At 67.7% G+C, this 57671-nt stretch carries 43 protein-coding genes (1 of these 43 running past the window's edge); 23 read left to right on the forward strand and 20 right to left on the reverse strand.

Translation table 11 applies throughout. The features are described 5' to 3' along the window. Nucleotides 1-178: 178 nt before the first annotated feature. From AC1DEM_RS06315 to AC1DEM_RS06325, 3 genes are all read left to right on the forward strand, one after another. Nucleotides 179-880 (forward strand): Maf family protein, encoded by a 702-nt coding sequence (locus AC1DEM_RS06315; protein ID WP_476883664.1) that lies wholly within the window; start codon nucleotides 179-181, stop codon nucleotides 878-880. A gap of 156 nt (nucleotides 881-1036) precedes the next feature. Beyond that, nucleotides 1037-2890 (forward strand): acetyl/propionyl/methylcrotonyl-CoA carboxylase subunit alpha, encoded by a 1854-nt coding sequence (locus AC1DEM_RS06320; protein WP_476883665.1) that lies wholly within the window; start codon nucleotides 1037-1039, stop codon nucleotides 2888-2890. Between the two features lie 72 nt (nucleotides 2891-2962). Beyond that, nucleotides 2963-3694: a glutamine amidotransferase gene (locus AC1DEM_RS06325; RefSeq protein ID WP_476883666.1), complete on the forward strand. Its 732-nt coding sequence runs from the start codon at nucleotides 2963-2965 to the stop codon at nucleotides 3692-3694. Between the two features lie 129 nt (nucleotides 3695-3823). On the opposite strand, the gene AC1DEM_RS06330 is transcribed toward AC1DEM_RS06325, so the two are convergent. Then, nucleotides 3824-5236 (reverse strand): MFS transporter, encoded by a 1413-nt coding sequence (locus AC1DEM_RS06330; RefSeq protein WP_476883667.1) that lies wholly within the window; start codon nucleotides 5234-5236, stop codon nucleotides 3824-3826. A gap of 294 nt (nucleotides 5237-5530) precedes the next feature. Between AC1DEM_RS06330 and AC1DEM_RS06335 the strand changes: the two genes are divergently transcribed. Genes AC1DEM_RS06335 through AC1DEM_RS06345 form a run of 3 tightly spaced genes read left to right on the forward strand, consistent with a single transcriptional unit; the run spans nucleotide 5531 to nucleotide 10792 of the window. Next, nucleotides 5531-6943: an MFS transporter gene (locus AC1DEM_RS06335; RefSeq protein ID WP_476883668.1), complete on the forward strand. Its 1413-nt coding sequence runs from the start codon at nucleotides 5531-5533 to the stop codon at nucleotides 6941-6943. A gap of 1 nt (nucleotide 6944) precedes the next feature. Continuing rightward, a complete protein-coding gene (locus tag AC1DEM_RS06340) occupies nucleotides 6945-9236 on the forward strand; it encodes a molybdopterin oxidoreductase family protein (RefSeq protein ID WP_476883669.1) in 2292 nt (763 codons plus the stop codon). Continuing rightward, a complete protein-coding gene (locus AC1DEM_RS06345; RefSeq protein WP_476883670.1) occupies nucleotides 9233-10792 on the forward strand; it encodes an FAD-dependent oxidoreductase in 1560 nt (519 codons plus the stop codon). Before AC1DEM_RS06340 ends, AC1DEM_RS06345 begins: the two co-directional genes overlap by 4 nt. A gap of 167 nt (nucleotides 10793-10959) precedes the next feature. On the opposite strand, the gene AC1DEM_RS06350 is transcribed toward AC1DEM_RS06345, so the two are convergent. Next, nucleotides 10960-11319: a hypothetical protein gene (locus AC1DEM_RS06350; protein ID WP_476883671.1), complete on the reverse strand. Its 360-nt coding sequence runs from the start codon at nucleotides 11317-11319 to the stop codon at nucleotides 10960-10962. A gap of 161 nt (nucleotides 11320-11480) precedes the next feature. After that, nucleotides 11481-12488 (reverse strand): EamA family transporter, encoded by a 1008-nt coding sequence (locus tag AC1DEM_RS06355; protein ID WP_476883672.1) that lies wholly within the window; start codon nucleotides 12486-12488, stop codon nucleotides 11481-11483. 73 nt (nucleotides 12489-12561) lie between these two features. Here AC1DEM_RS06355 and AC1DEM_RS06360 point away from each other — a divergent pair, with 73 nt between their 5' ends. From AC1DEM_RS06360 to AC1DEM_RS06370, 3 genes are all read left to right on the forward strand, one after another. Further along, on the forward strand, nucleotides 12562-13467 hold the full coding sequence (locus tag AC1DEM_RS06360) for a LysR family transcriptional regulator (RefSeq protein WP_476883673.1): 906 nt from the start codon (nucleotides 12562-12564) through the stop codon (nucleotides 13465-13467). Between the two features lie 194 nt (nucleotides 13468-13661). Then, nucleotides 13662-14294: a hypothetical protein gene (locus AC1DEM_RS06365; protein ID WP_476883674.1), complete on the forward strand. Its 633-nt coding sequence runs from the start codon at nucleotides 13662-13664 to the stop codon at nucleotides 14292-14294. Nucleotides 14295-14362: 68 nt separating this feature from the next. Then, nucleotides 14363-15055: a hypothetical protein gene (locus AC1DEM_RS06370; protein WP_476883675.1), complete on the forward strand. Its 693-nt coding sequence runs from the start codon at nucleotides 14363-14365 to the stop codon at nucleotides 15053-15055. A gap of 62 nt (nucleotides 15056-15117) precedes the next feature. Here the strand turns inward: AC1DEM_RS06370 and AC1DEM_RS06375 are convergent, their stop codons facing one another. Beyond that, a complete protein-coding gene (locus AC1DEM_RS06375; RefSeq protein WP_476883676.1) occupies nucleotides 15118-15663 on the reverse strand; it encodes a flavodoxin domain-containing protein in 546 nt (181 codons plus the stop codon). 216 nt (nucleotides 15664-15879) lie between these two features. On the opposite strand from AC1DEM_RS06375, the gene AC1DEM_RS06380 reads away from it, so the two are divergent. Next, complete coding sequence (locus AC1DEM_RS06380; RefSeq protein ID WP_476883677.1) at nucleotides 15880-17337, forward strand: benzaldehyde dehydrogenase; 1458 nt, start codon at nucleotides 15880-15882, stop codon at nucleotides 17335-17337. A gap of 13 nt (nucleotides 17338-17350) precedes the next feature. On the opposite strand, the gene AC1DEM_RS06385 is transcribed toward AC1DEM_RS06380, so the two are convergent. After that, a complete protein-coding gene (locus tag AC1DEM_RS06385; RefSeq protein ID WP_476883678.1) occupies nucleotides 17351-18043 on the reverse strand; it encodes a hypothetical protein in 693 nt (230 codons plus the stop codon). A gap of 36 nt (nucleotides 18044-18079) precedes the next feature. After that, nucleotides 18080-19495 (reverse strand): NAD(P)H-quinone dehydrogenase, encoded by a 1416-nt coding sequence (locus AC1DEM_RS06390; protein WP_476883679.1) that lies wholly within the window; start codon nucleotides 19493-19495, stop codon nucleotides 18080-18082. Nucleotides 19496-19603: 108 nt separating this feature from the next. On the opposite strand from AC1DEM_RS06390, the gene AC1DEM_RS06395 reads away from it, so the two are divergent. Continuing rightward, nucleotides 19604-20422 (forward strand): purine-nucleoside phosphorylase, encoded by an 819-nt coding sequence (locus tag AC1DEM_RS06395; RefSeq protein ID WP_476883680.1) that lies wholly within the window; start codon nucleotides 19604-19606, stop codon nucleotides 20420-20422. A gap of 87 nt (nucleotides 20423-20509) precedes the next feature. Here AC1DEM_RS06395 and AC1DEM_RS06400 read toward each other — a convergent pair whose 3' ends face one another. After that, the gene (locus AC1DEM_RS06400; protein ID WP_476883681.1) at nucleotides 20510-20989 is read right to left on the reverse strand and encodes an RrF2 family transcriptional regulator; all 480 of its coding nucleotides are present in this window, start codon (nucleotides 20987-20989) and stop codon (nucleotides 20510-20512) included. A gap of 128 nt (nucleotides 20990-21117) precedes the next feature. On the opposite strand from AC1DEM_RS06400, the gene AC1DEM_RS06405 reads away from it, so the two are divergent. Beyond that, nucleotides 21118-22857 (forward strand): phospho-sugar mutase, encoded by a 1740-nt coding sequence (locus AC1DEM_RS06405; RefSeq protein WP_476883682.1) that lies wholly within the window; start codon nucleotides 21118-21120, stop codon nucleotides 22855-22857. Here the strand turns inward: AC1DEM_RS06405 and nirD are convergent. After that, on the reverse strand, nucleotides 22854-23234 hold the full coding sequence (gene nirD, locus AC1DEM_RS06410; protein WP_476883683.1) for a nitrite reductase small subunit NirD: 381 nt from the start codon (nucleotides 23232-23234) through the stop codon (nucleotides 22854-22856). The genes AC1DEM_RS06405 and nirD overlap by 4 nt on opposite strands. Before the next feature lie 256 nt (nucleotides 23235-23490). Here nirD and nirB point away from each other — a divergent pair, with 256 nt between their 5' ends. From nirB to AC1DEM_RS06440, 6 genes are all read left to right on the forward strand, one after another. Beyond that, nucleotides 23491-26187: a nitrite reductase large subunit NirB gene (nirB, locus tag AC1DEM_RS06415; RefSeq protein ID WP_476883684.1), complete on the forward strand. Its 2697-nt coding sequence runs from the start codon at nucleotides 23491-23493 to the stop codon at nucleotides 26185-26187. 2 nt (nucleotides 26188-26189) lie between these two features. After that, nucleotides 26190-27224, forward strand: a complete 1035-nt coding sequence (gene cobA, locus AC1DEM_RS06420; RefSeq protein WP_476883685.1) for a uroporphyrinogen-III C-methyltransferase — start codon at nucleotides 26190-26192, stop codon at nucleotides 27222-27224. An 8-nt stretch (nucleotides 27225-27232) separates the two neighbouring features. Further along, the gene (locus tag AC1DEM_RS06425; RefSeq protein WP_476883686.1) at nucleotides 27233-28444 is read left to right on the forward strand and encodes a uroporphyrinogen-III synthase; all 1212 of its coding nucleotides are present in this window, start codon (nucleotides 27233-27235) and stop codon (nucleotides 28442-28444) included. Between the two features lie 219 nt (nucleotides 28445-28663). Further along, nucleotides 28664-29608, forward strand: a complete 945-nt coding sequence (locus tag AC1DEM_RS06430) for an FAD-dependent oxidoreductase (protein WP_476883687.1) — start codon at nucleotides 28664-28666, stop codon at nucleotides 29606-29608. A gap of 159 nt (nucleotides 29609-29767) precedes the next feature. Beyond that, the gene (deoC, locus tag AC1DEM_RS06435) at nucleotides 29768-30466 is read left to right on the forward strand and encodes a deoxyribose-phosphate aldolase (RefSeq protein WP_476883688.1); all 699 of its coding nucleotides are present in this window, start codon (nucleotides 29768-29770) and stop codon (nucleotides 30464-30466) included. Between the two features lie 55 nt (nucleotides 30467-30521). Next, on the forward strand, nucleotides 30522-30746 hold the full coding sequence (locus AC1DEM_RS06440) for a hypothetical protein (protein ID WP_476883689.1): 225 nt from the start codon (nucleotides 30522-30524) through the stop codon (nucleotides 30744-30746). Between the two features lie 85 nt (nucleotides 30747-30831). On the opposite strand, the gene AC1DEM_RS06445 is transcribed toward AC1DEM_RS06440, so the two are convergent. Both AC1DEM_RS06445 and mfd read right to left on the reverse strand, forming a co-directional pair. Continuing rightward, nucleotides 30832-31662, reverse strand: coding sequence for a metal-dependent hydrolase (locus tag AC1DEM_RS06445; protein ID WP_476883690.1), 831 nt, complete (start codon nucleotides 31660-31662; stop codon nucleotides 30832-30834). Between the two features lie 4 nt (nucleotides 31663-31666). Then, nucleotides 31667-35344, reverse strand: coding sequence for a transcription-repair coupling factor (mfd, locus tag AC1DEM_RS06450; protein ID WP_476883691.1), 3678 nt, complete (start codon nucleotides 35342-35344; stop codon nucleotides 31667-31669). A gap of 222 nt (nucleotides 35345-35566) precedes the next feature. Between mfd and AC1DEM_RS06455 the strand changes: the two genes are divergently transcribed. The 5 genes from AC1DEM_RS06455 (at nucleotide 35567) to AC1DEM_RS06475 (ending at nucleotide 39797) form a co-directional block, all read left to right on the forward strand. Continuing rightward, a complete protein-coding gene (locus tag AC1DEM_RS06455) occupies nucleotides 35567-37132 on the forward strand; it encodes an SDR family oxidoreductase (RefSeq protein ID WP_476883692.1) in 1566 nt (521 codons plus the stop codon). A gap of 47 nt (nucleotides 37133-37179) precedes the next feature. After that, nucleotides 37180-37677, forward strand: coding sequence for a DUF2505 domain-containing protein (locus AC1DEM_RS06460; protein ID WP_120953656.1), 498 nt, complete (start codon nucleotides 37180-37182; stop codon nucleotides 37675-37677). Nucleotides 37678-37681: 4 nt separating this feature from the next. Next, on the forward strand, nucleotides 37682-37903 hold the full coding sequence (locus AC1DEM_RS06465) for an SCO4848 family membrane protein (RefSeq protein WP_277526174.1): 222 nt from the start codon (nucleotides 37682-37684) through the stop codon (nucleotides 37901-37903). 107 nt (nucleotides 37904-38010) lie between these two features. Next, on the forward strand, nucleotides 38011-38427 hold the full coding sequence (locus AC1DEM_RS06470) for a VanZ family protein (RefSeq protein ID WP_476883693.1): 417 nt from the start codon (nucleotides 38011-38013) through the stop codon (nucleotides 38425-38427). Between the two features lie 56 nt (nucleotides 38428-38483). Further along, a complete protein-coding gene (locus tag AC1DEM_RS06475; RefSeq protein ID WP_476883694.1) occupies nucleotides 38484-39797 on the forward strand; it encodes a UDP-glucose dehydrogenase family protein in 1314 nt (437 codons plus the stop codon). A 67-nt stretch (nucleotides 39798-39864) separates the two neighbouring features. Here AC1DEM_RS06475 and sufU read toward each other — a convergent pair whose 3' ends face one another. The 10 genes from sufU to glmU form a co-directional block, all read right to left on the reverse strand. After that, the gene (gene sufU, locus AC1DEM_RS06480) at nucleotides 39865-40320 is read right to left on the reverse strand and encodes a Fe-S cluster assembly sulfur transfer protein SufU (protein ID WP_476883695.1); all 456 of its coding nucleotides are present in this window, start codon (nucleotides 40318-40320) and stop codon (nucleotides 39865-39867) included. An 11-nt stretch (nucleotides 40321-40331) separates the two neighbouring features. Beyond that, the gene (locus AC1DEM_RS06485) at nucleotides 40332-41639 is read right to left on the reverse strand and encodes a SufS family cysteine desulfurase (RefSeq protein ID WP_476883696.1); all 1308 of its coding nucleotides are present in this window, start codon (nucleotides 41637-41639) and stop codon (nucleotides 40332-40334) included. Between the two features lie 831 nt (nucleotides 41640-42470). Then, a complete protein-coding gene (locus AC1DEM_RS06490) occupies nucleotides 42471-45125 on the reverse strand; it encodes a helix-turn-helix transcriptional regulator (protein WP_476883697.1) in 2655 nt (884 codons plus the stop codon). A gap of 80 nt (nucleotides 45126-45205) precedes the next feature. Beyond that, complete coding sequence (locus AC1DEM_RS06495) at nucleotides 45206-47947, reverse strand: helix-turn-helix transcriptional regulator (protein ID WP_476883698.1); 2742 nt, start codon at nucleotides 47945-47947, stop codon at nucleotides 45206-45208. Between the two features lie 267 nt (nucleotides 47948-48214). Continuing rightward, complete coding sequence (locus tag AC1DEM_RS06500; protein WP_476883699.1) at nucleotides 48215-50929, reverse strand: helix-turn-helix transcriptional regulator; 2715 nt, start codon at nucleotides 50927-50929, stop codon at nucleotides 48215-48217. After that, nucleotides 50907-53651 (reverse strand): LuxR C-terminal-related transcriptional regulator, encoded by a 2745-nt coding sequence (locus tag AC1DEM_RS06505; RefSeq protein ID WP_476883700.1) that lies wholly within the window; start codon nucleotides 53649-53651, stop codon nucleotides 50907-50909. The genes AC1DEM_RS06500 and AC1DEM_RS06505 overlap by 23 nt, the downstream gene beginning before the upstream one ends. Nucleotides 53652-53873: 222 nt before the next feature. Next, nucleotides 53874-54461, reverse strand: coding sequence for an aminoacyl-tRNA hydrolase (gene pth / locus AC1DEM_RS06510; RefSeq protein WP_476883701.1), 588 nt, complete (start codon nucleotides 54459-54461; stop codon nucleotides 53874-53876). Between the two features lie 174 nt (nucleotides 54462-54635). Beyond that, nucleotides 54636-55232 (reverse strand): 50S ribosomal protein L25/general stress protein Ctc, encoded by a 597-nt coding sequence (locus tag AC1DEM_RS06515; RefSeq protein WP_476883702.1) that lies wholly within the window; start codon nucleotides 55230-55232, stop codon nucleotides 54636-54638. Between the two features lie 266 nt (nucleotides 55233-55498). Next, nucleotides 55499-56479 carry a ribose-phosphate diphosphokinase gene (locus AC1DEM_RS06520; RefSeq protein ID WP_026537748.1) on the reverse strand — a complete coding sequence of 327 codons (981 nt, stop codon included), beginning with the start codon at nucleotides 56477-56479 and terminating at the stop codon, nucleotides 55499-55501. A 5-nt stretch (nucleotides 56480-56484) separates the two neighbouring features. Next, a protein-coding gene (glmU, locus tag AC1DEM_RS06525; protein ID WP_476883703.1) for a bifunctional UDP-N-acetylglucosamine diphosphorylase/glucosamine-1-phosphate N-acetyltransferase GlmU crosses the window boundary here: on the reverse strand, nucleotides 56485-57671 show its 3' portion. 325 nt of this gene lie beyond the right edge of the window; only the last 1187 of its 1512 coding nucleotides appear in the window; its start codon lies off the right edge, out of view; its stop codon occupies nucleotides 56485-56487.

Here is a 57671-nt window from a genome sequence, read left to right on the forward strand (position 1 = left end):
CGAAACTCAACCGCCGGCCCCGGCCCACCCTGAACCTGGAAACCCCAGCCAACCGGCTGAACCAGCTGCTGCACGCAGCCTAACCCCCTGCGTTGCTCCCACTGATTGACTTTGCCCCCTCCGGATGGGCGCCAAGTGACCCCGCGTTGCTCTGGAGGCGGTGGACTAGGCTTGTTCAGTGACCCGCCTGATTCTTGCCTCCCAGTCCCCCGCCCGCACCAAGCTGCTCAGCCATGCCGGCATCCGGCACGAGGTCCTCGTCTCGGATGTGGACGAGGACGCCGTCCAGGCCCGCTACGGCGTGACGGATCCGCATGACACCGCCCTGCTGCTCGCCCGGGCCAAGGCCGAGGCCGTCGCGTCCCTGCCTGAGGCGGACGGCGCACTCGTGATCGGCTGCGACTCGGTCTTCGAATTCGACGGCGAGGCCCACGGCAAGCCCTACACGGCCGACGTCGCCCGCGAACGTATGCTCCGCATGAGCGGCAACATGGGCGTCCTGCACACAGGCCACTGGCTCGTGGACTGCCGCGATACAGACAGCGACACCGACGGCGAAGGCACGGACGACGGCGTCCCCGCCGCACGCGGCACCGGCGCCACCCTGGGCTCGGTATCCTCCGCCGAGGTGCACTTCATGGAGATGAGCGCCGAGGAAATCGAAACCTACATCGCCACCGGCGAGCCGCTCCAGTGCGCCGGCTCCTTCACGATCGACGGCTACGGCGGGGCGTTCATCCGCAAGGTCGACGGCGATCCCCACACCGTCGTCGGGCTCTCCATCTCCACCCTGCGCGCGCTGCTTGGACAGGCAAATGTGGGCATCACCGAGCTCTGGACCGGCGGGGCCGTGGATCCGGCGGACGTCCGAGCCGAGTAAAGACCGATCAAGAACCGAGTGGGCCGGAGTGAGCCAATTAGCCGCCCTTTGTGGCAACCCTACAAAGGAAGGGCCGTATACGCGCGGAATCCGCAAGTAATATCGGCGGAACCCTCAAAAGCGCGCTAGGCTCCCTGAAGGAAAGAAGGAGACGCCTTGTCAGCAAATTCGGAGCAGTCCGCACCCACCGTGCCGGGATCAACACAGTCATCTACAGCCGCGGGCACCCGCCGGCTGACCAAGGTGCTGATCGCCAACCGCGGAGAAATTGCGGTGCGCATCATCCGCGCCGCCCGCGATGAAGGCATCGCCTCGGTGGCTGTCTACGCCGACCCCGACCGCGACGCCCTGCACGCCCGGCTCGCCGACGAGGCCTACGCACTCGGTGGCAACACCGCCGCGGAGTCTTACCTCGTGATGGACAAGATCATCGACGTCGCCCGCCAGTCCGGCGCGGACGGCATCCACCCCGGATACGGGTTCCTGGCCGAGAACGCCGAGTTCGCCGCCAAGGTGATCGATGCCGGCATCACGTGGATCGGGCCCTCCCCCGAAGCTATTTCGGCCCTGGGCGACAAGGTCCAGGCACGCCACATCGCCGAAAAAGTCGGCGCCCCGCAGGTCCCCGGCACCGCCGACCCGGTCGAATCCGCCGCGGAAATCCTCGAGTTCGTGGACAAGTTCGGCCTGCCGGTGGCCATCAAGGCGGCCTTCGGCGGCGGCGGACGCGGCATCAAGGTGGCCCGCACCCGCGAGGAAATCCCCGAACTCTTCGAATCCGCCGTGCGCGAGGCCACCGCCGCCTTCGGCCGCGGCGAGTGCTTCATCGAGCGCTTCCTGGACGCACCGAGGCACGTCGAGACCCAGTGCCTCGCGGACGCCCACGGCAACGTCGTGGTGGTCTCCACCCGCGACTGCTCGCTCCAGCGCCGCAACCAGAAGCTCGTCGAAGAAGCCCCGGCCCCCTTCCTCACCGAAGAGCAGAACCGCCGGCTCTACGAATCCTCCAAGGCCATCCTCAAGGAGGCCGGCTACCTTGGCGCCGGCACCTGCGAATTCCTCGTCGGCCAGGACGGCACCATCTCCTTCCTCGAGGTCAACACCCGCCTTCAAGTGGAGCACTGTGTCTCCGAGGAAGTCACCGGAATCGACCTCGTCCGCGAGCAGTTCCGGCTGGCCCGCGGCGAGGAGCTCGGCTACGGCGACCCGGAAGTCCGCGGCCACTCGATCGAATTCCGCATCACCGGCGAGGACCCGGGCCGGAACTTCATGCCCGCCCCGGGCACCATCACGCGGCTGTTGAACCCCACCGGCCCCGGCGTCCGCATCGATTCCGGCGTGGAACAGGGCGATGTCATCAGCGGCAACTTCGACTCCATGCTCTCCAAGCTGATCGTTACCGGCGCCACCCGTACGCAGGCCCTGCAGCGGGCCCGGCGGGCCCTCGAGGAAATGGTGGTGGAAGGCATACCCACCGTCATCCCGTTCGACCTCGCGGTTGTTACCAACCCCGATTTCGCACCGGTCGACGGCGCGTTCAAGGTGCACACGCGCTGGATCGAGACCGCCTTCGTCAATGACATTCCCGCCTGGACCCCCACCGGTACCGAGGCTGAAGCGGCCGACGCCGGCGACCGCCAGCGCGTCGTCGTCGAGGTCGGCGGCAAGCGCCTCGAAGTCGTACTGCCGGCTTCCCTGGGCTCGGTCAGCAACACGGGCGGCTCCAAGCCGGCCAAGGTCAAGAAGCGCTCCCGCGGCGGTGGCGCTGCCGTGGCCGCGAGCGGCAACGCCCTGACCTCCCCCATGCAGGGGACCATCGTGAAGGTGGCCGTGGCCGAAGGTGACACGGTCGCTGAGGGCGATCTCGTCGTCGTGCTCGAAGCGATGAAGATGGAACAGCCGCTTACCGCCCACCGCGCCGGGATCGTGATCGGCCTCGCCGCCGCGGCTGGCGAGACTGTAGCCGCAGGCGCCGTGATCGCCATGATCGAGGACGGCGACGCACAGTAAGCGACTGCATGACGCGGCCGGTCGCGGGCGCGCCTCTGGCGCCCCCGTGACCGGCCGGTAGAGACTTGGAGTGTGAAGCCATTCCTGCTCCTCGCCTCGCGCGCTGAAGACACCGCCGCCGAGGACGAATACCTCGCTTATCTTCGCTACTGCGGACTCAAGCCGGAGCAGTTGCACCGCATCCGGATGGAAGCCGCCCCGCTGCCTGACCTGGAACTGTCCGACTATTCGGGCGTCATTGTAGGCGGCAGTCCCTTCACTTCCAGCGACCCGGCCGAGCATAAGAGCGCCGCCCAGCACCGGGTGGAGCGTGAACTCGCGGTGCTGCTGGACCGGATTGTGGCCGAGGACTTCCCGTTCCTCGGCGCCTGCTACGGCGTCGGCACGCTCGGACTGCACCAGGGCGCCGTGATCGACCGGACGTATGGTGAAGGGCTCGGCGGCGTAACCATCAAACTGACGGCGGAAGGGCTGCAGGATCCCCTCCTGCGCGGACTGCCGGAGAGCTTCATTGCGTTCACCGGCCACAAGGAAGCCTGCACCGTCCTGCCCGCCCACGCGGTGCTCCTGGCGAGCTCGGCCGCCTGCCCCGTGCACATGTTCCGGATCAAAACCAACCTGTACGCCACCCAGTTCCACCCTGAGCTGGATGCCGACGGGCTCGTGACGAGGATCGATATCTACCGCCACGCCGGGTACTTCCCGCCGGAATCGGCCGAAATGCTCATGGAAGACGCCCGGCGGTTCACCGCGACGGAACCGATGAAAATCCTGCGGAACTTCGTGGAGCGCTACGCGAGCTAAACCCCTGCCGCTTGCCGTCCCGCTTGCCGCGCCGCGCGTTCCTGCCCGGTTGCTTTCCGGCCGACACGGAAATGCCCGGCGTGTTCGAGGAACACACCGGGCATTTCCGTCAGCAACTGGGCTGGAGCGTCAGGCTACGTTGTTGGTGTAGTCGAGATCGCGCGTTTCCTTGCTCACAAACAGGGCAATCAGCGTCAGCACGGCCATGGCGGCGAGGTAGACACCGACCAGCGCCGGGCTGCCCTTGCCCACTTCCCAGAGCCAGACGGCGATGAACGGGGCCACTGCCGCACCCAGGATGCTGGAGAAGTTGTAGCTGATGGCCGAGCCGGTGTACCGGACGTTCGTCGGGAACAGCTCCGGCAGCAGCGCACCCATGGGCCCGAACGTCAGGCCCATGAGGGAGAACCCGATGATCAGCAGCGCCATGGTGCCCACGAATCCGGCGCTGAACAGCGGGACGAACAGCAGGCCGAACGCGATGATACCGACCGTCACGGCGATGAGCATCTTGCGGCGGCCGAACTTCTCGGCCAGGGGACCGGAGACCAGGGTGAAGATGCCGAAGAACACGACGCCGACAATCAGCATCCAGAGGAAGTCGTTGCGCGTGTAGCCCAGGCCTGGGACAAACGCCGCGGCCGCGGCCTCGGTCATCGGCTTGCCCGCCTTCTCGGCTGCAGCCTTGGCGGCATCAAGGCTGGAGGCCCGGGTTCCGTAGGTCAGCGTGAACGTGGTCATCAAGTAGAAGAGCACGTAAGTCGCGAGCATGATGAACGTGCCCAGGATCAGGTGGCGCCAGCTGCTCTTAAAGACCCGGGCGAGAGGCAGCTTGGCGACCTCATTGGATTCGATGACCTTCGTGAACGCCGGGGTTTCGATCAGCTTGAGCCGGACGTAGAGGCCGATGATCACCATGACAGCGCTGAGCAGGAACGGCACGCGCCAGCCCCACTCCATGAAGGCCGTCGGCGACAGGGTGTAGCTGAAGACCAGGAAGATCACGTTGGCGATGATGAAGCCGATCGGGGCCCCCAACTGCGGGAAGGTGCCGTAGATGGCGCGCTTGTTGGCCGGGGCATTCTCGGTGGCCAGCAGGGCCGCACCGCTCCACTCGCCACCGAGGGCAAGGCCCTGGAAGAAGCGCATGACGACCAGGAGGGCCGGAGCCCAGAATTCCCATCCGTCCACCTTCGCCGTCGGCAAGCAGCCGATCAGGAAGGTGGCAATACCCATGGTCAGCAGCGAGGCCACGAGGGTTCCCTTGCGGCCGAACTTGTCGCCGAAGTGGCCGAAAATGATCGAGCCGAGCGGGCGGGCGATGAACGCCACGCCGAATACAGCGAAGGATGCCAGCAGCTGGGCGGTCTCGTTCTGCGCCGGGAAGAACAAGGAGGGGAAGACCAGCACGGCAGCGGTGGCGTACACGTAGAAGTCGTAGAACTCGACGGTGGTGCCGATCAGGCTGGCGACAATCACGCGGCCGCGCGAATTCACCTGCTTGGTGGACCCATGCTCCGCGGAGGTTGCAGTGGATGACATGTAGTAACGCTTTCATGAAGACCGGTCGGATGTTCCCCAAGAGCCCGATGCCCGGGGCCGCCGGCTAGGGATTCGTATATGTCCGATAATAGTTCCCACCGTCCAGTCAATGGACAAATAGTCCGTTATTTGGACGCCGTGTCGTTGTCTCACGTGGTGGTCGTCACACCTATTCTCACACCGTCATAAAAGCCCTGATAGGCAAAAGTCACAGCGCGTTAATAAAGGGCGACCGTCCCGGAAACGCGGCATCCCTACTTTGGAAGGACAACACCCCCCAAGGAGGTCTCCCAAGTGACTGCTGAACGCACCGCCGAAATCGGCACTGCAGATGCCGGCGCCGCCCGCACCGGCGCCCTTACCCTCGACCACCGGCCCGGCCGCTGGATCGCCAACTGGGATGCAGAAAACAAGGAACAGTGGGAATCGGCCGGCCGCTCCATCGCCCGGCGCAACCTGAACTGGTCCATCTTCGCCGAGTTCCTGGGCTTCGTGGTCTGGCAGCTCTGGTCGATTGTGGTGGTACAGCTCCCCGCGGCCGGCTTCACCTTCACCACCTCGGAAATCTTCTGGCTGATCTCCATGCCCAGCCTGGTGGGCGCCACGCTGCGGATCCCCTACACGTTCATGGTCCCCCGCTTCGGCGGCCGCAACTGGACCATTGTCTCGGCCCTGCTGCTGCTCATCCCCTCGATCGGGCTGGCCATGTGTGTCTCCAACCCGGAGACCCCGTTCGGCACCATGCTGTTCGTGGCCGCCCTCGCGGGCTTCGGCGGCGGCAACTTCGCCAGCTCGATGGCCAACATCACTTTCTTCTACCCGGCCCGCGAAAAGGGCTGGGCGTTGGGGCTGAACGCCGCCGGCGGCAACCTCGGTGCCGCCGTCGCACAGCTGGCCGTTCCGATTGCCATCACCCTCCTGGCCGCCGGCACCGTCAACCTGCCCGTGGCCGGCCTCATGTGGGTCCCGCTGATCCTGCTCGCCGCGTTCGGCGCCTGGAAGTACATGGACAACCTCACCAGCGCCAAGGGCGATGTCGCGGGCTCGCTCGCCGCGCTCAAGGAGCCTCACCTGTGGATCATGGCGCTGCTGTACATCGGCACATTCGGCTCGTTCATCGGCTTCGCCGGTGTGTTCCCCAAGCTCATCAAGGACTACTTCCCGGCGTTCTCCTCGATCGGCGTCGGAACCGTGGCCCTGTCCCTCGCTTTCCTCGGCCCGCTGGTCGGCTCGCTGGCCCGCCCCTACGGCGGACGCATGGCGGACCGCATGGGCGGCGCCCGGATGACCGTTTCCGCCTTCGCTGCCATGGCCGTCATCACCCTCACCATGATCTGGACGCTGCCGCTGAAGAACTTCTGGCTGTTCCTGGGCCTGTTCCTGCTCCTCTTCACCGCCAGCGGCTTCGGAAACGGTGCCACCTACCGGATGATCCCCATCATCTTCGCCACCTCAAGCCGGGCAGCAAAGTCAGGTGCCAGCACGGTAACCACCCAGCGGCTCGCGTCCTCGGCCCTGGGCCTGGTCTCGGCCATCGGCGCCTACGGCGGATTCGTCATCCCGCAGGTGCTCAACGCCTCGAACTCCGCCAGTGGCTCCTACACCCCGGCGTTCTACGGATTCGTAGGCGCCTACGTCCTGATGCTGGCCGTCTGCTGGTTCTTCTACATCCGCAACGCCAACCGAAATGCGATGGGACACGTCTAACATGACCAAAAGCGCCGACACGCACTGCCCTTACTGCGCCCTGCAGTGCGCCATGACGCTGACGTCTCCAGCGGCTCTGACCCCGGCTGTCCAGCCGGGGTCAGAGCCCGTGACGGAACAAACTGCACCCGCCGTCGCCGCACCGCTCCTGACAGTCGCCGGACGGGACTTCCCCACCAACCGCGGCGGCCTGTGCCGCAAGGGCTGGACCTCAGCCTCGCTGTTGAACCACACCGGCCGCGTCACAGAGCCGCTGCTGAGGGGCGCCGACGGCGTCCACCGCCCGGTCAGCTGGGACGAGGCCCTGACGCGGATCGTCGCGGCCGTGAAGCAGGCCCGCGCCGGGCACGGGTCGGACGCCGTCGGCGTGTTCGGCGGCGGCGGCCTCACCAATGAGAAGGCCTACCAGCTGGGCAAGTTCGCCAGGCTGGCCCTGGGCACCTCGCGGATCGACTACAACGGCCGGTTCTGCATGTCCTCGGCCGCCGCGGCCGGCATGCGCTCGTTCGGCCTGGACCGCGGGCTCCCGTTCCCGCTGGCGGACCTCAATGCCGCCAGCACCATCCTGATGCTCGGCTCCAACGTGGCCGAGACCATGCCGCCCTTCGTCCAGCACCTCCAGGGTGCGCGCGACGCCGGCGGGCTGATCGTCGTCGACCCCCGCCGCTCCGCCACCGCGGCGTTCACTTCCGACGGCGGCGGCCTGCACCTGCAGCCACTGCCCGGCACCGACCTCGCCCTGCTCCTGGGCATCTCGCACGCCGTGATCCACGAAGGCCTCGCCGACGCCGGGTACATCGCGGACCGGACCTCCGGCTACGAGGCCGTGGCCCGCAGCGTCGGAAGCTTCTGGCCGGAACGGGTCCAGTCGATCACCGGCGTCCCCGCGGGTCTGATCCGTGAAACCGCCCGGCGGCTGGCCGACGGCGCCCACAAGGGCGGCAGCTACATCCTCACCGGCCGCGGCGTCGAACAGCACGTCGACGGCACTGACACCGCCACGGCCGCCATCAATCTCGCCCTCCTGCTGGGCCTGCCGGGCTCCGCACGCAGCGGCTACGGCACGCTCACCGGCCAGGGCAACGGCCAGGGCGGCCGCGAACACGGGCAGAAAGCGGACCAGCTCCCCGGCTACCGGAAGATCACCGATCCCGCCGCCCGCGCCCACATGGCAAAGGTCTGGGACGTACCCGAAACCCTCATCCCCGGCCCCGGACTCCCCGCCGTCGAGCTTCTCAAGTCCCTCGGACAGCCCGACGGCGTCCGGTGCCTCTTCGTGCACGGCGCCAACGTGGCGGTGTCCGCCCCGGATGCCAACGCTGTGATCGCGGGCCTGCGCAGCCTGGACTTCCTGGTGGTGTGCGACTTCTTCCTCTCCGAGACCGCTGCCGAGGCGGACCTGGTCCTGCCGGTCACCCAGTGGGCCGAGGAAGAAGGAACCCTGACCAACCTCGAGGGCCGCGTGCTGCGCCGCCGCCGGGCCCTCACTCCCCCGCCCGGTGTCCGCAGCGAGCTGTGGATCATGACCCGGCTGGCCGAACTGCTGGAGGCGCCGTCCACGTTCAGCGAGGACCCGGAAACCGTGTTCGAGGAACTCCGGCTCGCGTCCTCCGGCGGCCTGGCCGACTACTCCGGGATCGACTACGCCATGCTGGACCGCGGCGAGGCCGCCTACTGGCCCTACCCCGCCGGAAGCGACGGAACGCCGAGGCTGTTCCTGGACGCCTTTGCCCATGCCGGCGGCCTGGCCGTGTTCACGGCGGTGACGCCCCGACGTCGTGCGCCTTCTGCCGGCGCGGCCCCGGTGGCCGCGGCGGAACGCGCCGGCGCTCAGCAGTCCGGAGCGGACTGCGCCGGGAGGCCGATGACGCTCATCACCGGCCGCCTCATGGAGCACTACCAGTCCGGCGCGCAAACCCGCCGGGTGGCCGCGCTGGCCGAAGCCCAGCCGGAGGCGCGGCTGCAGCTGCACCCCGCCGCGGCCGCAGCCCAGGGCATCAGTGACGGCGACTACGTCTCGATTTCCAACGAGCGCGGCGTGGTCAGCTGCCGTGCCGAGCTGAGCGCGGACATCCGGCCGGAGACGGTGTTCCTGCCGTTCCATTTCCCGGAACTTGAGAGCGCCAACCGGCTCACAGAGGCCGCCACGGACCCCATTTCCGGGATGCCCGAGTTCAAGACCAGCAAGGTGTGGATCCGCCGGGCGGTTTCCGGAGACGCTCTCTCCGGGGGCGCGGCCGGCAATCGCAGCGGCGCTCCGGCCCGCGTTCTTCAAGCAGAGGAGACCTCATGACTGAGCGGATTGTGGTGGTGGGCTTCGGGCCCGTCGCCGCGAGGCTGATCGACGAGTTGCTGCCGGCCGTGCGCAGCGGCATCGCGCACCTGACTGTGGTCGGGGAAGAGTCCGAGGCGGCGTACAACCGCGTGCTGGTGGCTGATCTTGGCGTCGGACGCACCACGCCGGCAGCCTTGGCCCTCGCCGACGCGGCGGCGCTGGTGGCCGACGGCGTCGATGTCCGGCTGGGCGTCCGCGTCCGCCGCGTGGACCGTGCCCGGCAGCGGGTCTTGCTGGGCGACGGCACCTCCCCCGGCTACGACCGGCTCGTCTTCGCCACGGGTTCGCGCCCTGTCATCCCCAACCTCACCGGGCTCAACCCGGACCCGGCCGCGCCGGTGCTGCCGCCGGGCGTGACCGCCCTGCGGGATCTCCGCGACGCGGCCGTGCTCCACGCTGCGGTGGCGGGCGGCAAGCGCGTGGTGGTCCTGGGCGGCGGTGTGCTGGGTCTGGAGACGGCCCTCGCCGCGGCCGAGGAAGGCGCCACCGGGACCGTGGTGCACAACGGCCCCCATCCCCTGGGCCGGAACATCGACCGCGGCGGCGGCTCCGTGCTCGCGGCCTCCTTGCGGAATTGCGGCGTGCGGGTGGCCGGCAACGCCCGCTCTGTCGGCGTGGAACACAACGCGCCCGACGGCGGCTTCTCGGCCCTGCTGCTCGATGACGGTTCCGCGATCGACGGCGACCTCCTGGTGCTCTCCTGCGGCGTCCGGCCGCGGACCGAACTGGCGGAAGGCTGCGGTCTCTCCACCGCCGCCGGGATCCTGGTGGACCACAAGCTCCGCGCCCACCACGAGCCCCACATCTTTGCGATCGGCGACTGCGCCGAGGTCCGCTGCCCGGACCCCGAGTGCGTTCAGTGCCGGACCTCGCGCGGCCCGTCGGGGCTGGTGGGGCCGGGCTGGCGGCAGGCCGAATGGCTCGCCGACTATCTGACCCTGTTGGCATCCGGCGCCGACGCGGAGGCCGAGGCACTAACCTCCCTTCCCGCGGAACTGCCGGGCGTGATCGTGCTCAAGGCCCGCGGCATGAACATGGCCGTGGCCGGGGTTGTTGCCGCAGACCCGTGGGACGAGGAAGCCCTGACCGCCGGGGCCGTGAACGGCCGGGCCAGGCTGCAGATCGCCCAGTGGGCCGATCCCGAGCACGGCCGCTACGTCAAGATGACCACCCGTGCCGGTGTCCTCGAAGGCCTCGTGTCCGTCGGCATGCCCCGCACCTCGGCCGAGCTGGTGCAGCTGTTCGAGCGCGGCGCCGAACTCCCTGCGGACAGGTCACTGCTGCTGCGCCTGGACGGACCGGACCAGGCCGCCAGGGCGGGCTCCGTGGACCCTTCCCGGACGGTCTGCCGGTGCGCCGGCGTCAGCGGGACGGCCATTGCTTCTGCTGTTACCGAGGGTTGCGGGACGGTGCCCGAGGTATCCGCGGCCACCCGTGCCGGCACCGGCTGCGGCGGGTGCCACGACGACATCAAGGGGATCATTGAGACCCACTTTCAGGGCGCGGTTGCCTAGGCAGGAGTCCGGACGCCGAACAAGGCGGAGGCACACGTCAGAAACGGTGCCGCGACGCACCGCTGAGCCGGGCCATGGTTCCGACGCCCCGGAGGTGGAATACCCTTCTTCGTCGGACACCGGCGCGGCCGCTCACCCTTTGCGGCGCCCAGCCGCCCCGGACTGTTTTACTGCGCTGTGTTGTCGAACATCGCCTGCCACTGGGCATGCTCGCGGCCCGCGTCCAGCCGGCGGTTAGCAGTCCACCTGGGCAGATATTCGGGCGAGGGCAGCTCCCGGGCAGGCTTGGGCTTGGAACTAGACTCAGGCCGGGTCCGCACAGGCCTGGCCGCGGGCCGGGTCGTGACAAATCTGGCCGCAGGCCGGGCCTGGACGGGCTTCCGGGGGTAGTTCGGCTTCGGACCGGCCAGCGTCCAGTTGACCACGGCTCGCATGATGAGCACGAGCACCCACAGGCCAATCCCCGCCAAGATGTATTGCCAAAACACCACCAGTAACAAGATGGCCAAGAGTACAAAAATAAACATGGCGACATTATGCCTATGCGGAACGCTTGGAGGTAGGGGCCTTCCTCCCTGATCGCCGGCATGGGAGATGTCGTCCGTATGGTTCTCCCCGTCGTAAGGATGCAGGAACTGAGTCGGAGTGCCGGTCCATCCGCGGGCGGCAGACCCTGAACTGCGTTAGGTCAGTTCCCGGACGGTTTTCCACTGGCTGATCCCTGCAGCCGCTGCAGGTTTTGTTCGTCGGCGTCTCCGACCCGCAGGGCACTGGCCGGAGCCGGGCCCAGAACTGGCGGCAAAGCGGGGCCCTGTCGTTGAATCCGCCCACCGCGTCTGGTGAGCACCGCCGTCGCCACTCCTCCCAGCAAGAGCAGTCCGCCAGCCACTTCCGTAGCCGAGGGCACCTCCTGCAGGGCCAGCCACGCGGCGCTCATCCCCACGACCGGCACTAGCAGCGTAAAAGGGACCACGGCCGACGGCGAGTATTTCGCGAGCAGCCGGTTCCAGATCCCGTAGCCCACCAGTGAAGCGAAAACCGCAGTGTAGAGCGCGCTCAGGACAGTGGCGGGTTGGAGGTCTCCGATCGTTGCGGTGATGGCATCGGGACCATCGATGATCAGTGAAAGTCCGGCGAGCGGGAGCGGGACCACCGCACCGGACCAGACCACCAGCCCAAGCCCCGACGCCGCCTTGGCTTTGCGCGCAACCACGTTCCCCACAGCCCAGGAAAGCGCCGCGGCCAGCACAATGACGAAAGGAAGTAGCGGGGCAACGGCGCTGCGGCCCACCGCCACTACCGCCAGGCCGGCGACGCCAAGTACGACGCCGGCCAACTGACGCCCGCTGGGCCGCTCGCCAAGGAACACGGCGGCCAACAGAACCGTAAGCAGAACCTGCGCCTGGAGTACCAGGGAGGCCAGACCAGCCGGCATGCCCAGCGCCATGGCCAGGTACAGCAGCCCGAACTGGCCGGCGCTCATGAAGAGTCCGACGCCGACAATTGCTGCCCAGCTGACCTCAGGCTTGCGCACGAAGAAGATCCAGGGGAAGACCACCAGGACAAACCGCATGGCCACGAACAGCAACGGCGGAACGTCGCGTCCGTTGCTGTGGAGGCCCAAGTCGATGGCCACGAAGTTTAGGCCCCACAAGACAGCGACGAGGGTGGCAAGCAAGGAATGGCGAAGGTTCACGCTCCCCACCCTGACAGAGAGGAGCATGAAGCACCAGCGTTGATTCATACCGGATAGCATGTACGTTTGCTTCATGATAGACATCGGAGCGCTCCGTGCGCTGGCAGCGATTGAGCACCATGGTTCCGTCATTGCAGCATCAGAGGTGATGGGCTTCAGCCCGTCGGCGGTATCGCAGCAGATCAAGAAGCTGGAAAAGCAGACCGGCTTCTCGGTCCTGGAGCGGCATGGCCGAGGGGTGCTGCTGACGGAACGCGGACTTGCCCTGGCCGCTTATGGGCGCCGCATTCTCGCCGAACTGGAAGAACTCCAGTCCACGCTCCTGGCCGATCCCGCCAAACCGTATGGCCGCCTAAGGGTGGTGTCCTTCTCCACCGCGTGCCGGGGGCTGGTGGGGCCGATGCTGGGCATGCTCTCTTCCTCCGGAACCGATCTGGACGTCACTGTGCTGGCTGAGGACCCACGTGAAGCGGTGGCACGCGTAGCCGGCGGCGAAGCTGACCTCGGCATCGTCCACGACTGGAACTCCGTCCCGCTTGTGATCCCTGAGCATGTGGTGCTCGAGTGGCTTTGCGATGACATCGCGGATCTGCTGGTTCACCGCAACCATCCCCTGGCAGGAAGGGCGGAGGTGGAAGCCGCCGATATGGTTGATGAGCGCTGGATCAGCACCCCGCACGGCGCCATCTGCAACGAGGCCCTGTTGCGGATTTTTGCCGATCTGGGTCGAGTCCCGGATATCCAGGTCTACGATCCGGACTTCGCAACCCACATCGCGCTGGTGGAGCAAGGGGCCGTGGTGGCGCTCGTGCCTCGTCTCGGCAGGCCAGCACTGCCCGCGGATGTGGTCACTGTACCGGTCCATCCCGTGCCGGCTCGTCATGTGGGGATCGTGCACCGCAAGACCATGACCGAAAGCCCGGGCATTCAGCACCTTGCCGGCCTCCTGCGCAAGATTGCAGGCCCAGCTGCAAGCTAGAGCCATGTTTTCCCATGCTGCCGGCTGTTTGATCGCCCGCTCGCGCCCAGCCTATGCGACGGACTGATCCTGCTCTGGGGGTGAGAATTCGAGAACCCCCAAGCCAACGGGAAGTGGGCCTTTCTCCCCTTGGCACGGCAGCCGTGGTGTGGATGGAATGATCGTAGGCTCCGTTCGTCAGCAGGAGGCATCCCATGAACGTTCCGATTATTCTGGCGCTTGCCGCGATCGTTGTGTTCGCCGTCGTCGTGGTCATGACGCGAGACAAGGATCCGCAGCTGCGGGCCGCAGTGCTGCTCCGGACCGGGGCGGCCATCATGGCGGTCTTCACGGTCCTCGCGGGAATCGTCATTGTTGGCGACTCGCTGCAGAACCCCGGCGGAACGGCCGCGATGCTGATTACCCTGGCCTGGGTGGTGCCGATGCTCATCCTCGCGGTCGCGGCGTGGTTCTGGCCGGCTCCTACCGCTCCCCTGCTGCTCGCACTGTCTTCCGCCTTCATCGCCGCCTGCGTGTGGTTGGCCTTCGACCCCGCGGCCCTGCGCAGCTTCGTCAGCGAAAACGGACCCCTCATTGCCGTCAGCGTCGTCGCGCTTGCCTTCCCGGCCGCCGTACTCGGCCTGAAGCGGACCGTGCTGGCCGGCTGGCTGCTCGTAGCCCTCGGCGTGCTGCCGCTCGTGATCACGGTCATCGCAAGGTCTGGCCCGGTCGGATCGATCGTCGCTGCCAGCGTGATCCCCCTGATCGCGGGAATCAGCTACCTCCTCTCCGACCGGATGGCCCACGGGCGCACAGCATCCGGGAAGCAACAGGCAACCACCGCCTGAAAACGTCCGGTTACCCGGCCGCGTAACGCGAATCGGGCCGGAAACAAACGGCGGGTAGCATCGGGGGCATGGACGCCGACGACGACGACATCACCGAAGAACTGCTGGCCGACGCCGGGAAACTCACCGGGCTGAGCCTGGAACTGCTGGGGCTCGATCCGCACCCGGACGACATGACGGCGGAGCAGCGGCTCCAGTTTGATCCCGAGGACCTGGCCGAGATGGCCGCCGTCTCTCCGGTCGACCGTCACATAGCCGTGCGCCAGACACGCCTGCTGGCCGGACTCCTGTGGAACTCCTCCAGCATCCTGATCGACCAGTTGTTCCGCGACCTCGGAACGCTCAGCACGCTGGACGGTATCACGCCGGCCGACATCGCCGGGACCTCGGTCCTGTCCTCGCTGCCGCCGCAGTTCGCGGCCAGCTACGACGCGAAATTCACCCAGAAGTTCGTTGTGGTCGCGGCAGACGTCACAGCGTCCCTGGTCCGGGGCTGGACCGCCCCCGGATGCCTTGCAGCGGAGCTTGCCGTCCGTTGCCTGCTCGATCAGGCGGAAATCACCGAGGAAATCTACGAACTGGACCTTCCGGAGGACTGGCGGGCCGACGTCGAGGAAGTTCTGTTGGAGGATGCCGACAGCGAAGCGCTGTACTCCGAGAACCTCGATGTTCTCGAGGACGACGCCGCAAGTCTGGGCTTCGAAGAGTGGTTCAAGCCCTTCGCCCCCGGCGACACGGTTCCGCCGTATGCCTACTCCTGAGCCCTATTTCTGAATCCTGCACGTCTGAATTCCGCACCTGAGCCTGCCCCTGACGCTCGGCCCTACTTCTGACTGCCCGGCTTGGCCATCCACGCCAGATAGTCTTCCGTGAAGCGCTGGACGCCATCCCACTCGGTGTAGACATAGTCACGGCTGGTGTCCGTATCCGGGGAGCCTTTGTCCTTGGCGATCTTCTTCATCAGGTGCCTCTTGATGAAGCCGTAATGGGTGTACAGCAACGCGCCGGCGAACAATCCGACGTGGGCGGGCCGCCACCCCGTGGTCTCCTCGAATTTCTCCACGTAACCCTCGGCGTGTTCCTGGTCTCCGTGGGCGGCCGTGCTGACGGACACCAGTGCGGAAGGCAAACGCTCGAGCTCGCCGCGGTTCTTCTTCACAAAGTCCGTGACATGCCCCTCGTGTTTGCCCATATGAACGGAAGCGGCCACGATGACGCCGTCGTAGCCGGCCGGGAGGGTGTCGCCGGCATGTTTGAGGTCCGCCGTCTCTGCCTGGTGCCCGTGCGCCCGGATCAGCTCGGCCATGTAGTCAGCAATCTGCGCTGTCTGTCCTTCAACGGTGCCATAGGGGATATAGACGTTGGCCATGAACCCATGATGTTCGCGGCCGGCAGTGGCGGGGTACGGCCGAAGGTCCCTGGGCCATTGCGGCACTTCCCTCCTCAAGGCCGTGCTCATGACGACCGTGCTCTTGACGACCGTGCTCTTGACGACGGCGGCCCGCCGACATGAGATTGACCCAGGCCCGGTCCGGTTCTTGTGCGACCGGCCGGTACACAGGCATCCACGACGAAAGGACACCACATGACCCTGCTCGACTCCGCCCACTGGGAGGGCAAGATCTACGTCAACGGCTGGCGGCCCGGCAGCGGCGGGACCGGCGACGCCGTCGAACCTGCAACGGGCGAGTCGTTGGGCCACTATGGCGTTGCCTCCGTGGAGGACGTCCGCGAGGCCGCCGCCGTGGCCGCGAAAGCGCAGAAGGAATGGGCCGCCCGTAATCCGGAGGACCGCGCCGCCGTGTTGCGCCGCGCGGGACAGCTCTGGGAGGAGCATGCTGCGGAAATTCAGGACTGGATCGTCAGGGAATCCGGTGGTATTCCGCCCAAGGCAGGGCTGGAAACCCATATCGCCGCCAACGAATGCTACGACGCCTCGGCCCTGCCTTCCCTCCCGGCCGGCGATGTGCTGACCTCGAACGAGAACCGCTGGTCCTTTGCCCGGCGCCGCCCCGTCGGCGTCGTCTCGGTGATCGCGCCCTTCAACTTTCCGCTCATCCTCTCCATCCGCGCCGTCGCCCCGGCGCTGGCACTCGGCAACGCCGTGCTGCTAAAGCCCGACCCGCGCACGGCGGTCTGTGGCGGCGTCACCCTGGTTCGGGTCTTCGAGGAGGCTGGCCTTCCCCCCGGCCTCCTGTCGCTCCTGCCCGGCGGCGCCGATATCGGCGCCGCCGTCGTCGAGGCGCCCGAGGTCCGCGTCGTTGCCTTCACGGGGTCGACGGCGGCGGGCCGCAAAGTGGGCGAGGCGGCCGGCAGGCTGCTCAAGCGTGCCCACCTGGAACTCGGCGGGAATAACGCCATGATCGTGCTGCCCGGCGTTGACCTCCCCAAGGCTGTTTCCGCCGCCGCGTTTGGCTCCTTCATGCACCAGGGGCAAATCTGCATGGCATCCGGCCGGCATATCGTGCACGCGGACATCTATGAGGAGTACGTCAGTGCCCTGGCGGAAAAGGCTCGGCATTTGCCGGTGGGCGACCCCAAGAGCGGAACGGTGGCACTCGGCCCGGTGATCGACGAGAAGCAGCTCCACCGGGTGGATACGATCGTCCAGGACGCGGTCCAGGGTGGAGCGCGGCTCGCAGCAGGCGGCAGCCATGACGGCCGCTTCTACCGGCCCACTGTGCTCGCCGACCTCGACCTCGCCAGCCCGGCGTGGAAGGACGAAATCTTCGGTCCCGTAGCCCCGGTGATGAAGTTCTCCACCGTGGACGAGGCTGTGGCTCTGGCCAACGACAACGAATACGGGCTCTCGATCGGGATTCTGGGCGACGTCGGCATGGCCATGACGATCGCCGACCGGCTCGACTCCGGCAAGGTCCACATCAACGAACAGACCGTGTCCGACGAGGCCAATTCGCCCTTTGGCGGGGTCAAGAACTCGGGCAACGGCTCGCGGATCGGCGGCCATCACGCCAACATGGAATCCTTCACGGAAATTCAGTGGCTGACCATGCGGCCGGACATCGCACCATACCCGTTCTAGGGCTCGAACACTCCTAGGGGTCGAATACGGACGAGCCGATCATGAAGATGCCGCGCTGCGGGATCCAGAAGTCGCCGAGCCTGTCTTGGACAGGAAGGGCCGCGGTGTGTCCCAGGCTGTGCCCTTTGAGGTGAGCCGTGCTTTCGCGGACAAACCACATCCGCCGCGGGCGCGCCCCAAAGCTTTGGCCGTTGGGCACTTTGCCCGTCAATCCGAGGTGCCCCGCCCCCAGCACCGGCCCGGCGATGGCCCCCATGACGCGCAGGAACGTCCGGCTCCGCCACAGCCGCTCCGGAACGGCGCCGGACACCGCGGACATGAGCCGGGTGACCGGGGTCGCCGCCAGCGTCAGGTCCCAGCTCAGGTCCACCCCGTCAGCGACCTCCACGCTGAAGGAGTAGTCGTCGCGCCATCGGATCGAGACCCCGCCCGTCGACGCCACTCCGAGGGCGCTGCCGAAGTAGCGGGGGCAGGAGGACCCGGGCCCAACGGTGCTGTGCATCGTCCAGACCCCGGCAGGGTCACGGATCCAGACAGAGTTGTACCCCGGGCCGACCGAGGAGGCCGGAAAATGCCGCAGGGCAAGGATGTAGCCGGAGCTGAACGGAACGCCCATCACGCCGTAGCCGGCAAAGCATTCCGCCGGGCCGGAGGGCAGCACGGGGTGCTGGTCCACGGAGTCAACAACAGTGCGGGGACTCTGCATGGCTACGGCCTCCGTTTGGTCACATATGACCTCGTGTCACATATGGACGTGGAGCCGCCGGGCTGCTTCGGAGATGGAGCCGCTCAGCGACGGGTACACGGTGAAAGTGCTGGCAATGTCGTCGACATGCAGTTTCTGCGTCACGGCGATCGAGATCGCGAAGATGAGCTCGGAGGCGTTCGGGCCCACCACCACCCCGCCAATGACGGTGCCGGAGCCCTTGCGGGCGAAGATCTTGATGAAGCCGTCGCGGTGGTTCCGCATCTTGGCGCGGGCGTTGCTGCGCAGGGACAGCTTGATGATGTCGCCCTGGTACTTGCCGGAGTCGATCTCGGCCTCGGACACGCCCACGGAGGCGATCTCGGGCGAGGTGAAGATGTTGGATGCCACCTGGTGCAGCTTGATCGGCATGACGGCGTCGCCCAGGAAGTGGGCCACGGCGATCCGGCCCTGCATCGCGGCCACCGAGGCCAGGGCCAGGACGCCGGTGCAGTCGCCCGCGGCGTAAATGTTCGGCGCCGTGGTGCGCGAGACGCCGTCGACCTTGATGTGGCCGCTCTCGGTGAGCGCGACGCCGGCTTCCTCCAGGCCGATGCCGGCGGTGTTCGGGATGGAACCGACGCAGACGAGGCAGTGGCTGCCGGTCACCTTGGAACCGTCGCCGAGGGTGACCACGACACCGTCCTCCGTGCGCTCCACGGTCTCGGCGCGGGCACGGGAGAGGACCTTGAGTCCGCGGCGTTCGAAGACACCCTCGAGGACCTCGGCGGCGTCGGTGTCCGAGCCCGGCAGCACGCGGTCGCGGCTGGAAATCAGGGTGACTTTGGAGCCCAGGCCGTTGTAGGCCGAGGCGAATTCTGCCCCCGTGACACCGGAACCCACCACGATGAGCTCTTCGGGGAGTTCGTCCATGTTGTAGATCTGGGCCCAGTTCAGGATGCGCTCACCGTCCGGACGCGCGGTGGGCAGCTCGCGCGGGTGGGCGCCGACCGCCAGCAGGATGGTGTCGGCTTCCACCGTCTCGGTGCCGTCGGCGGTCAGGACCTCGATGGTGTGGTTGTCCAGCAGCTTGCCGGAGCCGATCACGATGCGGACGTTCTGGTGTTCCAGCCCGGCCTGGATGTCCTCCGACTGCTTCCGCGCCAGGCGGAGCAGACGGTCGTTGATGTGCTTGAGGTCCGCGCGCATCGCCGGGGCAAAGTCGCCGCCGTCGACGTCGAACTTGACGCCCAGCTCGCCCGCCTCACCCATGCGGGTCATCAGGTCTGCCGTCGCGATCAGGGTTTTGGAGGGCACGACGTCGGTCAGCACCGCGGAGCCGCCGAGTCCCGCACGCTCGATGATGGTGACCTGGGCCCCCAGCGAGGCGGCGACCATGGCGGCTTCGTAGCCGCCGGGCCCTCCGCCGAGAATTGCGATGCGGGGTGAACTGAAGTCAGGGTGCGTAGTCACAATCAACCATTGTCCACCATCCGAACCTGAGCCACCAAGAATCCGTGCCGCGCGCAGAACCGGCCGGGCATGCTGGGCAGCAGGGCCGAGCCGCGATAACTTGTACCAGTGAGTTATACAGAATTCCTCAACACGGACCCTTTCGACGCCGCCCGCGACGCCGCCGCCTACATCGCCGAAGAGACGGGCGTCGATTCCCATGACGTCGCGCTGGTCCTCGGCTCGGGCTGGGGCGACGCCGCCGAGCTCATCGGCGAGACCACCGCCACCCTCTCCGCCTCGGAAATCCCCGGCTTCTCCGCACCGTCCGTGGTGGGGCACGTGGGCACCATCCGCTCGGTGCTGACCAAAGAGGGAAAGCGGGCCCTCGTCCTGGGCGCACGCACGCACTACTACGAGGGCAAGGGCGTCCGCTCCGTGGTTCACGGCGTGCGCACCGCCGCGGCCGCCGGCTGCAAGACCCTCGTGCTGACCAACGGCTGCGGCGGGCTCAACGAGAACTGGACGCCCGGTACGCCGGTGCTCATCAGCGACCACATCAACCTCACCGCCACCTCTCCGCTGGAAGGGGCAACGTTTGTGGACCTGACGGACCTGTACTCCTCCCGGATCCGCAGCCTGGCCCGTGAGGTGGACCCGTCCCTGGACGAGGGCGTCTACGCCCAGTTCACCGGCCCGCACTACGAGACCCCCGCCGAGGTGCAGTACGCCAAGCGGATCGGCGCCGATCTGGTGGGCATGTCCACGGCCCTGGAGGCCATTGCCGGGCGTCACGCCGGCATGGAGGCCTTCGGCATCTCGCTGGTGACCAACCTCGCCGCCGGGATCAGCCCCGTGCCGCTCAGCCACGGCGAGGTCCTTGAAGCTGGCCAGGCCGCCGGCCCGCGGATTTCCAAGCTGCTCGCGGAGATCATCGCCAAACTCTGAACCGGGGCCCTTAGCTAGGCCCTGATCTATGCCCTGGCCGGGGCCTCTTTTAAGCCCTGCCACAGTTCCTGGACTACCCCGCTGCGATCATTCCACAGCCAAGTAGTCCAGGATCTTTTCCTTGTCGGACGGGAACCGCCGCTCGATCGAGTCTGCGATCCCGGCGATGCTCTGGCGCGCCAGCGCCTGCCGCCACGCGAGTTCGGCCTGGCGCATCGTCTGGGAAATGAGGCACGTCCGCGCAAAATTCTCCTGCCGGTCCGGCTCGGGGACATTCCCGAGGATCGCCTCACACCGGAAGGCGGCCTCCTGGCCCTCCAGCGCCAGCACGATGTCCAGCACCGTGATGCTTTCCGGCCTGCGCGCCAAGAGAAATCCGCCGCGGGGCCCGGAGACGGATTCCAGCACACCGGCCCGGACCAGCGACTGAAACTGCTTGTTAAGGTAGGCGGCCGGGAGTTTGTAGAACTCGGCCAGCCGGGCGCTATTCACTGGTTCGCCGGGCGGTGTCCATGCCATGTTGACGCAACTGTGCACGGCCCATTCCACGCCACGGCCCATCTTCATATTCCAGACGCTACGTGTCCGGAAATTTGGGTGTCAAGGTCCCGCTGGAAGCTTTGAGATGGAACTGAAACCCTAACTCTCGATTCTCCGGGCAGGTATCGCCCGCGATTGGCGATAGTTTGGTTCCTATGACGTCTTCTGATGCCGACCTCGCCCGACTCCTGAGCGATGCCCGCGACTGGGCCACCCAGGACCCGGACCCCGCCACCGCCGCCACCCTGGCTGAGCTGATCCGCCTCACCGATGGCGGCGTCGCCGCGGCCCGCCAGGAGTTGGCCGACAGCTTCAGCGGCACCCTCCAGTTCGGCACCGCCGGACTGCGGGCGGCCCTCGGCCCGGGACCGAACCGGATGAACCGCCTGGTGGTCCGCCGCGCCGCCGCCGGCTTCACGGCGTTCCTCACGAACGCCGTCCAGCAGGCCTCCCCCGGCACCCGGCCGCGCGCCGTCGTCGGTTACGACGCCCGCTACAACTCCGATATTTTCGCCGAAGAAACCGCCGCGATCCTTACCGCTGCCGGTGTTGAAACCTTTTTGATGCCGTCGGCGCTGCCCACCCCGCTGCTCGCGTACGCGGTGCGGGCGCTGGACTGCGACGGCGGCGTCATGGTCACAGCCAGCCACAACCCGCCGCAGGACAACGGGTACAAGGTGTACCTCGGCCGTCACGCGGTTGAGGAAAGCGGCCGCGGCGCCCAGATCGTGGAACCCTACGATGCCCTGATAGCGGCGAAGATCGCTGCCGTCGGCGCCCTGGACTCGATCGAACTGGCCACCGACGGGTGGACGGTGCTGGAGCCCTCGATCGCCACCGAATACCAGGACGCCGTCGCGGCCCTGGCGGTTCCGCAGCACTTCCCGGCCCGCCGGCTGAAGATCGTCCTGACCCCCATGCACGGCGTGGGCGGGGAAACGGCTGTGGCTGTGCTGAACGCCGCCGGCTTCGCCGACGTCACGCTCGTCGCGGAACAGGCGCAGCCGGATCCTGACTTCCCCACGGTGAACTTCCCCAACCCGGAAGAGCCCGGCGCGCTGGATCTGGCGCTCGAGGCGGCGACGCGCGAGGGCGCCGACATCGTGATCGCCAACGATCCCGACGCCGACCGGGCAGCCGTGGCGGCGAAGGACCCGGCCACCGGCGCGTGGCGCATGCTGCGCGGCGATGAGGTGGGCGCCCTGCTCGGTGCCCACATCGTGGCGCGTCAGGCGGCCGGCGGCGAGCCTGCGGGCGGCGTGTTCGCCAACTCGATTGTGTCTTCCCGCTTGCTGGCGCGGATCGCGGCCGCCGCGGGTTACGCCCACGAGGAAACCCTAACCGGTTTCAAGTGGATTGCCCGCGTGCCGGGGCTGGTCTACGGCTACGAGGAGGCGCTGGGCTATTGCGTCGCCCCGTCGCTGGTGCGCGACAAGGACGGCATCTCCGCGGCGGTGTTGATCGCCGAACTCGCGGCGGCTGCTAAGGCCGATGGCAAAACCATCTTCGACACCCTGGACGAGCTCTACCTGGTGCACGGGTTGCACGCGAGCGACCAGCTCAGCATCCGGGTGGCGGACCTCGGCCTGCTGGCCGCGATGATGAACCGGCTGCGGGTCAGCCCGCCGGAATCGTTCGGCGGCTCCGGCGTCGAGGCCGTCACGGACCTGGCCGTGGGCACCGAGGAACTCCCGCCCACTGAGGGCCTGCTGTACCTGACGAGGGACCTCAGCCGCGTCATCATCCGTCCCAGCGGCACGGAACCGAAGCTCAAGTGCTACCTGGAGGTCATCCGCAGCGTCGGTTCGGCCGCCGAACTTCCGGCAGCCCGGGACGAGGCCCGCGCCGCGCTGGACAGCGTCCTGGCGGACGTCCGCGAGGCGCTGGGCCTCTAGAGCCCTACCTCAATGTACCCGCCCACAATCCGGGTACCGAAGGTGGCGAGCCGGAGTTCCGGGTTGCCGAGGCACTCCCCCGTAGCGAGGTCGTAGACCTCCTTGTGCAACGGCGAAGCCACCGTGGGGCGGTCCCCGCGGGATCCGGTGATGCCGCGTGCCATGACGTTCGCACCGGTGGCCGGGTCTTCCTGCGCCACTGCGAAAACCTCACCGGACACGGTGCGGAACAGGGCAACCTGGCGGCCCGCAATCAGTGCCGCCTCGCCCCACGCGGGTTCCAGGGCCGTCACGGCGCACACCCGGTGCCAGCCGGCTGCAGATCCAAAAGCCTGATCCTCAAACTCGAGTGTTGCGGTTTCAAGTACGGCGGTCATCCCGGCCCCTCTCTGATACATCCCTTACGGGCACAACCGCTGCTGCGGCCACATGTTCAAGCTAGGCCCGCGGTGTTTCATCCGGACGCGACGGATGTGTCCGGCGCGTAAAAGAGAGCTCACGCGGCCGGAAATGCTTTCGTGATGCAGAAGTTAAGATCACGAAACATAAGGGAAACTGAAGCGAAATTCCCTTTGCCTAGTCTGGGACGACAAGCTGTAGAGCACCGTCTGCGGCCCATGCGAAAGGCCCACCGTGACCGGACACCCCTCAAGCCACCCGAACCAGGGCGCAGCCAGCGCCGCCCCGCGCCGTATTGTGGTGGCCGGCGGCGGCCCCGCAGCGCACCGTTTCGCAGATGCGATGCACGCCCGAGGACTCGATGGCTGGCACGTTACAGTCCTCACCGAGGAAGCCCACCTCCCGTACGACCGCGTAGCGCTGAGCAAGGCACTCACCGACAGCGACGTCGACCTCACCCTGGGCAGCGCTTCCATGTGGGACCACACGGCCCTGAATCTGAAGACCGGCGAGCGCGTCATCAGCATCGACGCCGCCGACAAGACGGTGAAGACCGCGGCTGGAACCGTCTATCCGTATGACGAGCTCGTGGTCGCGACGGGCTCGGACGCGGCCCGCCTGCCCATCCCGGGCTCCGAACTCACCCACGTGTACCGCACCCTTGACGACGTCTGGGCCATCAACAAGGCGATCGCAGACCTCACCGGGAAGCTTGGCCGCAAGGTCAACGCGGTCACCATCGGCGGCGGTCTGCTGGGCCTGGAATCAGCGGCCGGCACCGAACAGCTCGGCGCCACCCCGATCGTCATTAACGGCTCGCCGTGGCTCATGAACACCCAACTGGACGAAGGTGCCGGACAGTCGCTCGGCCGGCTCATCGAGGCCAAGGGCTTCACCGTCCACGGCGGGGTGTTCCCCTCCGAGGTCCTCTCCGACGACGACGGCCAGGTCACGGGCGTCCTTATGGCCGACGGCCGGATCATCGACGCCGACATCGTGATCGTTGCGATCGGCGTGCGGCCCCGCGATGAGCTGTTCCGGGCCGCAGAGGGCCCGGACGGGCAAAAGGGAGTGCAGCAGTTCCAGCTGGGCCCGCGCGGCGGCGTCGTCATCTCCGACGACTGCTCCACAGAGGTTCCCGGCATCTGGGCAATCGGGGAGGTCGCCAACTTCGGCGGCATGTGCCTGGGCCTCGTTGCCCCGGCCAACACAATGGCCGAAATCGTCGCGGACCGGCTGCACGGCGGGAGCGCAACCTTCCCCGGCTTCGACACGGCCACCAAGCTCAAGCTCTCCGGCGTCGACGTCGCCAGCTTCGGCGACGCCTTCGCCCGCACGGAACACGCGCTCGAAATCGTCTATGCCGACCCCGCCCGCGGCGTCTACCAAAAGATCGTCACCACGGACGACGCCAAGACCCTACTCGGCGGGATCTTCGTTGGCGACGCCTCGCCCTACACGTCCCTGCGCCCCATGCTGGGCCGCGAACTGGCCGCCGAGCCCGGCGCATACCTCACCGCGGCCGGCGGCGGCGACGCCCCGGAGACCGAACTGCCGGACGACGCCATCCTGTGTTCCTGCAACAACGTCTCCGCGGGAACCATCCGCGACGCGGTCAACGGCTGCGGCGCCTGCGACGGCAACGCGCCGGTCCAGGAACTCGGCGAGCTGAAGGGCTGCACCCGCGCCGGAACCAGCTGTGGCTCCTGCGTGCCGATGCTCAAGAAGCTGCTAGAGACCGAGCTGACCAAGTCCGGCGTCGAGGTCTCCAGGGCACTCTGCGAACACATCGAGCTCTCCCGCCAGGAACTCTTCGACGCCATCCGGGTCCTGGAACTGACTTCCTTCGAGGAGATCATGGCCAAGTACGGCACAGGGGCCGGCTGCGATATCTGCAAGCCGACCATCGCCAACATCCTGGCCAGCCAGAACAGCGCCTACGTCCTGGACGCCGGCCGCGGCACGCTGCAGGACACCAACGACCGCGCCCTGGCCAACATGCAGAAGGACGGCACCTACTCGGTGGTTCCGCGGATCGCCGGCGGCGAGATCACCCCGAAGAAGCTCGGCGTGATCGCCGCGGTCGCCGAACAGTACGGCCTATACACCAAGATCACCGGCGGCCAGCGGATCGACATGTTCGGCGCTCGGCTGGAGCAGCTCCCGGAAATCTGGAAGCTGCTGGTGGATGCCGGCTTCGAATCCGGCCAGGCCTACGGCAAGAGCCTGCGCACGGTGAAGTCCTGCGTCGGCTCCACGTGGTGCCGCTTCGGGGTCCAGGACTCGGTGGCCATGGCCATCGCGCTTGAGCTGCGCTACCGCGGCCTGCGCAGCCCGCACAAGCTGAAGATGGGTGTCTCCGGCTGCGCCCGCGAATGTGCGGAGGCCCGGGGCAAGGACGTCGGCGTCATCGCCACCGCGGACGGCTGGAACCTGTACGTCGGCGGCAACGGCGGGGCCACCCCGGCGCACGCCCAGCTGCTGGCAAAGGATCTCGACGACGAAACCCTGATCAGGTACATCGACCGCTACTTTATGTACTACATCCGCACCGCCGACCGTCTGCAGCGCACCGCGCGCTGGCAGGAAGAGCTCGACGGCGGCATCAAGCACGTCGAGGACGTGGTGGTGCACGACACCCTGGGCATCGCCGAGGACCTTGAGGCGGCCATGGCCAAACATGTTGACACCTACGTCGACGAATGGGCCGACACCCTGAAGGATCCAGAGCGCCTCCGCCGCTTCCGCTCCTTCGTCAACGCCCCGGACCAGAAGGACGATTCCATCACCTTCGTCTCCGACGAGCGTGGCCAGATGCGCCCCGCCACGGCAGAAGAAAAGGCACTGGCCGGCCAGCAGCCAGTCCTGATCGGCGCTTCCATCCCGGTCCGTGCCACCACCCCGGGACAGCCTGACGAGAACGAGGTATAGCCATGCAGCTCACCATTGACCTCACCGGACGCGAAGTCCTGGTCACCGGCGGGGACCACGCCGCGCGGCAGGCCGTGCGGCGCTACGAGGCGGCCGGCGCCATCGTGTTCCGCCTCAGCTCCCCTCAGGGCGAACGCATTGACGGCCCGCTGCCCGAGCGCCCGTTCCTGGTGGCGGCCGTTGACGACGGCCAGCCCGGTTGGGGGGCCCTGCTGGGCCGGTGCCATGCCGCCGGCATTCCGGTGGCGGCCGAGCCAGCGGCCGGCCCTGTGGGACACGTCACGCTGGTCGGCGGCGGCCCCGGCACGGCCGAGCTGCTCACCGTCGCCGCCGTGGCGGCGCTGCGGGATGCCGACGTCGTCTTCTACGACCGGCTCGCCCCGTACCAGGACCTGCCGTCCCTGACCTCGGCCGAGCTGGTGGATGTGGGCAAGAAGCCCGGCCACCACAAGGTCAGCCAGGCCGACATCGAAAAGCTTATGGTGGAAAGCGCGCTGGCCGGCAACAACGTGGTCCGCCTCAAGGGCGGGGACCCCTATGTGTTCGGCCGCGGCGGCGAGGAAGTCGCGTCCTGCGTCGCGGCCGGTGTTCCGGTCCGCGTCATCTCCGGCGTGACCAGCGCCATCTCGGTTCCGGCCGCCGCCGGCATCCCGGTCACGCACCGCGAAGTCAGCCACATGTTCACTGTTGTTTCCGGCCATGCGCCGCTGACCGAGAACGAATTGACGCACCTTTCCGGGCTCGGCGGAACTACTGTGGTCCTGATGGGCATCGGCACCCTGCACCACCTCGCGGCCGGGCTCCGCCGGGCCGGGATGCGGGCCGATATGCCGATGGCCGTCGTCGAACGCGGCTACCGCCCCGGCCAGCGCACCACGATCGCCGAGCTGGGCACCATCACCTCCGCGGCCGCCGGCTGCAGCAACCCCGCTGTCCTGGTGATCGGGGAGGTTGTCCGGGTGGCCGAGGCCAACCGGGGCTGTGCCGAAGCCACCGCAGAGCTCGACCGACTGGCCGCATCACTGATGGAGGCGTAAGGATTCCCATGAGCGTATTGAATGCCGCCGCCGCAACCTTCCCGGAACCCGGCGCACCCTTAACTCCGTTGATCCCCGCACCGTCCGGAGCACCCGCGCCGGACATTGCGGAGGACGCGACCGAACGGGACCTTCCCTTGGACGGCTTCCGGATCGGTGTCACCTCGCACCGCCGCTCGCAGGACCTCATCGAGGCCCTCGAGCGCCGCGGTGCTGAGGTGCTTCACGCCCCGGCCCTGAAGATCGCCCCGGTCCGGGAGGACGAGAGCCTGATCGAGGACACCCGGGCGATCATCGCCGCCCGGCCCGATCTTTGCATCGCCACCACCGCCTACGGCATGCGCCGCTGGTGCGAGGCCGCGGACACGTTCGGCATCGGCGACCAGCTGCTCGAGACCCTGTCCGCCACCCGGATGTTCGTCCGCGGGCCCAAAGCACGCGGCGCCGTGCGTGCGGCCGGGCTTGCCGACGTCGGCATCAGCAGCGACGAGACCACGGCCACGCTCGTGGACATGCTCCTTGCCGAGGGTGTGCGGGGCAAGACAGTCGCGGTGCAGCTACACGGCTACACCGATGTCCGCCAGCTTGAGCGCCTGCGCATGTCCGGCGCCACCGTCCTGACCGTCACCCCGTACCGCTGGGTGAAGCCCGACGGCGCCGACCGGCTGCCCAAGCTCATCGAAGCCGCGTGCAGCGGCAACCTGGATGTCCTGACCTTCACGAGCGCCCCCGCCGTGGACGCCATGTGGAGCACGGCGCACGAGATGGGCGTCTACAAACAGCTTGTGGAGAGCCTGAAGACTACTGTGGCGACCGCCGTCGTCGGGCCCATCACCGCTCAGCCGCTGCTGGACGCCGGGCTGCACCCACTGATCCCGGAACGCTTCCGGATGGGCGCCCTGATCCGGCTGGTCTGCGAGCACCTGGCGCTCAACCACGTCCGCCGGCTCGATACCGCTTCCGGCAGCATTGAGCTGCGCGGCCGCTCGCTGCGGATCAACGGCGAGGCGGTCGACATGGCACCGGCACCCCTACTGCTGCTGCGCGCGCTCATCGGCGCCGGCGGGGCCGTGCTGTCCCGCGAAGCGCTCTCGGACCTCCTGGAACTGCGCGGCTCCGTGCATGCCCTGGACATGACCGTCAGCCGGCTGCGGTCCGCGCTGCCGGACACCCGCCTGGTGGAAACCGTGGTGAAGCGCGGCTACCGGATCCGGGTGTAACTCAACGCGGGGTCACTTAGCGCCCATCCCACAGCCCCTGATGGGCGCTAAGTGACCCCGCGTTGCTTTGATGTGGCCGGCCGCCGCGGAGGTGTGACGCACGACATTACCAGCCGGTAAATACTGGCGAACAGGCAGGGCAAACGCGGCAACACCCGGGAAACACCCCGGAAAAATCGGACGCCTACGCTGGGGTTCATCAAGCACACCGGCCACACGATGGCCACCCAGCGAAAGGGCCTGAACATGTCCGCTCCGGCATTGTCTCCCACCTCCGGCACGTCCCCCTCGGCGGAAGCCGCTCCCGGCACCGCCTCTCCGACGACAGTCACAACGGCCGCCCGGCCCAGGATCGTCATCGCCGGCGCCGGTACGGCCGCCCAGGCCCTCGTCCGGCAGCTCACCCGGACCCCGTTTGCCGGCGCCATCACGGTCCTCAGCAACCGGGACGACGCCCCGGAGGAATTGCTGGAACTCGCCGTCCTGCCCCAGGTGTCCGTCCGTTTTGGCCAGCCGGCCAGCTACATCGACGCGGAAAACCGCCGCGTGACCACCGCCGACGGCATGGAATTCGACTACGACGAGCTCGTCATCGCCACCGGTTCGGCCCCCGCCGAGGCACCGGTGGAAGGGGCCGCGCGGTGCCTGAGCTATTCCACGATCGACGACGCCGCCCGGCTGGGCGAGGCCGTCAAGGACGTCACCCGGGTCCTGGGCCGGCGTCCGCTGGGCATCCTGGTCGGCACGGGCTCCGCCGCCGGCCAGGCCGAGGCAGTGCTCCGTGCCCGCGGCGTCCGCCCCGTCCGCACCACCGTCCGCCCCGCCGCCGTCGTACCCACCATCGCCGGGTCCGTCCTGCCGGCGTCCGGCATCGTCTTCGAGGACGGGTCCAGCATGAACGGGGACCTCGTGATCCTGGCCGAGGAGCGCATCGCCCGCGACGAACTGGCCGCCACGGCCGGGCTGACCACCGCGCCGCGGGGCGGGATTGTCATCGGCCAGGACTTCCGCACCTCCGTGCCGGGCATCTGGGCGATCGGTGACGCCGCAGCCTACGACGGCGTCCGGCTGGGACTGCTCGTGGCCTCCGGTTCGGCCGCGTCGGTGTGTGCTTCCCAGCTGCTTCAAGCCACGATGGCCCGGCCCCTGGCGGTCGCGGCCTGAGCGTGCGGGGGCGGCCCGGCTGGGCATCCACACGGCATGTTCCTATGGCAAGATGGTTCCCTGATAAGCCGCGCACCATGCGGCGCCGCCAGGGCCCGCAGGCCCACAAGGCCCGGGAAGGGACCGCCGCGTCCCAGGCCCGCCACGAAAGGGACCACCATGAGCCACGACGCCGCCACCGCGGGCACGCCCAACATCGCCTCCTACATCGACCACACGCTGCTCAAGCCGGAGGCCAGCGAGGCGGAGATCCTCAAAGTGTGCGCCGAGGCGTCCGAATACCACTTCAAGTCGGTCTGCGTGAACCCCGTATGGGTCAAGACCGTCAAGAAGGCGCTCAAGGGCTCCGGCGTCCTGACGTGCTCCGTGGTCGGGTTCCCGCTGGGCGCCACGCCGAGCGACGTCAAGGCCTTCGAGGCCCGCGGCGCGGTCCTGGACGGTGCCGAAGAGGTGGACATGGTCATCAACATCGCCGCGGCCCGCGCCAATGACAAGGGCGCGCTGGTGGATGACATCGCCGCCGTCGCCGACGCCGTGCACGAAGGCGAGGCCATCTTGAAGGTCATCATCGAAACGGCCCTGCTAAGCGATGACCAGAAGGTGCTCGCCTGCGAGGCTGCGGTTGAAGCGGGGGCGGACTTCGTGAAGACCTCCACGGGCTTCAACGGCGGCGGTGCCACCGCCGAGGACGTCGCGCTCATGCGCCGCACCGTCGGTCCGGACCTTGGCGTCAAGGCCTCCGGCGGCGTGCGGTCCCTGGCCGACGCTCACGCTATGATTGCTGCAGGTGCAACACGTATTGGCGCCAGCTCCGGCATTGCGATCGTCAAGGGTGAACAGGGTTCGTCCGCGTACTGAGCCACGCCGGCAGTGCCCACAGTTTTGAGAGCCCCCCGGGGCCGAGGAGGAACGAATGTCCAGCAACACCACCCCGTCCCGGCGAGTCGAGAACAGCCTCGGATCCAGCATCGCCTTGTTCGTGCCGATGATGGTCCTGTTCCTCGGTGCAATCTACTCGCTGGCCTTCCTGACGCTGGAAAACGTCTGGCCGATGGCTGTCTGCCTGGTCCTCTTCGCCCTCTCGTTCTGGATCCCGCAGACCCTGCTGGGCCGTTCGGATTCGGCCGGCGAAAACTAGGCCTCTCGCTTTCTTGAATGACTGAGCTCCGGATATTCCGGAGCTTCAGTCATTTAAGAAACCCTCACATCTAAATGAGTGCGGCCTAGCCGGGCACCAGCGCAAACAGGCCCTTGACCAGCCCCGTGCCCAGCGCCAGGGCTGCCGGGAAGTGCGCTTTGGCCACGGCCAGGCCGGCGCCGAACATCCCCACCATCGCGTAGCCGCTCACCGGGATGAGGACGAACCATTCCCGCCGTGAGCCCGCCCTGCCCAACAGCGGGATGGAGAACGCCCCGTTGGCTCTCCAGATGTTCTTAAGCAGCGGCAGTTTCCGCAGGACCTTCGGCGGCTTGATCACCAGTGGCCAGAGCAGCGGCACTCCCCCGGTGGTGATCATGTCCCCCACAATGTGCACCAGCACCCCGGTGAGCATCGAGACCGGCAGCCAGGTCCACTGGTGCGGCGCAAACCACGTCACCACTCCTGCCATGAGCAGCCCGAAGATCCAGTTGCTGATCCAGCCGTACTTCGGAAAGAGTTTCAGTGCCTTCACCGCGATGTTGATCATGAACATGCACACCAGGCCGGCTCCGACGGACAGCAGCCCCCACTGGGTCTGCACCTGCCACTGCCCGGCGATCGTGGCCAGCAGCACGAAGAACGCCGCGCCCAGCACCGAATGCGTGCCCTGCCGGTGGCCCCCGCTGACGTTCTCGATCCCGCGCGCCACCAGGTTGGACACCGGCGGCAGCGCATGCGCCACGGTGCTGGCGCGGTGGTCCCAGTCGCAGACCAGCGCGGTCCCCGCCGTCGCCATGGCGCCGATCACGATTCCCGTGGGATCCAGCGGGTACCAGCCGAGCGCGTACGGGCCGGTTGAGGCAATAGCCACCCACGCCGCGGCTCCCGACGCGGCGTGATGTCCTCCCATCATTCGCTTATTTCACCGCCTGTGTGGCCGAGACAGCCGAGTCCGAGAATATGTTGCGGATGACGCCGTTGGCCCACTCGAGGATCTCGGCGTCCTGCAGGTCCCGGCCGCCGATCCTGGCGGTCTTGGGCTTGGGGACGAGCACGGCGTCCAGGGCCGGCTTCGCCTGCGCGCCGGGGTACATCCGGGTCAGTCGCATGAGCTTGGACTCCGGCAGTTGCGCCGGGGAGAACTTGATGAAGTTGCCCTGCAGCGCGACGTCGGACAGTCCGGCCTCGCGGGCGCCCACCCGGAACCGGGCAACGTCAATCAGGTTTGTGGCGGGCAGCGGCAGCTCGCCATAGCGGTCCACGAGCTCCGCGAGGACCTCATCGATCGCCTCGTAGGTGATGGCGCTGGCCAGTTTGCGGTAGGCCTCCAGGCGCAGCCGTTCGCCCGGCACGTAGTCGTGCGGCAGGTGCGCGTTGACCGGCAGTTCAATCTTCATCTCGGCGGCCTTCTCCTCGGCCTCGCCCCGGTACTCGGCCACGGCCTCGCCGACCAGCCGGATGTAGAGGTCAAAGCCGACGCCCTGGATGTGGCCGGACTGCTCGCCGCCCAGCAGGTTGCCGGCCCCGCGGATCTCCAGGTCCTTCATGGCCAGCTGCATGCCGGCGCCGAGCTCGTTGTGCGTCGCGACAGCCTTGAGCCGTTCCAGCGCCACCTCGCCGAGCGGCTTTTCCGAGGGGTAGAGGAAGTAGGCGTAGGCGCGTTCCCGGCCGCGGCCCACCCGTCCGCGCAGCTGGTGCAGCTGGGACAGTCCGTACTTGTCCGCGCCGTCCACGATCAGGGTGTTGGCGTTGGAGATGTCCAAGCCGGTCTCGATGATGGTGGTGCAGACCAGGACATCGAAGCGCTTTTCCCAGAAGTCCACGATGATCTGTTCCAGCCGGCTCTCGGACATCTGCCCGTGCGCCACCTCCACCCGAGCCTCCGGGACCAGTTCGCGGATCTTCGCCGCGGTGCGGTCGATCGTGGACACCCGGTTGTGGACGAAGAACACCTGGCCTTCGCGCATCAGCTCGCGGCGGATCGCGGCCGAGGTCTGCTTCTCCGTGTACGGGCCCACGTAGGTCAGCACGGGGTGCCGTTCCTCCGGCGGGGTGGCCAGCGTGGAGGTCTCGCGGATGCCGGTCAGGGACATTTCCAGGGTCCGCGGAATCGGGGTGGCGCTCATGGCCAGGACGTCCACGTTGGTGCGCATCTTCTTCAGCGCCTCCTTGTGTTCGACGCCGAAGCGCTGCTCCTCGTCCACGATCACCAGGCCGAGGTCCTTGAAGCCGAAGTCCTTTGACAGCAGCCGGTGCGTGCCGATCACCACGTCCACGGAGCCGCTCTTGACGCCGTCGGCGGTTTCCTTGGCCTCTTTGCCGCTTTGGAAGCGGGACAGCGGCTTGACCACCAGCGGGAAACCGGAAAACCGTTCGGTGAAGGTCTCGTAGTGCTGCTGGGCGAGCAGCGTCGTGGGCACCAGCACGGCCACCTGCTTGCCGTCCTGGACGGCCTTGAACGCGGCCCGGACCGCGATCTCGGTCTTGCCGTAGCCGACGTCACCGGAGATGAGCCGGTCCATCGGGATCTCGCGCTCCATGTCGGCCTTGACCTCGTTGATGGTGGTCAGCTGGTCCGGGGTCTCCACATACGGGAAGGCCTCCTCCAGTTCCCGCTGCCACGGGGTGTCCGGGCCGAAGGCGTAGCCGCGGGAGGCCATCCGGGCCGAGTACAGCCGGATCAGCTCGCCGGCGATCTCCTTGACCGCCCTGCGGGCCCTGGACTTGGTGCTCGCCCAGTCCGCGCCGCCCATCTTGCTCAGCGCCGGGGTGTCCCCGCCTACGTACCGGGTGACCTGGTCCAGCTGGTCGGTGGGCACAAAGAGCCGGTCCCCCGGGGCTCCGCGCTTGGACGGGGCATATTCCAGCACCAGGTATTCGCGCACCCCGTCGCCGCCCCCGGCCACCCGGCGCTGGATCAGCTCCACGAACCGACCGATGCCGTGCTGTTCGTGCACCACGGAATCCCCGGCCACCAGCTGCAGCGGGTCCACGGCGTTCCGCCGCTTGGACGGCATCCGGCGCATGTCCTTGGTGGAACCCGCGGAGGTGCGGCCCAAGAGGTCCGCCTCGGTGAGCAGCGCCAGCTTGAGCGGATCCAGGACAAATCCGCGGCCGACGGCGGCGGTGGTCACCTCGATCAGCCCGGCCTGCGGATCCGCCTCGAGGGTGTCCACCCGTGCGCAGGGAATGTCGTTGTCGTGGAAGAGTTCGGCGAGACGCTGCGCCGGGCCGGGGCCCTCGGTGACCACGACGATCCGCCACTGGTCCCGGACGCGGGAGCCGATGAAGTCCATCATCTCCGCCACGTCGCCCTGGTAGCCGCGGGGTTCCCGGGCATGCAGGTTCAGCACGTCGACGTCGGGCAGCAGCTCTTCGTCGCTGGCCAACGACGTGATGGACCACCAGGAAACGCCGTGCTCCAGGGCGGCAGTGCGGGTTTCCGTCAGCGAACGAAAGCTGGCCGAATGCAAAGCCTCGGACGCCGCGGAGCTCAAATCCAGCGGCGCCGTGCCGCCGTCGGACGCCGTGGACCAGGCGGCCTCAAGGAATTCCTCGTTGGTGGCGGCGAGGTCGTGGGCACGGGTGCGGACCTTCTCCGGCTCGATCACCACCGAGATGGAACCGGCCGGAAGCTGGTCCAGGAACGGCACCATGGCGTCCACCAGGACGGGGGCCAGCGATTCCATGCCCTCGACGGCGATGCCGCCGGCGATCTTCTCCAGCATGTCCGCGGCGGCCGGGAGCTGGGACTTCAGGGTGGCTGCGCGGGACATGACGGAGGGTGTGATCAGGATTTCGCGGCACGGCGGGGCGTGGAGTTCGGTGGGGTGGTGCAGGCCGGGCCCGGTCAGCGAGCGCTGGTCGGCGACGGCGAACCAGCGCATCTGGTCCACCTCGTCGCCGAAGAACTCGACCCGGATAGGGTGGTCCTCCGTGGGCGGGAAGACATCCAGCATGCCGCCGCGGACGGCGAACTCGCCGCGGCGCGTCACCATGTCCACCCGGGCGTAGGCGGCGTCGGCGAGGCTCTTGACGACGCTGCTGAAGGGGGCCTCCTGGCCGAGCTTCAGCGTCACAGGCACCAGTTCGCCCAGACCGGCGACGATTGGCTGGACGACGGCGCGCACGGGGGCCACCACGACGCGCAGCGCACCGGCGGTGGACGACTCGGGGTGTGCGAGCCGCCGCAGCACGGAAAGCCGCCGGCCCACGGTGTCCGAGCGCGGGGAGAGGCGCTCATGCGGCAGGGTCTCCCAGCTTGGGAACTCGGCCACGGCGTCGGCCGGCAGGAAGGCGCGCAGGGCCTCGGTCAGGTCCTCGGCCTCACGGCCAGTCGCGGTGACGGCCAGGACCACGGGCACCGGACGGACGGCGCCGTTTCCGGCAGCGCCGGTTTCGTTCGCCGCCTGCGTCGTGAGTCCGTCCGCCATTTCGGCGAGCAGCGCGGACCGCATTCCGGCCGGGGCGCTGATCTGGTAGTCCTCGCTGCGGGCGGCGAACCCGCGGGCGGCCTCGGCCTGGACCCGCGCGTAATTCCGGTCTTCGGCGAGGACACGGCGCAGACCGGTGAGAGAGGGGCCGTTGAGGCTCATAGCTGTTGCTCCTGATGTGATCACGGGGTGCAGGCAACACGAATAGCCGAAATTCGTGAGAATCCCGGGTCCTCCAAGCCTACCGCGGAGGCCACGGCCAGGCCGACGGGTCTGGACCGGCGGGGCTAGGCTGGCAGGAGGAGCGGGGGCCCATCCGAAGTGGCCGGGGCACCGAATAGCTTCGTAGGCCACCCGCCAACTGCTGGCCGACAAGGAGTCACCATGAACGGCACGACCGCTACCCCTGAACCCACTCCGACGCCTGCTCCATCCCCGCAGGCAGCTTCCGCGCAGGCCGCCTCCCGGAAAACCGTGCTGGTCACCGGGGCCACCGGCTACATCGGCGGGCGGCTGGTCCCCCGGCTCCTGGAAGCCGGGCACCGGGTCAAAGTGGTGGTCCGGACCCCGGCCAAGATCGCCGGCGTGCCCTGGGTGGACGACGTCGAGGTGGTCCACAGCAGCCTCGACGACGGCGAGGCCCTGCGGGAGGCGCTCGACGGCGTCGACGTCCTGTACTACCTCGTCCATTCCATGGCGGCCGGAGCCGGATTCGAGGACAAGGAAAAGGCGATGGCCGCGACGGCTGCCCACGCCGCGGCCGCAGCCGGAGTGGACCGGATTGTTTACCTCGGCGGCCTGCACCCGGCCGGGGCCGAACTTTCCACGCACATGCGCTCCCGCGAGGCGGTGGGGAAAGTCTTCCTGGACAGCCCGGTGGACGCAGTGGTGTTCCAGGCGGGCGTCGTCATCGGCTCAGGCTCGGCGTCGTTCGAAATGATCAGGCACCTGTCCGAGACGCTACCGCTCATGCCGGCCCCAAGCTGGGTGCGCAACAAGATCGAGGCGATCGCCGTCCGCGACGTCCTGTACTACCTCGTGGCGGCGGCCTCGCTGGAAGGTGACATCAACCGGACGTTTGATATCGGCTGCCGCCAGGTGCTCAGCTACGCCGGAATGATGCAGGAATACGCCGCGGAGGCCGGACTCCCCCGCCGCTGGGTCCTGGCCCTGCCGGTGCCGGCCCCCAAGCTGGCGGGCCTGTGGGTGGCCCTTGTAACGCCGATCCCGCTCTCCATGTCCCTGCCGCTCGTGGAATCGCTGCAGCACGACGCCGTTTCCCGGGAGCACGACGTCGATGACTACATCCGTGTGCCCGAGGGCGGCCTGACCTCCTACCGGCGTGCCGTGGCCCTCGCCCTGGGAAAGGAACGCGACGGCCAGGTGGAAACCACGTGGGCAAGCGCCGGGGTGGACGCCGATCCGCTGCCGAGCGACCCGGACTGGTCCGGCCACAGAGTGTTCGTGGACGAGCGCAGCTTCCCCAGCGACGTGGACCCGAAGCACGTGTGGACCATCATCGAGGGAATCGGCGGCCGGAACGGCTGGTACTCCCTGCCGCTGGCCTGGCAGGTGCGCGGCTGGCTGGACAAGCTGACCGGCGGGGCAGGGCTGCTGCGCGGCCGCCGGCACCCGCATCTGCTCGCGGAGGGCGAAGTGGTGGACTGGTGGAGGGTCGAGCAGATCGACCGCGGCCGACTGCTGCGGCTGCGGGCCGAAATGCGGGCTCCTGGCCGGGCCTGGCTGGAACTTTCCGTGGAGCCGGAGGGGACGGGCAGCCGGTACCACCAGCGCGCCATCTTCTTCCCCAAGGGCCTCAGCGGCCGCCTTTACTGGCTGGCCGTCCTGCCGTTCCACAGCGTCATATTTCCCGCCATGTCACGGAATATCACCGCGGCCGCCAGGGATCTGGAAAATCTCGAATCGGAGCCTGCCGTGCACACGCCGTAGGATGTTGGAGCCCGAAACGTCCACTTCCACATCCCGGAGGACCCCCTATGGCCCTGAGTGCATCCACCACCGTTCCGCACAGCGTCGACCGCGTTACCGCGGTTTTCGTCAATGAAGACTTCCTGCGCCACACGAGCGAGCTCGTTGGCGGCACCCTGGAATCCTTTGCCCTCGACGGAGATCCCGCCGGCGCCTTTAGCACCACCACCGTGCGGACCATCCCCACCACACGGATGCCCGATATCGCCCGGAAATTTGTCGGCGAAAGCCTGAAGGTGACCCAGCTCGAAGCCTGGGAGGCTCCCGCCGCCGACGGCTCCCGGCAGAGCAAGATCTCCCTCAAGGTCTCCGGCGCACCGCTGGACGTGAACGCTGTCCAGCGCCTCGTGTCCGACGGCGGCAGCACCCGGATCGAGCTCGAGGGCAACGTCACCTCCTCGGTGCCGTTCCTTGGCGGCAAGATCGCCGACGCCGCCGAGCCGATGGTCGGCAAGGCCCTGAACCTGCAGTCCCAGCAGGCCCAGGCCTGGCTCGAGAGCCACTAGCGTCGTGGAGTTGCCAGCGTTCCTCGCCGTCGTCCTGATCATTGCCGGCGTCTGGTCCCTGGTGGTCTGGCCGCAGTTCCTGCGCCGCGTCATGAAGGACCCGCGCGCCCGCGACGCCGACGGCAAAGCCACGCGATTCCTGACCGTTCACGTGGTCCTCGTCAGCATCTCCATGCTGCTGGGGGCCGCGACGGCCGCGATCGGCATTGCCGGGCTGGTTAGCTAGGATCCGGCACACCGGCGGCAGCAGCCGCCGGTGTGCCGGAATTTCAGCCCCGGTCAGGTGCTGGCGCTAGAATCAGCAAAAAGTGGACCGCTGAAAGGGGACGCCACTTGCTACCCCGTCGTGCGGCCATGTGGGCACTGGGCACCTATCTGCTGGGCCTCGGCCTCATCGCCCTCTGGCCCGTTCCCGTGGACCGGGGCGCATCTGTTTTCCTGACGCGCTCGCTGCGGCAACTGCACCACTGGGGCGTCCCTCCATGGTTCAACTACTCGGCCGTGGAGATGGCCTCAAACGTCATCCTGTTCCTGCCGCTCGGCGCCCTGGTCGCCCGGATCCTCGGCCCGCGGCTCTGGTGGGGCGGGGTTGCCGTCGGTTTCCTGCTGTCCGTCCTGATTGAGCTGGCCCAGCTTGTCTTCCTCCCGGCGCGCTTTGCCTCCGTCGTTGACGTCGCCGCGAACACCGCCGGCGCCCTGGTGGGGGCCCTCTCGGCGTTGCTGTTCATGGCACGCCGCGGGAGTGTGTGATCCCCGGGCGCACCGCGTACGCTGTGAACAGGCCATAACGGGAGGACATCGGTACTGTGCGGATCTCGGTTATTGGATGCGGCTATCTCGGTGCAGTGCATGCTGCGTGCATGGCAAAGCTGGGCCATGACGTTGTAGGCATCGACCTCGACGAACACAAGGTGGCGCAGCTGTCAGCGGGCCATGCTCCCTTCTACGAACCGGTGCTGGACGAGCTGCTCTCCGAGCTTGAGGAATCGGGGCGGTTGCGGTTCACCACCGACATGGCGGCGGCCCGCGGTTCGGAGGTCCACTTCATCTGCGTGGGTACGCCGCAGAAGCGGGGCGAGAACGCCGCCGACCTCCGATTCGTCGACGCGGCGGTCGCATCGCTCGCCGACTACGTATCCGCGGGCGATGTCGTTGCAGGAAAGTCCACGGTGCCGGTGGGCACCGCGGCGCGGCTGGCCGAGATGCTGGCGGAGACAGAGCCAGGTGCGATGCTGACCTGGAATCCTGAATTCCTGCGCGAAGGCCACGCGGTGACGGACACGTTGAATCCGGACAGGTTTGTGTACGGCGTGCCGGACGGGAGCGAGGACCACCCCGCCGTCGCCGTGTTGGACCAGGTCTATGCTCAACCCCTGGCGAGCGGGAAGCCACGGCTGGTGACGGATTACGCCACCGCAGAGCTCGTCAAGACTGCCGCCAACTCGTTCCTGGCCACCAAGATATCCTTCATCAACGCCATGGCCGAGGTCTGCGAAGCCACGGGGGCCGACGTCACCCGGCTTGCCGATGCCATCGGACTCGATGAACGGATCGGCAGGAAATTCCTCAACGCAGGCATCGGCTTTGGCGGCGGCTGCCTACCCAAGGACATCCGTGCCTTCATGGCCCGCGCCGGCGAGCTCGGCGCAGACCAGGCGCTGACCTTTCTTCGCGAGGTTGACGCCATCAATATGAGGCGCCGGACCCGCGTCGTAGAGCTCACGCGGGAGCTCTGTGGCGGCACTCTGATGGGACAGCGGATTGCCGTGCTGGGGGCGGCTTTTAAGCCCGAAAGCGACGACGTCCGGGACTCCCCCGCGTTGAGCGCCGCGGCGCAGCTGCAGTTGCAAGGCGCTGTGGTGACGGTCACCGACCCCCAGGCGCTGGCCAACGCCGCCAAACGCTTCCCGGAGCTTCCGCTCGAACCGGATCTGGAGACGGCGCTGCACAGGGCCGACGCCGTGCTGCTGCTGACCGAGTGGCAGGCGTACCGGGAACTGGATCCGCACGCAACCAAGGCGTTCGTGACGGCGCCGCGCATCCTGGACGGCCGCAACGTGCTGGACCCGGCCAAGTGGCGGGCTGCCGGCTGGACCTACAAGGGCCTGGGCCGGCCGTAACGCAGTCCGGCCATAACGCTGGCCGGGCGTGAGGGGCCGGCCCTAGCGCGGTTCTATCAAGCAGCCGTCAGGCTGCCACCGCCTGGCCGAGAGCGTCTTCCGCGGCCACCCATGAGAGCATGGCGCACTTGACCCGGGCCGCATAACGGGACACACCCTCAAACGCGGCGGCGTCGCCCAGCACCTCCGGATCGGCCGGCACCTTGCCGCGCGAACGCAGCACTTCGCGGAAGCTGTCAATGACGGTGCGGAGTTCCCCGACGCTCATGCCTTCGGCGAGGTCCGTCAGCACGGACGCCGAGGCCATGGAGATGGAGCAGCCGTCGCCGTCCCAGCGCAGCTCACTGACTTTCCCGCCGGCCACGGACACCCGCACGGTGATCTCGTCGCCGCAGGTCGGATTCAGCTGGTGTGACTGGCCGCTGCTCGCGTCCTCCGGCGCGGCCGCCGCGGCCAGGCCGCTGCCGTGCCGGGCCTTGGCGTGTTCCAGGATGATCTGCTGGTAGAGCTGGTCAAGACTCATGGATGTCCGTCCTAGGCTTGGAAGTAGGCACGGACATCGGCGGCCGCGTTGAGGAACGCGTCCACATCGTCCGTGGTGTTGTAAAGGTACGTGCTGGCGCGCGTCGTAGCTGTCAGTCCGAGCCGGCGGTGCAGCGGCTGGGCGCAGTGGTGCCCCACCCGCACGGCGATGCCCCGGCTGTCCAGGAATTGTCCGACGTCGTGCGCGTGGACACCGGCGACGTCGAACGCGGCCAGGCCGATCCGTTCCTGCCCCGCCGCGGGACCCAGCACGCGGATGCCGGGGATGGATTCCAGGCCCTGTACCAGGCGCTGGCCGAGTTCGGCCTCCCAGGCGTGGATGCGGTCCATCCCGGTTTCGCTGAGGTAGTTCACCGCTGCGGCGAGTGCCACCGCCTGCGAAATGCGCTGCGTACCGGCCTCGAAGCGCTGCGGGCTCGGCAGGAAGCCCGCCCGTTCCATGGTGACGGTGGTGATCATGGAGCCGCCGGTCAGGAACGGCGGCATCGCGTTGAGCAGCTCCGAGCGGCCGTAGAGGGCGCCGATGCCGGTGGGGGCCAGCATTTTGTGGCCGGAGAACACCGCGAAGTCGACGTCGAGCGCTTTGAGGTCCAGGGGCAGGTGCGGCGCGGACTGGCAGGCGTCGAGCACCACCAGCGCGCCCGCGGAACGGGCCAGGGCCACCAGTGCGGCCACCGGGTTGATGGTGCCCAGGACGTTGGACGCGTGGGTGAACGCCAAGACGCGGGTGCGGGGGCCGATGATGCCGGCGGCGGCCTCCAGGTCCAGGGCGCCGGCGTCGTCGATCGGGATGAACTTCACGACGGCGCCGGTCCGGGCCGCCAGCTCCTGCCAGGGAATCAGGTTGGCGTGGTGTTCCATCTCCGTGACCACGAGTTCGTCGCCCGGGGCCAGGGCGAACCGGGCTGCTTCCGGGGCCGCGCCGGGCAGGGACGCATTAAGGAAGGAATAGGTGAGCAGGTTCAGGCCCTCCGTGGCGTTGGAGGTCCAGATCAGTTCATCCCACTCCGCCCCGACGAAGTCCGCCACCGTTTCCCGGGCATTTTCGAACGCTTCGGTGGCCTCGACGGCGAGGTGGTGCGCCCCGCGGTGGACCGCCGAGTTCCGCTGCTCGTAGAACTCCTGCTCGGCCTCGAGCACGCTGAGCGGGTTCTGCGAGGTAGCCCCGGAGTCCAGGTAGATGAGGGGTTTGCCGTTGACGTGTTGTTGCAGGATCGGGAAGTCGTTGCGGATCCTCAGGACCTCGTCGTTCCCGAGCGTGATGGCAGAGCGGCGGAGATGGGCTGGTGTGGCAACCATGGCGGAGACTCCTGGATCGGCGTTCGCTGCGGCGCCTCGAGCGCGCCGGCCGGAAGGCCGGCGGCGCCATTACGTCACGCAGATTAATCCTAATTATCCCATGCGGTGATGTCCCTGCAGTGCGGCGGCCCGCAGGCCCCGGCCACGACAACCACGCAGCTCCCGACTTCACTGGGTTTCCGGCTTCTCTGGGCTTCCGGCTTCTCTGGGCTCCGCGGGGCCAGGTGCGGCGTGGTCTGGCGCGCCCAACGGCCTGCCTCGTCGCTTTTACCCTTGCGGCGCTCCTCGACGGCGCTCACACCGAGTCCGCGCCTCAGAGCGGCGCGGACTCGGGAGCATCCCGTTAAGGGAGCCGGCGGCGGCTGGGGGGAGAGCCTCGGTCTCAGAAGGCTCTGACGCCGCCGGCTCCGACCTTGGCGTACGGCTGCCGGCTGGGGCACCGTACGATTCCAACGAAGGAGTTGGGGGTAGGGAGGTTACGGCCCGACCACCTCTATGGTGGCAGTGGCTGCTTCAGCAGGCAAGAGGGTCTTTAGGACCTAATTTCCTGCTGATCATGCCATGTCGTTTGCCGCCCTGATGTTTCCTCGATTTGACACAGTTTCCTCGTTGAGACCGTTTCCTCATTTAGAACTTGTCCTCATTGCGACCTTGTGGGTTCGTGGGACTGGCTTAAGTCAATCGCCCGGAGCGGATCTGCACACGAGTAGCGTTTACGTGATTTCTGTGGGCTCACGGGCGATGGCACTACTTGGGGATACTCTCGCCGGTCCCATAGGCCACCCGGCCTGTACGCACCGCCGGCGCTGCCGCCGGCCAGGGGTCCACGGTTCAGGGTTCAGGGTTCAGGGAGCCGTGGCCCAGCAGGTCCGCGCGCCGGCCGACGCCGAGTTTAGCGAAGATCCTGGACAGGTGCCCCTCCACGGTTCGTTGCGATACGCACAGCGCCGAGGCGATCTCGGCGTTCGTGGCGCCGTGGGACACAAGTTCCAAAACTTCGGCCTCGCGTCCGGTCAGCGGGGCGCCCTGATCGCTGTGGACGATCTCCAACTGCGCTGACATGCCGGCTTCCACGAGCCGGTGGTGAACCCGGCGCTGGACGGCGGTGAGCCTCCACCGGTCCGGGTCATCGGCCAGGATCCGCTCGGCCTGCTGGGCGGCTTCAAGGGCCAAGAGCCCGTGCCCGCCGCCGAGCGCGTCGTCGCTGATGCCAATGAGGTCGGCAGCGTCGGACGCCGATACCGCCAGCGCGTAGGATTCCAGCAGGCGCGCCTCTGGCCCATCCACTGCCCTGCTGCTGAGGGCCAGTGCCTCGGCGTCGGCCTCGGAAACGCCACCGCTGCGGAACGCGAGCCGCCTGATATCGGTTTCAACGCCCCGCAGGCCCTCGTGCAATGCGTCGTCCGCCAACCGTGCCAGGGCCATTGCGTCACTCCCCTCCGGGCCGCCCACGGGTTCCGCTGCCTGACAATACGCCTCCGCCAGCAGGCGAAGGGTTTTTGGCTCCCGGTAGTCCGAAAGCCGGAAGGCCAGGCAATGCTGGCTAGCCTCATAGTGCCGTCCGACGGTGGCAGCCGCGTAGGCTGCCACCGCGTGAGCAAACGGAAGAAGGTTCAAGGGGTCGGCGATGGTTAGTTCCTCTACGCCAAGCCGCAACTCGGCCAAGCTTTCGCGCATCCGGCCCTGGCGCAGCCTGGAATACCCTCGCATGAGGTGGAGCATGCCGCCGCTGTACAGCAGCCGTCCGGGCTCGCGGGCCGCGTAATCGTCGAGGACGCTGCCGAGCCCGTCCCAGTCACCGGCCCCGATCAGGATCAGGCAGTGTCGCACCATTAGGTCCTCATACATCAGGGGAAGCCCGCGGCTCCCGCTGCAGGCGCCATTCCATGCCTCGAAGTCCAGTCGCAGAGCTGCGCGCAGCAGGCCCTGGGCTGACAGCAGTTCGGCGAGCAGGGATAGGGCCGGGACCCGGATTTCGGGAGGAGTGCCCGGGGTACCAACCAGTTCCCGCAGCCCGGAGTCGGCAGCCACGGACCTGCTGTCCCCCGTGCGGCTGAGGAACTCAGCCGTTACCCGGGCAGCGGCCCCTTCATCCCACGGCCCGTCCCACGTTTCCTCCCGCTGTTCTTCCTGCGGGGCATCTCCCGGAGAGTGCGTGGAAGTTACGGCATCCCGGTCCGGCGTGGAAGAGCCCAGCCGGGCCGCGAGCAGGGCCGCCAGATACGACGATCGTCCGGCGGCCACGGGGCGCGCGGACTCCAGGCCCGCCACGGCGGCGGCGCGGCGTCCGGCAATGAAGTGGGAATAGGCCAGCTGGATCCTGGCCTCAGGGAGGAACCGGGCGTCCCGGATGGCGCGAGCAGCCCGGGCAGCTGTGGCAGGATCCAGGGCCGTGTTCGCAGCGACGGCGGCTTGGAGCAGCTGCGCGGGCGGGATCTCCACACCGCAGTCCAGGGACCAGCGGAGGCGGTTCAGCGCGGCTCCGGGGAGCAGGGCACGCTCTGAGGGCAGCGACAGCACGCTCGAACGCAGGGCCGAGCTGCGCCCGGCGGGGACCCGGAGGCGGATAATCTCGCCGACCATCGGGCTCGCGGGCCTGACGAGCCGGTGGTGCCCGGCCGAGACAGCGATTATCCCGGCAGTGTCCAGCGCATCGACGGCTTTGGGGCCGCTGATCCGCAGGATCTGGGCCAGGGAAAGCGGCCCCGCCAGGGCAACGATCGTGGCTGCGGTCTTCTCCTCCGGCGTCATGGAGCGCAATTGCCGGTCAACGACGTCCGCCGCAGGAACCCGGGCCATGTCGGGGTTGGCCAGCAGGAACCATACTCCGTGCCTGCATCCCAGGGCGCCGGTGCTACGGGCGTGCAGGATCAAGGACATCAACATGAGCGGGTTCCCGTCCGCAGCGTCGTGGAACAGCGCGCTGACCCACGGTGAGACGTCGGCCCGCAGGACCTGCTCGCACAGCTGGTGTGTTCCAGTCCGGCTGAGCGGGGCAAGATCGAGCTTGGCGATAATTCCGTCGTCCCACAGCGACAGGAATTCTTCCGGGATCATCGGCCCGGGCCTGCAGGTCGCAAAGATACTCGCTGCACCGGTGGCTGCGGCCTGCGCGAGTTGCCCGACGGTCCCGTGATCGAGGCAATGCGCGTCGTCGACGACGAACAAAGGGCGCTCCGCCTCGGATTTAAGGCTTACCGCCATTGCCCCCACGACCGCGGCGTAGGAGTCCAGTTCCCGGTCGGGAAGCCGGGACAGGTACGGCGCCAGGGCGCCAAAGGGAACGGCGGCCAGGGCCGGGGTGGCAGTCAGCCGAATCAGGTGTCTGCGGGTCCCGAGTTCGCGGAGGGCGGCCTTGAGGACGGCGGTCTTGCCGGTCCCGGCGCCGCCGACGACGATCGCACCTGATCTAGTGTCGTCGCGCAGGCAGCGCACCAGATCCTTGAGCAGTGTTGACCGCTCGATCAAAGGTGCAGTTTCAGCCATGCTTTCCATTGCCGGATCTTCCTGCCGCCCTCTGCCTTCCCCGGAAAGCCGACCGGGATGCCGACCGGATTCTGCCGGGTTCAGCCGAGCCGGGCACTGTCTGCCGGAGTCGAGATGACATCTTTGAGTTCCGATCGGCTGGCGACATGCAGCTTCGAATACACCTGATAGAGGTGCCCCTCCACGGTGCGGACCGATACGTGCATCTGTTCCGCGATCTTGCGGTTCGCCGTGCCGGCAGCGGCCCGGACGGCCACTTCACATTCCCTCGCCGTCAGGGTCGACGTTGTGAGCGAGTGCAGACCGTTCTTGGGGCTGCCGAACTTGTCATCAAGCGACTGTTGCGTCCGCTGGGCGATGCGCAGAGCGATCCGGTTACCGGCGTCGTTGGCGCAGCTGACGGCCTTCCGGGCCGCATCCCGGGCGAAGACGGCGTTGCCGGATGTGTCGGCATCCTTGGACGCCCCCAGCAAGAGTTCGCTGTCGGCTTCCCGCATGCCTTCTGCCAGCCGCGAGCACAGGGCCGCGAATTGCCCGGTCACCCGGCCCCCGAGGCTGCCGAGCTTGTGGCCCATCTGGCGGTCTCCCAACCTGGTGGCGGCGGACTGGAACAGGAGCGCAGTGGCCACGGCCGAGGTTTCCGTGTCGTTCTCCGCCTCGGCTGCCAGGGCGCGGATGGATGCTGCCCGCTGGCCGAGCTCGGCCTGGGCCGAGAGTTCGAAATAGCGTGTAAGCCGTTCCGCCAGCCAGGCCACGGGCGGCCGCGGCTGGTCCAAGTCGCCCAGCAGGAGGCCTGCCGTCTCCTCTTCGCCTTGAAGGGCGGCGGCATAGGCACAGACTGCCGTGGCCAGCCCAGTCAAAGCATCGGGGTCCTGGGCCCGGAGCTGCCACCTGCCGGCCTGCAGTCGGGACAGTGCGTCGTCCAGATGGCCGGCGTGCAGGTCAACGACGCCGTGCCCAATCTCGAACATCCCGCCGAGCCGGGTCTGGGGCTCGACGCCCCCGTAAGTCACGTCAAGATACGCGGATGCTTCCCGGAAATTTGCCGAGAGCAGAAGCAGGAACAAGAACCTGCCCCTTACCTCACGGACTGCACGGTCCGTGAGGCACACGTTGGCTGTGGCCGCCAGGACCTGCTTTCCCAGGGCCAGCGCCATTACGGCGTTGCCAGTGACGGCTAGGGCCTCGGCGCGGACACTGGCGGTCATGATGCGCAGTTCGCTGCCCAGGTCCGTGGTGTCCACATGCTCGGTCGCGGCCAGGACATCGGCGTAGCGTCCCTGGAATGCGGCGAGCTCGGCCTCGGCCAGGCGCAGCTGCTCGCGGGCCGCGTCCACCGCGGGGGTGTGCTGCTCCGGTTCTGCCGCCAGCCGCTCCGCGAGCTCGCGCAGCCTGGCCCTGGGATCGGCTCCAGGGACCGGGCTGCGCTTTTCCAGCTCTGCCCGCAGCAGCTGCAAGGCTGTCCACTCGGACACTGGAAGCTCCCGGCAGGCGGCGTCATCAAGGGCGTCCAGAACCCGCCGCGCGGACTCCGCGTTGTTCACCAGAATGTGGGCATTCACCGCTTCGATGGCCGTCAGGACCGGGCGTTCGCTTCCTTCGGCCTCCTGGATGAACCGCAGTGCCGCCGCGGGGTCGGACCCGCTGTTCGCGGTGTGGGCCGCGGCCAGCGCCACCTCCGGGCGCACCTGCTCTCCACAGTCCAGCGCCCAGGCGACGGCGGTCGCGCTGCCGGCGTCCAGGGCATCCGGCTCCTGGAGTACGGCCGTGAGCCGGCGGCGGAGTTCAGCGCTGCGGCCGGGCGGCACAACGCTGGCGACGATTCCGGCCGTCACGGGGTTGGCGACGCTAACCATCGGCGGATGGTCATGGGTGACCCGGATCAGGGCCCGCTCCTGGAGCGCGTCCATGTCCTGCGGGTTGGCGATCAGCATGAGGGTCTGCAGCGGGACCGAGCCGGCAAGTGCCAGCAGTTCAAAGACGTCGCGCTGGCCGGCGCCTAGCCGGTTCAGGCGTGCCTTCACGACGTCCCGGATCTCGCCGGTCAAGGCAATGGGGCCGTTGCCCAGGAACCATACGCCGTCCTGGCGTACCAGTGTGCCCAGCTTGATCTGTTCCCGGGCGAGCGAATGGAGGAACAAGGCGTTGCCCCCGCTAGCGCTCCACAGGGCCCGGGCTGCGGTCAGGGAGAAACGGCCGCCGTATTCGTGATCCAGCGTTGCGGCCGTCTCGGCGAAGTCGAACGATCCCAGGTCTACCCGCCGGAGCAGGTCGTCCTTCCACAGGCCCATGATGTCGCCGCCGACGTGGGGCATGTCCACGCACGCCGCCAACAGGGTGACATGGGCCCCCGCGCTCAGCTGGGCCACCATCATGCTCGAGAGCTCGTCGAGGTCATGGGCGTTGTCCACGAAAAGAATGATTCGCCGCCCCTCGGATTTGTTGTGGAGCAGCTGGGTCAGTCCGCGCAGCACCATCAGGGGGTGCTCGAGATGGGAGGCGTCGAGGTCGTTCAGGAGGACGCTCAGGGCCCCGTAGGGAAGCTTGGAGGAAATGGAGCTGCCACGGACCTGGACAACCAGGTAATCGTCGCCGAGCTGCTCAAGGGCTCGCTGGGCGATAAAGGATTTGCCGGCCCCGTGGTCGCCCACAAGTACGATGCCGCAGCCCGAACCTGACGTCAGGGTTTCAATGACGTCGGCAACGACCTGCTGGCGGGTGAAGGGTTTGTCTTTGTTCCGTCCATGTCCGTTTCTTGGCGCGGGAAAAATGGCTTCTGTCTGGCCGCTGCCCGCAGGCAAGCCGGCTTCTTGCTGGAACATATGAGAGACCTTCGCTGTCAAAGTGTGAGCGGTGATACCTCAACGGTAGGGACTACGCGTTTTTTCGGTATGCGTAAGTAGTACTCGATTACGCAGCAAGTATTCCGCTGCCTCTACGTAGCTGTACTCAGTTGGACCCGAGCACCGAGTGGCCGAAAGCAAGTAGTCGGAATCCCGTCGCGCGTGTCCCTGACGGTAGGGTCCCGGAAACCGGAAATTCGGCCTGCCGCAGGCCCGGCCGGCAGCTTGTACGCTGGCGTCCGTCTGCTACCGTCCGCCGATGCCGGGAAGCTCTTCGCGGCCCTTGACGTTGAGCTTGGCGTAGCTGCGGTAGAGATGGCCTTCAACCGTGCGGACGGACACCTGGAGTTCGGCGGCAATCTGCCGGTCGGTGAGGCCGCGCACCGCCAGAGCCACAATGTCGCGTTCGCGGCGGGTCAGTATGCCGAGCGAGTCATCGCTCCTGGCCGCGTCCTCACCGGGGAGGTCGTCGGCCCGGTCCAGGCACCGCTTCCGCTGGGAGTTCGCCATGCGCTCTCTCAATGTGTCGCCCGCGGCCCGATAGGCGTGCGCCGCGGCGTCGTAGGCAAGGGCGGCAAAGGTCCACAGTTCCGCAGCTTCACAGGTTTTCGCGGCCTCAAGGTGGTCTGCGGGGCTGTCCGTGCTGATGGCTGCCGCGTAAGCGCAGATCGCGGCGGGCCGTGGGCCCTCAAGCCCGTCCCGGAGTTCGAGCAGTCTCGGCGCCGAGTCCGTATCCCCCAGTTCCAGGCAAAAGGCCAGTGCGTCGAGTTCGAGGCCGGGGGTGTCCATGTCCGGGTCCGGGTGTCCGAGCCGCTTCAGTTCCGCGATGGCGCCGGGGTAATTCCCGAGCCGGGCCTTTCCGTAGACCACGGCCATCCCGGCCAGCGAGTGCATGTACCGCGGCAAGGCCGCGGGGGCCGCCTCGTAGTCGGCGAGGAGGAGCTCCGCCTTCGCCTGGGCACCGACTTCGGCGGCCGCCGCGAAGGCCATGGCAGCCGTAAGGGCGAACAGTTGCTGGGGGTCGGTCAACCTCAGGGCTTCGAGCGCGGCGCTCAGGGTGTTCAGGGCCTGGGCAGCCTTGCCCTGGTAGAGCAGGATGATGCCGTGAGCCGCGTGGACTCCCCCGCCGAAGGAAATCAGGCTGGGCCCGGATCCGGCGACAAAGCTGGTCAGGAGCGTTTCTGCCCCGTGCCAGTCCCCGGAGTGGATGGCGGCGGCGGCGGAACGGACCACCAGGAAGTCGGTGAGGAAGTAGAGCTCATCGTGATCGGCTCCGGCGGCTTCGATGGCCCTGGACATCACGGCGAGGGCGCCCAGTCCCTTGCCGCCGGCGAGGAGCCGCTCCGCGTCGAGGCAGAGCCGGAACACTTTCTCGAGGGCATTGGCCGCAGGCAGGGTAGCACCACCCGCTTCCGCCGTGGCAGGGGCCGCGGCGTACTCGCCTGACAGTGCCAGGACCATGGCTTCCATGGTGGCCAGGCGCTCCTTTGTGGCGCGCATAATGGCTTCAGCGTCATCGGGCCGGCCCGCGGCGAGGCGTTCGGCGGCACGTTGGAGCACCTGTGCCCGTGTCATGATCTCCGCCGGCGTGTGGCCCAATGCCGTCATCACGGCGGCCCACAGGAGCGATCCCGCCAAGAGGCCGGGGATGCTGTTGCCCTTGCCGAAATCGGCGTCGAGGATGTCCCGCGCCGCCACATAGTCGGAGGCGTTGTAGCGCGTCCGTGCTATTACGGCACGGGCCGCCATCTGCAGTTCCGGATCCTTGACCAGGACGGCAGCCCTCCGGGCAAGCTCATCCTCGTAGAGCCGGCTGGCCAGCACGGCGGCCCGAAGGAGCTGCCGGTCCTCGACCTCCGCACCGCATTCGATCGACCAGCTCACGTGGCGCAGCAGTCCTTCGGCCGACGTCGGCTCGCTGTCCATCTTCCGCAGCAGGCTCTGCCGAAGTTGCAGGCTCCTCGCCGGCGAGATCAGGTTCCGCAAGGTGTCGCCGTACACGGTGTGCCACAGCCGCAGCTCTCCGGTTGCGCGATCCGTCACGCGGATCAGTTCGCTGTCGATCAGCGATCCCACGGCCTCTTCGCCGGTCACAGACTCGATCAGGTCCCTGGCCACGGGTTCAGCCAGCGCCACCAGATTAAGGGCCTGCCGTTCTTCCGGCGAGCGCAGCAGCAGCTGGCGGCGCACGACGTCGGTGAGCCGTTCGCCGTGGCTGTTGAGGTGGCGGGTAAACAACCAGACACCGTTGCGCCGGAGCAGCGTCCCGTCGTTCCTGGCGTCGTCGAGGAGCCCGTTGAGGAGCATCGGGTTGCCGCCGGAGGCCTCCCAGAGGATCTCGGCGACGTTCGGCAGCACTTGCGAGCCGAGCTCGCCCTCCAGCATCTCTGTGGTCTGCGGGAGAGTGAGCGGGCGGAGGTCGTGCCGTTCGGCGATGCCTTCAAACCACAGCTGCAGGAGTGGTTCCGGCAGTCCTGGCCGGGCGGCCGCGCCCACGAGGAGTTTCGCCCAGCCGGCCGCAGCCAGTTCCGCCAGGATCCCGGCCGTCGCCTCGTCGAGGTCGTGGGCATCGTCGACGACGAGCAGCAGCGGCTTCTGGGTAGCGCGCTTCTGCTCCTCCAGGTGCGCCCACAGCGTCCGCAACACGGCCAGCTGCGATGTTGCTTCCTGGACCGGCAGTCCGACGATGAAGGGGCCAAGGACACCGTACGGCACCTTGGTCAGCGACGCGCTGCCGTGGATGGGCACCGGCGTCACCCCCGCGCCCAGCTCCGCCACGACGGCTTCGATGAGCCTGGATTTGCCCATTCCGCTGTCGCCGAGGACGAATACGGCCACATGGCTGCCGCCTTGAAGGGCCTCGACTGCCGACAACAAATCTTCCGACCTCCCGGTCAAGGCGCGGGTCGGCGCCGTGCCGGGGCCTCCCGCCGGGCCCCTAGATGAGTCCAAGCAGATCACTTCGCGAAGAAACGCCGAGCTTCGTGAACACCTGGTACAGGTGGCCCTCCACAGTTCTGACGGAAATGCCCACTTCCAGGGCGATGTCCTTGTTGGAGACCCCGTTCCCGGCAAGGGTGGCGATTTGCCGTTCTCGTTCCGTCAGCAGCGGGCCCTTGTTGCGGGGCATGACGGGCAGCGCCGGAACGGATTCCGAGAGGCTCTCGAGCATGCTGTACGCGGCGTTGGCGCTGGCGGTCAGTCCGGCGCCCTTCGCGTAGTCGAACGCGAGTGCCGCGCACCTGGCCTGGACAGCGTCAAGTTCGAGGGCCGCGGCCTGCCCGGCCGCTTCGAGCATGATCGCCGCGTCTTTCTTCCGGCTGCCGACGGCGACGGTTCTGGACAGCTCGGCAAGCGGCCCCTGCCGCAGCCCGGCGATTTCCTCCATGAAAAGAAAATCCTTGACGGTTCCGTTGACCGTGGCTCCGAGCATGCAGATGCCGGCAAGCGTGTGGCGGCCCTTCCGGAAATGTGCCTCCGCCGAGCGCACCAGCCGGTCCTTGGCTTCGGGGTCACCGAGCCACCGCGAGGCCATGTCCAGGCAGAACTCCGCGGAAGTGGCGACGGTGAAGCGGGCCGGGCCGTCAGCCGAACGGGCCCGGTCCAGGTAGATGGTGGCCTGGACCGAGTTGCCGGTCTGCGCGTAGGCAAAAGCGGTGGCGGCGTAGGCCTGGCGCAGGGACTGCAGGCTCGCCCGAACCTCTAGTTGGGCGATCGCGGCCAGCAGCGGGTCCAGTGCCATGTATCCCCGGCCGGCATAAACGTAGGCGAGCCCGACGGCGAGGTCGGTTGCGGCGCTACCAGAATGCAGCCCGTGCCCTGCCCGGCCGCTCGCGTCCTTGAGCATGTCGATGGCTTGGCGCCACAGGCCGGAGATGAGCAGGACGTTGAAGGAGCGCCAGGCAAAGTTTTCGCGGATGCGCGGCACGTTGGACCACTCGCCCAGCTGTCCGCCGATCTCCCGCATGAGTTTGCGGGCATCGAGTTCGTGGCCGGTCAGGGACCAGGCCTCCATCAGGATGATGGCCGATCTGAGCCGGTGCACGGGATCGGCGCCCGGGACGTCGGTGGTGGCCGCGGTGGTGAGCCGCTCCATGACGGGCTCGAAATCCCCGATGAAGGAGAAGTAGTTGAACTCGCACAGATCCAGGCACAGCGCGGCCCGGGAAAGTGCCGCCGGGGTGGCGGGCGGCTCGCCCAGGCTCAGGTCCTGGAGCCGGACCCTGGCCTGCCGGAGCAGTTCGGGGACTTGGCCGGACCGGTCCTCCAGCCACGCCATGCAGTCGGCTTTCGCCGCAATGAATTCGGCGAAGTTCGCGGCCGCGAGGTCGGTGACCTGCCGTTCGGAGACATCGTCCAGCGCGGACATGGCCTGCAGTGGCAGCCCGAGCTGGAGGTAGGCGGCCGATTTCTGGAGCTGTCCCTCGGCCCACTCAGGGTCCGAGGGAGACAGGCTGCCCGCGCATTTGAGGGCAAACTTCGGGTCGAAGAGCTTGACGGCGGCGCTGGCAGCCGCGACAGCGTGTGCGGGTGCGAGCTGGGCGTTGCAGTCGTGGGTCCACGCCGCGTAGGCCAGCAAATCCTCGACTGTCAGCTCGTCCAGTTCATGTTCCTGGTGCCCTGGGACCTTGTCCCGAAGCTCCAGGCGTCGCTCCACGCTCAGCCAGTTGCGGACAATGTCGCCGAGGTAGCGGTCGCCCAGGGTGACGAGGTGCCGGTCCATGCGGTCGACCACGATCTGGCCGGCCTCTTCCATGTCTGCGATAACTCCGGGGCTGTACATCCTGGCGAGCCGGGACAGTGGCAGCGTCCGGGCACATGAGAGGACGTCGATGACCTCCCGGGCCTCTGGCGATTCCCTGGCATACCTGGCCCGGACAATATCCTCCAGCGCCGTCCGGCCATCGAGCACGACTTCGTCGACTAGTGTCCACACGGATCCGGACAAGACGAGGTTTCCGCGTTCGATTTGTTCGGAGACGACGGCCTGCAGGAGCGTGGGGCTGCCGCCGACCAGCTGGTGCAGCTGGCTTGCCAGGGCCGTCGAGACCCGATGGCCCAGGGCTGACTGCAGGACCTCCAGCGTTTCGAGTTCGGTCAGGTTGGCGAGCCGGACCTCGGCAAGCTGGCCCGAGGTGATGAGCCAGTAGAAATCCGGCGGAAGGTCTGTGGTGCGCTGGGCCGTTGCGATCAGCCGGGCGGTCCGGGTCTGCAGCAGGTTTAGCAGGACCCCGGTACTGAGTTCGTCGAGGGACCCGGCGTTGTCGAGCAGGATCACGCACTGGCGGCCGGCGGCGTCGTCGCGGATCAGCGAGGTAATACCGTGCAGGATGGCGGTCGGCGAGCCTAGGGAGCTCTGCGGGAGCCGCGCAAGGGTAAAGGCGAGGCAACCGTACGGGGTTGCCGATCCAGGCCCCGAGCTGCGGAGCTGGATGGTGTACACCTCGGGGCCGAATCCCCCGAGGGCAGTCCGGCCGACCAGCGTCTTTCCGACACCCCGGTCGCCCGTGATGACAACGCCCATCCGGTCTTGCTCCAGCAGTTCCTTGCGGACACGCTCGGCATCAGCGTGCCGCGCCAAACCGGACCAGCCGTGTCTCGCGACCGGACCGGCAGCATGTTCTTCTTCGGCGGGTGCCAATGTAGTGGAAACATTCCCCCAGCCCAGCGAATCCCTCGACATGTAGTTTCCTTCGTACCGCTTTGCAGACAGCAACCCCAGACTGCCCACTTAGAAGTAGCGTATCCCTATCCCCCGACATGAGAGTAGACAGATCATAGCTGGAATGCGGAAAGCTTGGAAAGAAAACACGCAATGCGCAGGCAACTATTCCGTGCGGCACCTGCCGCGGGGCCGGACGGCTTCGCGGCAGGGCGCTTGGCCACGTTGAGTTTCGGGCCGTATTTACGTGGCCTTGGCCGGGTGGAACTTTTGCTGGGCGGCGAGCAGGCCGTCCCTGACCAGGACCTCGACGGCGTCGGCCGCCGAGTCGATGAGGAAGGGCAGTTCCTTTTTCTCCGGGGAGGAAAAATCGCGCAGGACGAAGTCCGCTGTCTCCATCCGACCGGGCGGACGCCCGACGCCCACGCGCACCCGCAGGTAGTCCTTGGTGGCCAGGGCCTTGGAGATGTCCCTGAGACCGTTGTGGCCGCCTTCGCCGCCGCCGATCTTGAGCCGCACGGTGTCGAAGGGGATGTCGATCTCGTCGTGGACGGCAATCACATGGGCGGGATCGATGCCGTAGAACTGGGCGAGGGCCGAGACCGGGCCACCGGAGACGTTCATATAGGACAGCGGCTTTGCCAGCACGATCCGGGGTCCGCCGATGCCCAGCCGCCCTTCCAGAACATGGGCACGGGACTTGTGCGATTTGAAGCCGTCGCCGACGCGCGAGGCGAGTTCGTCAAGGACCATCTGGCCGACGTTGTGCCGGTTGTGGCTGTACTCGGATCCGGGGTTGCCAAGGCCTACGATCAGCCAGGTGTCGGTCATGGATCAGTCCTTCGGTGGGACGCGGCAGGGTGGGGCGCCAGGTGGGACGCTCAGGCGGAGCCGGCTCCGGTGCCGCCTGCGGCGCGGGATACGACGACAATCAGAGACGACGAACATCAGAGACGACGGCGGCCGGGCCCCTGAGGGACCCGGCCGCCGCTAAATTCACCGGAATTACTCGGCTGCGGCCGAGGAACCTTCGGTGGTGTCGGCCGAAGCCTCTTCCTCGGAGACCTCGGTGGCCTCGGAGATGTGAACGACCAGAGCCTCGGCGTCGGCCAGCAGGACGGAGCCCTTCGGAAGGACGAGGTCGGAAGCGTGGATGTGCTCGCCGGCCGTGCGGCCCTCAATGCTGACCTCGATGGCGGTGGGCAGGTGGGTTGCCTCGGCCTCAAGAGAGACGGTGGTCATTTCCTGGTTGTACACGTTGCCCGGAGCCAGTTCACCGTTCAGGTGCACGGGGACGTCAACGGTGACCTTCTCGCCGGTGCGGACGGTCAGCAGGTCGAGGTGCTCGATGATCTGCTTGATCGGGTCGCGCTGGATGTCCTTGACGAGGGCCAGGTGCTGCTCGCCGTCGATGTCCAGGGTCAGCAGGGCGTTGGCCTTGCGGACGGCCAGGGTGGTGGCCTTCGCCGGAAGGGTGATGTGGATCGGCTCGGCGCCGTGGCCGTAGATGACGGCCGGGATCAGGTTGGCCATGCGGGCGCGGCGGGCGAAGCCCTTGCCGAATTCGGTGCGGACTTCTGCTGCGAGCTTCTGCTCAGACATGGATATCTCCTCGTGGGATTTCAAGCTGTGGGACTAACGGTGTTCAGCAAGGGCGGAGGTCTGTTTACGACCTTCAACGCCGGGCTGCCGTGCAGCTGCCCTTCAGAAGGAGATTCAGACCCAGTCGATAACGGAGACCAGCAATCCGGTTGACCGTGCATACAACTAATGCAAACGGCCTGCCGGCGCTCTCCCTCGCCAAGGTTTCGGTACAAGGCTACCAGCGGAGGACCCGGTTTCTGAAACCTGGCCCTCCGCAGGCCGGCTCAGGCCTGGCCGTCGAACAGGCTGGTGACGGAGCCGTCGTCGAACACTTCACGGATGGCGCGGGCGATCAGCGGCGCGATGGACAGCACGGTCAGCTGCGGGAAGCGCTTGTCCGGGGTGATCGGCAGGGTGTTGGTGACCACTACCTCGCGGGCGCCTGACTCGGACAGCCGGCGGGCCGCCGGATCGGAGAACACGGCGTGGGTCGCGGCGATGATGACATCCTTGGCGCCGGCGTTCTTGAGCACCTGGACGGCGCCGGAGATGGTTCCGCCGGTATCGATCATGTCGTCGATCAGGACGCAGGTGCGGCCTTCGATCTGGCCAACGACCGTCTTGGAGACCGCCTGGTTGGGTACGGTGAGGTCCCGGCTCTTGTGCACGAAGGCCAGCGGCGCGCCGCCGAGGCGCTCGGCCCACTGCTCGGCGACGCGGACGCGGCCGGTGTCCGGCGAGACGACCGTAACCTTGTCCGAGCCGACCCGGGTGCGGATGTAGTCGGCCAGGAGCGGGATGGCCATGAGGTGGTCCACGGGTCCGTCGAAGAAGCCCTGGATCTGGGAAGTGTGCAGGTCGACGCTCATGATGCGGTCGGCGCCGGCGGTCTTGTACAGATCGGCGACGAGGCGTGCCGAGATCGGCTCGCGGCCGCGGCCCTTCTTGTCCTGGCGGGCGTAGGGGTAGAACGGGGACACGACCGTGATGCGCTTGGCGGAGGCCCGCTTGAGCGAATCGATCATGATCAACTGTTCCATGAGCCAGTTGTTCAACGGGGCCGGGTGGGCCTGGATCACGAAGGCGTCGGTGCCTCGGACGCTCTCGCCGGCACGCACGTAGATCTCGCCGTTGGCGAAGTCGTAGGCGTCCAGGGGCAGCAGTTCAGTGCCCAGCTCCTTCGCGATCTCCTTGGCCAGCTCAGGGTGCGCGCGCCCTGCGGCCAGCACCAGCTTCTTCTCGCCGTGTGCCGTAATTTCGCTCATTATTGCTAGCCCTCTTCTGTCGGTGCCGGAGTAGTGGAGGATGTTGGGGCGGCGCCCGCGGCGTCGAACTCAGCGAGGGCGGACTCGGCGAGGGCGGCGGAGATGGAACCGGGGCGGTTCGCCGTAACCCAGCCGTCGGAGTTCCGCTGCTTGGCCAAGGTGACGGCGAGGGCGCCCGCCGGGACGTCCTGGCGGATGATCGCGCCGGCACCGCTGTAGGCGCCGTCGCCCACGCGGACGGGAGCGACGAACACGGTGTTGGAACCGGTGCGCACACCCGAGCCGATCACCGTGCGGTGCTTCTTCTCGCCGTCGTAGTTGGCGGTGATGTTGCCGCAGCCGATGTTGGTGTCCTCGCCGATTTCCGCGTCTCCGGCGTAGCCGAGGTGGGACAGCTTGGACCCGCGGCCGATCGTGACGTTCTTGGTTTCGTAGAACGCCCCGATCTTGCCGGTCTCGCCCAGGACGGTGCCGGGGCGCAGGTACGTGAAGGGGCCCACGCTGGCGCGCGGACCGATCGTGGAGCCGGAGCCGTGGGTCCGGATCACCTTCGCGCCCGCACCCACTGTGACGTCGGTCAGTGTGGTGTCCGGGCCGACGACGGCGTCGCGCGCCACCGTGGTGGCACCGTGCAGCTGCGTGTTGGGCAGGAGGCGGACGTCCTCCTCGAGGCTCACGGTGGCGTCGATCCACGTGGTGGCGGGATCCACGACCGTCACGCCGGCGCGCATCCAGGCTTCGACGGTGCGCCGGTTGTGTTCGGCTCCGAGCGCCGAGAGCTGGACACGGTCGTTGGCGCCCTCCACCTGCCAGCGGTCTTCGGTGACGACGGCGGCGACGCGCCCGCCCGCGGCGCGGGCCAGGGCCAGGACATCGGTGAGGTATTTTTCGCCCTGGACGTTGTCCGTGGTGACGTGGACCAGCGCGTCGCGCAGCACGGCGGCGTCGAAGGCGTAGATGCCGGAGTTGATCTCACGGATTTCGCGTTCGGTGCTGGTGGCGTCCTTGTGTTCGCGGATCCCCATGACGGTCCCGTCCCCTGCGCGGAGGATGCGGCCGTAGCCGGTGGCGTCGTCCAGCACGGCGGTGAGAACAGTGACGGCGTTGCCCTCGGCCTCGTGAGTCGCGACCAGCTCGGCGAGGAGTTCGCCGGTGAGCAGGGGGACGTCGCCATAAGTGACAACGACTGTTC

It is taken from the genome of Arthrobacter sp. 05T420, assembly GCF_056396305.1.

What these genes read in the sequence shown, in the direction of transcription:
- AC1DEM_RS06330 (WP_476883667.1), bottom strand. Translation starts at nt 5,236, where the DNA reads ATGTCATCCACTGCAACCTCCGCGGAGCATGGGTCCACCAAGCAGGTG.
- AC1DEM_RS06340 (WP_476883669.1), top strand. Translation starts at nt 6,945, where the DNA reads ATGACCAAAAGCGCCGACACGCACTGCCCTTACTGCGCCCTGCAGTGC.
- AC1DEM_RS06345 (WP_476883670.1), top strand. Translation starts at nt 9,233, where the DNA reads ATGACTGAGCGGATTGTGGTGGTGGGCTTCGGGCCCGTCGCCGCGAGG.
- AC1DEM_RS06350 (WP_476883671.1), bottom strand. Translation starts at nt 11,319, where the DNA reads ATGTTTATTTTTGTACTCTTGGCCATCTTGTTACTGGTGGTGTTTTGG.
- AC1DEM_RS06360 (WP_476883673.1), top strand. Translation starts at nt 12,562, where the DNA reads ATGATAGACATCGGAGCGCTCCGTGCGCTGGCAGCGATTGAGCACCAT.
- AC1DEM_RS06365 (WP_476883674.1), top strand. Translation starts at nt 13,662, where the DNA reads ATGAACGTTCCGATTATTCTGGCGCTTGCCGCGATCGTTGTGTTCGCC.
- AC1DEM_RS06370 (WP_476883675.1), top strand. Translation starts at nt 14,363, where the DNA reads ATGGACGCCGACGACGACGACATCACCGAAGAACTGCTGGCCGACGCC.
- AC1DEM_RS06375 (WP_476883676.1), bottom strand. Translation starts at nt 15,663, where the DNA reads ATGGCCAACGTCTATATCCCCTATGGCACCGTTGAAGGACAGACAGCG.
- AC1DEM_RS06380 (WP_476883677.1), top strand. Translation starts at nt 15,880, where the DNA reads ATGACCCTGCTCGACTCCGCCCACTGGGAGGGCAAGATCTACGTCAAC.
- AC1DEM_RS06385 (WP_476883678.1), bottom strand. Translation starts at nt 18,043, where the DNA reads ATGCAGAGTCCCCGCACTGTTGTTGACTCCGTGGACCAGCACCCCGTG.
- AC1DEM_RS06400 (WP_476883681.1), bottom strand. Translation starts at nt 20,989, where the DNA reads ATGAAGATGGGCCGTGGCGTGGAATGGGCCGTGCACAGTTGCGTCAAC.
- AC1DEM_RS06405 (WP_476883682.1), top strand. Translation starts at nt 21,118, where the DNA reads ATGACGTCTTCTGATGCCGACCTCGCCCGACTCCTGAGCGATGCCCGC.
- nirD (WP_476883683.1), bottom strand. Translation starts at nt 23,234, where the DNA reads ATGACCGCCGTACTTGAAACCGCAACACTCGAGTTTGAGGATCAGGCT.
- cobA (WP_476883685.1), top strand. Translation starts at nt 26,190, where the DNA reads ATGCAGCTCACCATTGACCTCACCGGACGCGAAGTCCTGGTCACCGGC.
- AC1DEM_RS06425 (WP_476883686.1), top strand. Translation starts at nt 27,233, where the DNA reads ATGAGCGTATTGAATGCCGCCGCCGCAACCTTCCCGGAACCCGGCGCA.
- AC1DEM_RS06430 (WP_476883687.1), top strand. Translation starts at nt 28,664, where the DNA reads ATGGCCACCCAGCGAAAGGGCCTGAACATGTCCGCTCCGGCATTGTCT.
- deoC (WP_476883688.1), top strand. Translation starts at nt 29,768, where the DNA reads ATGAGCCACGACGCCGCCACCGCGGGCACGCCCAACATCGCCTCCTAC.
- AC1DEM_RS06440 (WP_476883689.1), top strand. Translation starts at nt 30,522, where the DNA reads ATGTCCAGCAACACCACCCCGTCCCGGCGAGTCGAGAACAGCCTCGGA.
- AC1DEM_RS06445 (WP_476883690.1), bottom strand. Translation starts at nt 31,662, where the DNA reads ATGATGGGAGGACATCACGCCGCGTCGGGAGCCGCGGCGTGGGTGGCT.
- mfd (WP_476883691.1), bottom strand. Translation starts at nt 35,344, where the DNA reads ATGAGCCTCAACGGCCCCTCTCTCACCGGTCTGCGCCGTGTCCTCGCC.
- AC1DEM_RS06455 (WP_476883692.1), top strand. Translation starts at nt 35,567, where the DNA reads ATGAACGGCACGACCGCTACCCCTGAACCCACTCCGACGCCTGCTCCA.
- AC1DEM_RS06460 (WP_120953656.1), top strand. Translation starts at nt 37,180, where the DNA reads ATGGCCCTGAGTGCATCCACCACCGTTCCGCACAGCGTCGACCGCGTT.
- sufU (WP_476883695.1), bottom strand. Translation starts at nt 40,320, where the DNA reads ATGAGTCTTGACCAGCTCTACCAGCAGATCATCCTGGAACACGCCAAG.
- AC1DEM_RS06485 (WP_476883696.1), bottom strand. Translation starts at nt 41,639, where the DNA reads ATGGTTGCCACACCAGCCCATCTCCGCCGCTCTGCCATCACGCTCGGG.
- AC1DEM_RS06490 (WP_476883697.1), bottom strand. Translation starts at nt 45,125, where the DNA reads ATGGCTGAAACTGCACCTTTGATCGAGCGGTCAACACTGCTCAAGGAT.
- AC1DEM_RS06495 (WP_476883698.1), bottom strand. Translation starts at nt 47,947, where the DNA reads ATGTTCCAGCAAGAAGCCGGCTTGCCTGCGGGCAGCGGCCAGACAGAA.
- AC1DEM_RS06505 (WP_476883700.1), bottom strand. Translation starts at nt 53,651, where the DNA reads ATGTCGAGGGATTCGCTGGGCTGGGGGAATGTTTCCACTACATTGGCA.
- pth (WP_476883701.1), bottom strand. Translation starts at nt 54,461, where the DNA reads ATGACCGACACCTGGCTGATCGTAGGCCTTGGCAACCCCGGATCCGAG.
- AC1DEM_RS06515 (WP_476883702.1), bottom strand. Translation starts at nt 55,232, where the DNA reads ATGTCTGAGCAGAAGCTCGCAGCAGAAGTCCGCACCGAATTCGGCAAG.
- AC1DEM_RS06520 (WP_026537748.1), bottom strand. Translation starts at nt 56,479, where the DNA reads ATGAGCGAAATTACGGCACACGGCGAGAAGAAGCTGGTGCTGGCCGCA.